Here is a 57,671-nt window from a genome sequence, read left to right as displayed (position 1 = left end):
AGGCTAGCTTGGGCGAAAACGGGGGAAGCTGCGGCAAACACAGCCATTGCGGCGATAAGACCAGCACAGCGCTTGATGATTGACATAAAAAACTCCTTTCAGCAGGTGGTGATGGTCGCCACTATATCCGCGATAACTGCTTGAAAATAGACGGCAAAAACGGAACGTATTGTTTAAAAAATCGCTGTAATACTTTTGAATTGGCGTGATAAATTATCGTAAAGTGCGTTTGACGCTCCCTGTATGGCATGACGATGAGGAACCCTGATGGGGCAATCCGATAGCTTTGATGGACTCTCCGAATTTCTGGCTATAGCGAAACGACTGAGCATTCGCAAAGCGGCGATCGATCTCGGTAAGACGCCGGGATCGGTGAGTTTGTCGCTGCAGAAACTGGAGCATCGTCTCGGCGTGCTGCTTTTCCACCGCACGACGCGCAAGATGGCATTGACGGAAGCAGGTGAAGACCTGTTGCTGAGAATCGGGCCTGCGGCACAGGCTATCGCGACAGGCTTTGAAGATGTGGCTCAATCGGCAAAAAAACCGTCGGGGACGTTGAAGCTGATTGTAGAACGCTTGGCATTGCCCCATGTTATCGAGCCGCTTATACCTGCATTTCGTCAGGCGTGGCCGAATTTGCATGTCGATATCACGGTGAGTAATCGTCACGATAACTTTGTCTCTGAAGGCTATGACGCCGGTATCATGATCGGTTCATACATCGAGCAGGATATGATTGCGATACGCCTTTCTCCGCCCTTTAAATGGGCAGTATTTGGATCGCCGGACTATTTCAACACGCATGGAAAGCCGAAAGTGGCGCGCGATCTGGTGCATCACGAATGCATTCGTTTTCGCCGCCCTGAAAAGGGGGACATTTATCGGTGGGAGTTTATCGAAAATAAGGAAAGCGTCAGAATTGAGCCTACGGGCACAGTTACCGTAAATGATGGGGAACTGATGCGCAGCCTTGCGGTTCGGGGCGTCGGGTTAATCTACTCCTCCACCTTCCATACCTCACGCGAGCTGGCAAACGGCACGCTGGAAGCCGCGTTACTCGATCTTTCGCCGGGAAATGACGGCCTCTTTCTGTATTTCTCAAGAGCCGCGAGGAACCAGCCCAAACTGCGCGCGTTTATCGACGTGTGTTCGCAGATAATTAAGACGTGAATGCGTGGGCTAATTCATCCTTTAGTCTTTCGACGCATACTCAACTGAACCTGTTTTACATTCGTACATGGCAAACAGCGCGTGTGATTTCTGTGGGCCGGAGACGGTGAATGACAGGAGGTAAACCTCGGGGTTGGATAAGGTAGATGAATCGGCTTTATCAAAAGCAATAACAGGTGTCGCGGTACCGAGGTTTTCGGGTTGGAATTTAGCCCAGCGTGGAATACGGTGTGTCAGGAGATCACGTTTCACATAGTCGATGGCTTGCTCATACGTCACCTCCAGGCAGGACGGGCCGCTATGCTTGAGGTAACAATCGTAGCCAGCGAGGGCACTCACCACAGCCAGAATGCAACAGACCGCCTTGGTTTTCCATTCCATCTCGCTTCTCCCTGATAAATATAAACCGGCACCAAAAAATAAAGGAGTTGCGCTATTAACGCAACTCCTTGAATTTGGTGGCCCCTGCTGGACTTGAACCAGCGACCAAGCGATTATGAGTCGCCTGCTCTAACCACTGAGCTAAGGGGCCGAATGGGCGATGATTATACGGTAATGTGCGGGGGGAGGTCTATAGCCTATCTGCCGGGTGGTGGTTTTATACTCAAGATAGCTTGTTGTTATTCTTATCAGAATTTACGATGGCTGTAGTCAATGGAAGTAGGGAAAGACATGATTACCGATATTCTGGCCATGAATCTTCAGGTGGTTTTTTGCGGCATTAACCCTGGGCTGTCGACGGCCCATCACGGTTACCACTTCGCGAACCCCAGTAATCGCTTCTGGAAAGTGATTCATCAGGCGGGTTTTACTGAGCGGTTGCTGACGCCCGCCGAAGAACAGCATCTGCTGGACACCAGATGCGGTATCACCATGCTGGTGGAGCGCCCAACGGTTGAAGCTACTGAGCTGGGGCGAGATGAGTTGCTGCAAGGCGGCAATGCGATTGTTGAGAAAATGGAACGCTATCAGCCGCGTGCGCTGGCCGTGCTAGGTAAGCAAGCGTTCAGTCAGGCGTTTGGTATCAAAAAGGTCCCATGGGGGCGTCAGGAGCAGCGTATTGGGGAAACTCAGGTTTGGGTACTGCCGAACCCAAGCGGGCTGAATCGTGCGACGCTGGAGTCGCTGGTGGCATCCTATCAGGAACTGCATCAGGCGTTGCAGGATAAGGCGTAAATCCAATCTTAGCCTTTTACAGGTAAAAATAACCCCGGCGGACCGGGGTTATCTGGGATATGACTATTTATCGTGTGGATTAGCTAAGGGATGAATTAATCATCCAGGAAGCTACGCAGCACTTCGGAACGGCTTGGATGGCGTAGTTTACGCAGCGCTTTCGCTTCGATCTGGCGAATACGTTCACGTGTAACGTCAAACTGTTTGCCCACTTCTTCCAGCGTATGGTCGGTGTTCATATCGATACCGAAACGCATGCGCAGGACTTTCGCTTCACGAGCGGTCAGGCCAGCCAGTACGTCGTGTGTCGCAGAACGCAGGCTTTCCGACGTCGCGGAATCCAGCGGCAGCTCCAGCGTCGTATCTTCAATGAAATCGCCCAAATGTGAATCTTCATCATCACCAATCGGGGTTTCCATTGAAATCGGCTCTTTCGCGATTTTCAGCACTTTACGGATCTTGTCTTCCGGCATCAGCATACGTTCAGCCAGCTCTTCCGGCGTCGGCTCGCGACCCATTTCCTGCAACATCTGACGAGAGATACGGTTCAGTTTGTTGATCGTCTCAATCATGTGTACCGGAATACGGATGGTACGCGCCTGATCGGCGATAGAACGGGTGATCGCCTGACGGATCCACCAGGTCGCATAGGTCGAGAATTTGTAACCACGGCGATATTCAAACTTATCTACCGCTTTCATCAGACCGATGTTGCCTTCCTGAATCAGGTCGAGGAACTGCAAACCGCGGTTGGTGTATTTCTTCGCGATAGAAATAACCAGACGCAGGTTGGCTTCCACCATTTCTTTCTTGGCGCGACGCGCTTTCGCTTCACCAATCGACATGCGGCGGTTGATGTCTTTAACCTGTTCAATCGTCAGACCGGTTTCTTCTTCGATCTGTTGCAGTTTTTGCAGGCTACGGGTGACGTCTTCTTCAACATCATTCAGCTTTTCAGACCATGGCTTGCCCATGGCGATGGCTGCGGCAAACCAGGTGCTGTTGGTTTCATTGCCGGTGAACATGGTGACGAAGTTTTTCTTCGGCATTTTGCACTGTTCAACGCACAGTTTGATGATCAAACGTTCCTGAGTACGGACGCGATCCATCATGGAACGCATGCTGTTAACCAGGAAATCGAACTGTTTTGGCACCAGACGGAACTGTTTGAAGACTTCAGACAGATTCAGGATTTCCTGTACTGCCAGCGCATGGCTGCGGCCGTGTTCTTTGATCACCTTGCGGGTGGTTTCATATTGATCACGCAGTTCGGTGAATTTCTCACGCGCCAGTTCAGGATCGATGCTGTTGTCGTCTTCAGAATCTTCGTCGTCTTCAGACTCTTCGTCGTCATCGTCCATTTCTTCGTTCGAAAGCTCGGAGCCCACGTGCGTCGCGGTAGGGGCGATGTCTTCTTCCGCATTAGGATCGACGAAGCCAGTGATCAAGTCGGACAGGCGGCTTTCGCCCGCTTCAACGCGATCGTATTGTTCCAGCAGGTAAGTAATAGCTTCAGGATACTCGGCAACAGAGCACTGAACCTGGTTGATACCGTCTTCGATACGTTTGGCGATATCGATCTCGCCTTCACGCGTCAACAGCTCAACGGTACCCATTTCACGCATGTACATGCGAACCGGATCGGTAGTGCGACCAATTTCCGATTCAACGCTGGATAGAACCTGCGCAGCAGCCTCTGCCGCATCTTCATCGGCATCATTGGTGTTTTCGGCCAGCAACAGATCGTCTGCATCCGGTGCTTCTTCCATCACCTGGATGCCCATGTCGTTAATCATCTGGATGATATCTTCGATCTGATCCGAGTCGATGATATCTTCCGGCAGATGGTCATTGACCTCAGCATAGGTCAGGTAGCCTTGCTCCTTACCACGGGTGACAAGCAGCTTCAGCTGTGACTGCGGGTTTTGCTCCATAAGACGGTATCCACACTTCAGAGTATTTGGGTTGGTGTCGGTCAGCGTAGTTCGCTAACAATAGCATTAGGGGTATTTTTCTTATCGCCGCGGCCCCTGTAGCGGCTCTTTGCAGGGCTCAACCCTGCTATTTATCGGCAATTAAGCCTCTGTATCAGTGTTTTCTGGTCAACGCCAGTTGCAACGACCAAAGCTCTTTTTTTTCTTTGGCGTTGAGCCCATGCGTTCTGTCACGGGCAATCAATGTTTCTTGTCGCTGTTTCAACAGCTGATCGTAGAGCTCTGCCAGACTGATTCTGAACTTCTCATCGAGCTCTTCCTCTACGATCATATGGTTCCATGAAGCCATGGTTTCAAGCTGCTTGCGGTACTTGCTGTCGCGATATTTTTCCAACAGCAGACCCATGTTCATTCCAGGGCTGGCGTTGCAGGTTTTCACCAAATCCTGAAACAGCGATAAACCAGCCACTTTGTCTTCTTCAATCCCTTGCAGCGCAAGGTCAGGAACCTCTACCGCCAGCCTTGGGTTTTGTACTAAAAGCCCTATAAGTATACGCATAGTTGTGACTTTTAGTTGCGGCGGCTGGTAAGGTTGCGCCTGCTCTGCCACTTTAGGCAGTAGCCTGTCCAACTGGCTGTCGTCCAAAATACCCAGCTTGTTGCCGAGCTGCTGGCGCAAATACAGCCGCAGCGTTTCTCCCGGTACCTGACCTATCAGCGGCAGCGCCAGCGTGCTGAGCTTGGTACGGCCATCGGGTGAACTCATATCCACCTGCTGTTGCAGCGTCTCAAACAGAAACTGCGACAGCGGCAGGGCTTGTTCCATGCGCTGTTCAAAGGCGGCTTTGCCTTCTTTACGTACCAGCGTGTCGGGATCTTCACCGTCCGGCAGGAACATAAAGCGTAGCTGACGACCATCGTTCAAATAGGGTAGCGCAGTTTCCAGCGCACGCCATGCCGCTTCGCGTCCGGCACGGTCTCCGTCGTAACAACACACCACCAGATCGGTGGCGCGAAATAGTAACTGAATGTGATCGGCTGTCGTGGAAGTACCCAGCGACGCCACCGCATAATCAATACCAAACTGCGCCAGCGCCACCACATCCATGTAGCCTTCAACAACTAAGAGTCGCTTTAGCTCAGCGTGGCTTTGCTGCGCTTCATACAGGCCGTACAACTGGCGACCTTTATGAAAAATCTCTGTTTCCGGCGAGTTAAGGTACTTTGGCGTACCGTCGCCTAATACTCGTCCGCCGAAGGCAATCACTCGCCCCCGTTTGTCGCGGATGGGGAACATCACACGTTCGCGGAAGCGGTCGTACGTTCGGCCCTGATCGTTAGTCACCAGCATGCCGGCATCGTTCAATGTGCTGCGGTCGTCATTATTGCGGCCAAAGCGCTTTAAAACGTTATCCCAGCCGGGCGGGGCGAAGCCGATCGCAAAATGGCTGATAACCTCTGCGCTTAAACCGCGCTGTTGCAGATACTGCAACGCTGGCGTACCGACTGATTGGCTAAGTGCTTGTTGATAGAACCCGCTGAGCTGTCCCATCAATTCGTACAGACTTTGCCGCTGGTGACGCTCTAACTGGGTTGGGCCCGTGCCGCTTTCATAAGGCACTTCGAGGCCGTATTGAGTGGCCAGTTCTTCAATGGTTTCAACGAATTCGAGACGATCGTAATTCATCAAAAAATCAATGGCGTTGCCGTGTGCGCCACAACCAAAACAGTGGTAGAACTGTTTGTCACCGTTTACGGTGAATGAGGGGGTTTTTTCGTGATGGAATGGACAGCACGCATGGTAGTTTTTGCCCTGCTTTTTCAGTTTGACACGCGCGTCAATGAGATCGACGATGTCGGTACGAGCCAGCAGGTCATTAATAAATACGCGTGGGATTCGTCCAGCCATAAGCCCCTGATGTATATCTTTCTGTAAGGTGGTTACATTGGATATAGCTTATAAACGACAACAAGCCGCGCTTCCTTACGGAAAGCACGGCCTTCGTATGCAACTGCTAAGTCTGCGGATTAATCACGCGTTGGAGGGAAACCCTCCTGAAAATTAATACAGACGAGTGCGGCGTGCGTTTTCTCGAGCCAATTTCTTCGCGTGACGTTTCACTGCAGAAGCTTTAGCGCGCTTACGTTCTGTCGTTGGTTTTTCATAAAACTCACGACGACGAACTTCAGCCAGAACGCCTGCTTTTTCACAGGAACGTTTGAAGCGACGCAGAGCTACGTCGAACGGCTCGTTTTCACGTACTTTAATTACCGGCATGTGCCTCTCACCTCAATAAATTCGGTTTGCCGCTGGCCTTGTGCCAGCCTTTTCAAAATGGTGCGGAATTCTACTGCAAACGTGACGCCTTTGTAAAGCATTGTGGTGATCATAAAACACCCAACCACGGCCAGCGCAGAAATCAGGGCGCTTATGGTAGACTATCCACAGTTTGAAGCAAGCGGCATTCAACGAGCGCTTGTATCGTCATCAAAGTAGGAACAGCAATGCGCGTATTGGGTATCGAAACATCCTGTGATGAAACCGGTGTGGCCATTTATGACACAGAAACCGGTTTGCTTGCCAATCAGTTATACAGCCAGGTGAAATTACATGCCGATTACGGCGGCGTTGTGCCTGAGCTCGCCTCGCGCGATCACGTGCGTAAAACGGTGCCGCTCATTCAGGCTGCGCTGCGTGAAGCCGGGTTGCAGGCTGGTGATATCGATGGCGTGGCTTACACTGCGGGCCCCGGTTTGGTCGGCGCGTTATTGGTGGGCGCGACTGTCGGCCGCTCTTTGGCGTTTGCCTGGGATGTGCCGGCGATTCCTGTGCACCATATGGAAGGGCATTTGCTGGCACCGATGCTGGAAGATAATCCACCGGCGTTTCCCTTCGTGGCGCTGCTGGTTTCTGGTGGACATACGCAGCTCATCAGCGTGACGGGCATTGGTGAATACCGCTTGCTGGGCGAGTCGATTGATGACGCGGCGGGTGAAGCGTTCGATAAAACGGCGAAGCTGCTGGGGCTGGATTATCCCGGTGGGCCGATGCTGTCGAAAATGGCGCAGGCGGGTGATTCGCAGCGCTTTACGTTTCCGCGCCCAATGACCGATCGTCCCGGTCTGGATTTCAGCTTCTCTGGGCTAAAAACGTTTGCTGCCAATACGATTCGTAGCAATGGCGATGACGATCAAACACGTGCCGACATTGCTCGCGCATTTGAAGATGCCGTTGTGGATACTTTGGCTATCAAGTGTCGTCGTGCGCTGGATGAAACGGGCTTTAAGCGACTGGTCATGGCAGGGGGCGTGAGTGCAAACCGGACGCTGCGTCAGCGCTTAGGCGACGTGATGGCGAAGCGTGGTGGTGAAGTGTTTTATGCGCGTCCTGAATTCTGTACGGATAATGGTGCGATGATTGCCTATGCGGGCAGTGTACGTCTGGCGCATGGCGCCAGTCAGACGCTGGGTGTATCCGTTCGACCACGTTGGCCGTTGGCTGAACTGCCTGCGGTATGAGTGTTTTGGTAATAATCGCTACGTGTGGCGTGCCTACACGTAGCAAAGAAAACGTAGCGAAAATACTCAGTAAAGAACGAGTAATTAAACGGTAGCGGATAAGGGGAGTTACAGCTCTTGTTCGAATAGCACCAAAATAGCTTCGTAAAGCTGTTTGACGCTGAAGCCTCTTGCCGGGGTGGTGAAGATGGTGTCATCCCCCGCGATGGTGCCGAGAATTCCCTCTGACTTCCCGAGTGAATCCAACAGACGGGCGATGAGCTGCGCGGCTCCCGGGCTGGTATGGATGACGATGACCGCATCGTTATAGTCCACGTCCAGCACAAGGTTCTTCAATGGGCTGGAGGTAGTAGGAACGCCGAGTTCGGCTGGGAGACAATACACCATTTCCATTTTGGCATTACGTGTGCGCACGGCGCCAAATTTCGTCAGCATGCGTGACACCTTGGATTGGTTGATGTTTTCAAATCCTTCGTCTTGCAATGCCTGAACAATTTCACTTTGAGAGCTGAACTTCTCTTCCTTTAACAGCGCTTTGAACGCTTTAACGAGGTCTTCTTGTTTTGTCGAATTTCGCATTCTGCACCGGATTAATTGTTATGGTTAATCCTTCTATTATGCAGTTGTGTGAATTTTTATGCAATTAAATCGCGTATAATTCCAATCTATTTCGCCAGATATGTGCTAGTCGCTGTTTTCAAAAAAATTCGCCTTTTGGGGAGTCCGAAAAATGCGTCCTGCGTCACATAAAAGTAAATCAAATGTTATCAGAATGATGTTGTTTGGACGCCATCGATCGGTGTAATGTAGCGCACAGGTTAATTGCACGTGAATGAACACCGCGTTATAGCTCAATAGCTTATTAACTTTACTTACCTTTCAAACGAATGGTTGTTTTTGATTTATTATTAGAGACATAGCGTATTTTTGTCTCTCATGCCATTTGCAGAACGATGAGTAGACTGATCTTATCCCCATTTTTTATATTCTGTTTATAACCAAATGAATTCACGGCACTTTTTTATTTTACGATAATAAGGAGTTTAGGATGAAAGTTGCAGTTCTCGGAGCAGCAGGTGGTATCGGTCAGGCACTCGCACTCCTCCTCAAAACCCAGCTTCCTTCAGGTTCAGAACTATCCCTTTACGATATCGCGCCGGTCACGCCGGGTGTTGCCGTCGATCTGAGCCACATTCCTACAGCAGTGAAGATCAAAGGCTATAGCGGTGAAGATGCTAAACCTGCGCTTGCTGGCGCGGATATCGTGCTGATCTCCGCCGGTGTGGCACGTAAACCGGGTATGGATCGTTCCGATCTGTTCAACGTCAATGCGGGTATTGTGCGCAATCTGGTTGAGCAAATCGCGGTTACTTGCCCGAAAGCCTGTATCGGTATTATCACCAACCCAGTGAACACCACCGTTGCCATTGCAGCAGAAGTGCTGAAAAAAGCCGGTGTGTATGACAAAAACAAACTGTTCGGCGTTACCACGCTGGATATCATCCGTTCCAACACGTTCGTTGCTGAGCTGAAAGGCAAACAGCCGCAGGATATTAATGTGCCGGTTATCGGCGGGCACTCTGGTGTGACGATTCTTCCACTGTTGTCTCAAGTTCCTGGTATCAGCTTCAGTGAGCAGGAAGTGGCCGATCTGACCAAGCGTATTCAGAATGCGGGCACCGAGGTTGTTGAAGCCAAAGCAGGTGGCGGATCGGCAACGTTGTCTATGGGTCAGGCTGCTGCGCGCTTTGGCCTGTCTCTGGTTCGTGCGCTGCAAGGCGAAAGCGGTGTGGTGGAATGTGCATACGTTGAAAGCGATGGCAAGCATGCCCGCTTCTTCGCTCAGCCGGTGCTGTTGGGCAAAGACGGCGTCGTAGAGCGTAAAGACATCGGCACATTAAGCGCTTTTGAGCAAAACGCGCTTAGCAGCATGCTGGATACGCTGAAGCAGGATATTGAGTTAGGCGAGACGTTCATCAAGAATTAATCATTGAGATTCTTGTAATACGTGACGTTGAATAAAAAGCCGGAGATGTCGATCTCCGGCTTTTCTTTTTTAATCGGGACGGATGAGTTTTTTTCTGTCGATAAGCTCATTGGTTTCCGGATCGTAGTACCGGCTGGGCCAAATCTCTGATGGGTGAATACTCAGCGCATCGGCAATAAGCCATTCCCCTTTGGGCCAGGGGCGTGAGAGCGCGTTAGCTAACGTAGATGAGCTTAATCCGGCCGCTCGCGATACTGCCGCCAGCGTCGTGTTTTTCTTGCGCAGTGCAGCAATGATATCAGCGGGATGCCAGTCTTGTTTCCTTAAAATCATATTCCTTCCCTTATTTGCTATAAGACGACTGTGGATTAGTGGTATAAATAACGGATGTTAGTTATATGCCGAGCTAACATGACATTATTATTTGGAAATAATATAGCATTAATTTTCCTTAAAATTCTCAATTAATTTCCAAATGAGCGCGTTTTTGTTAGGGATGGCACTATCAGGATGAAAGGCAATGAAAAAAGAGTGGTTTGCTACCAGCGATTTGGTTGGAGTCGGCGGCCTTCCGAAATCAAGACAAGGATTGAATAAGCGCGCCCGTGAGGATGGATGGGAGAAGCGTCGCCGTAAAGGCGTCCAGGGAAGAGGAGTGGAGTACTCAATTCACAGCTTACCGGATACGGTAAAAAAATCCCTATTACTCGAAATCGAGCCTTCCGCCTACTCGGCGAAGCAGCCTGCGGCCTTGGCAGTATGGATGCAGATTTATCAGCAACTATCTGAAAAAGAAAGAGATGAGTTAATCGCTTATATTCTTCGCGTCGGCGTGTCGTCTACGCTGAGCCAGTTGGGTATTACGCCGTCGGACGAGGAACCTATCTCATCAATGGAGATTGACTGAGCCATCGAAAGCGGGCTCTCCAATTGCCAATCTGTGGTGAAGAAGGAACCTGCATTTTCTTTCGGTTTACCGTATTACTCTGGTTGCGATGTTTTAGCATCGCACTGGATTTAATCATTTCTTTATTACTTAGGTGTGCCGGTAACGTGTAAAAGTTAGCGGTTTAGGTAATTATAGTCTATTATATGGAAACTTTTGGGCGAGTTGACGTAATGCCTGTTCAAAACAAACAAGGGAGTGACGAGTATGGACAAAGAATGGTTTGCAACAAGTGAGCTGGTTGGCGTAGGTGGATTGCCGAAGTCACCGCAGGGGCTGAACAAACGGGCGCGAGACGACGGTTGGGAAAAGCGCAGGCGGAAAGGGGTTCAAGGGCGCGGTGTCGAATATTCGATTCGCAGTTTGCCGAACGAGGTCAGGAATTCTCTGCTCGTAAAAGAGAACCCGCCAACAGAATATTATCGTATCGATAATGAGCCGACCCTGCTGTCATCGTGGGTGCATATTTTCCATCAACTTTCCGTTGATGAACGAACCCGGCTGATCAATTTCATCTTGCGTGAAGGAACGATAGCGATGTTGTCTCGGCTGGATGATGTCCCCATCGACCAGACTGCCTAGTCTGCGAACGAGTAGCGCTGCAAGGCAGCGCTACTTAGATTGAATCAGATAAGTACCTCACACCACGATTAGAAATCGCGCTGTACGGCTAAGTGGGCAAGGCCTTCGAGCGCTATACGGTATGGCGTTTCCGGTAGCTGCTGTAGTGCGCTAATCGCTTTATCTGCCTCTTCTTCGGCACGCTGGCGCGTATAATCAAGCGAACCACATTGCTGCATGGCGGCAAGCACTGGTTCCAGCAGATGACGCCCGTTTCCTTCTTCAATTGCCTGACGAATCAGCGAACTCTGTTCTGCATTGCCATTACGCATAGCGTGCAGCAGTGGCAGCGTTGGTTTGCCTTCATTGAGGTCGTCGCCTGTATTCTTGCCTAGCGTTTTGCCGTCTGCGCTGTAATCAAGCAGATCGTCAATTAACTGGAACGCGGTGCCCAGGTAGCGGCCGTAGTCCTGAAGCGCTTTTTCTTGCTCTGGTGTCGCGCCCGCAAGGATGGATGAAGATTGCGCGGCGGCTTCGAATAAACGTGCCGTTTTGCTGTAAATGACGCGCATATAGCTTTCTTCAGTAATATCCGGGTCGTTGCAGTTCATTAGCTGCAAGACTTCGCCTTCGGCAATTACGTTTACTGCTTCTGACATTAATGCCAGCACGCGTAACGATTCAAGGCTGGTCATCATCTGGAAGGCGCGGGTATAGATGAAATCCCCAACCAATACACTCGCGGCATTGCCAAAGGCGGCATTGGCCGTTGCTTTCCCCCGACGCATGTCAGATTCGTCTACCACGTCATCATGCAGTAGCGTTGCGGTATGAATAAATTCGATCAATGCAGCCACGGTGACATGTTTATCACCGCTATAGTCGAGGGCTCTGGCGGCTAGCACAGCAATCATCGGGCGTATACGTTTTCCACCGCCGCTGATGATATAATGTCCAAGCTGGTTGATCAAAACGACGTCGGAATTCAGTTGTTCAAGAATGACGTTATTAACAGCTGCCATATCCTGTGCGGTTAATGTTGTAATTTGTTCTAGATTCATGGTTTGTGCCAACGTATGTCTTCAACACTGCCGTAAGATTGCTGTTGCATATCGGCAAGACGGAACTTATTGCGCCGATTGTACTTGAAAAATGAGAGAGATAAACGGCAGTTCATACGTTGTATTCTTTTTCTTCACATCCTTTGATTATGCACTTGTCATCCGCAGTATTTTTGCGTAGAATTCGCGCCCTATTATGAATATTTATAGCGCGCTCTAAAAAACTATCGTGGGTGCGCGGAAAGCGGAGTTTTATATGTACGCAGTTTTCCAAAGTGGTGGTAAACAACACCGAGTAAGCGAAGGTCAAACCGTTCGCTTGGAAAAGCTGGACATCGCAACTGGTGAAGCCGTTGAGTTTGACCAAGTTCTGATGGTTGCCAACGGTGAAGAAATCAAAATCGGCGTTCCTTTCGTCGATGGCGGTAAAATCAAAGCTGAAGTTGTTGCTCATGGTCGTGGCGAAAAAGTGAAGATCGTTAAGTTCCGTCGCCGTAAACACTACCGTAAGCAAGCAGGCCACCGTCAGTGGTTCACTGACGTGAAAATTACCGGCATCAGCGCTTAAGATTAGGAGAGCGGATTAAATGGCACACAAAAAAGCTGGCGGCTCAACCCGTAACGGTCGTGACTCCAATGCACAACGTCTGGGCGTAAAACGTTTTGGCGGTGAAAGTGTACTGGCTGGTAACATCATCGTTCGTCAACGTGGCACCAAATTCCACGCAGGAACTAACGTTGGTTGCGGGAAAGACCACACTCTGTTTGCTTTAACTGATGGTAAAGTTCAGTTTGAAGTTAAAGGCCCGAAAAACCGTAAATATATCAGCATCGTTGCTGAATAATTTTTCGCGTTAGGTCTTACGGATTCAAGCCCTGCAATTCTTTGCGGGGCTTTTTACATTCTGATTCTGAGTAAACCATCTGGATAAGTATGAATACTAAACAGCAGACGGGGATCGGTCTTTGTCTGGCGCTGACTACGGCAGTTTGCTGGGGAGCGCTACCGATAGCCATGAAACAGGTTCTGGTGGTGATGGAACCTTATACGATTGTTTGGTATCGCTTTTTTATCGCTTCGATTGGACTCGGCATTATTCTGTCATACCGTAAGAATTTACCGCCAATGCGGGTTTTCCGGCATCGGCGTTGGTGGGTTTTGCTACTGATTGCAACAGCTGGGTTATTAGGCAATTTTGTTTTCTTTAGCTCGTCTCTGCAATATCTGAGTCCGACGGCGTCTCAGGTTATCGGGCAGCTTTCTCCTGTTGGTATGATGTTCGCCAGCGTACTTATCCTAAAGGAAAAGATGCGTGGCACGCAGGTCATTGGTGCGATCATGCTGATCTGTGGCCTGATTTTGTTCTTTAATACCAGCCTGATTGAGATCTTTACCCGACTGACGGACTACACGCTGGGTGTACTGCTTGGCGTTTGCGCCTCGGCGGTATGGGTATCCTATGGCGTAGCGCAGAAGGTGCTGCTGCGGCGTCTAACCTCACAGCAAATTCTGTTTCTGCTGTACGTGCTGTGTGTCGTCTTCATCACGCCCTTTACCAAGCTTGAAGCTATCTTCCAACTGAGCAACTGGCAGCTTATCTGCCTGCTATTCTGCGGCGCAAATACATTAATTGGGTATGGCGCGTTGGCGGAGGCGATGGCGCGCTGGCAGGCATCGCAGGTTAGCGCGGTCATTACGTTGACACCGCTATTTACGCTGTTGTTTTCCGATCTTCTGGCGTTAGGGTGGCCGACTTTCTTTGCTGCCCCCGTGCTGAACTGGGTTGGCTATCTGGGCGCCTTTGTCGTGGTTGCTGGTGCTATGTTTTCTGCTATCGGCCATCGCTTCTTTCCTGGCAAGAAAGAACCTGTGCCGCCATTGATGGTGCAGAAGTAGCCTGAAAAAACACGTATTGCGGCAGGTCGTGGTCGCCTTTTGACATTCTGCATGTGTTGCTTATTTTTAATACAGATGAAATTATTGGAGCAGGCAGGTACAATCCGCTCCTTTGCTGGAATGCGTTCTGGTGCGTCAGTTTTTTTAATGGTGGGTAGAATTACGCTACATGCCGTAAAATCAAAAAGTTACGCCAAGAAGAACCAATAACAAGCCTAAAACACGTAGATATTCTCTATTGGTTTTTTGCGGAGAGAATCAATGAAGTTTGTAGATGAAGCCACAATTCTCGTTGTGGCAGGCGATGGCGGTAACGGTTGTGTTAGCTTTCGCCGTGAAAAATATATTCCTAACGGCGGCCCAGATGGCGGTGACGGCGGTGATGGCGGCGACGTTTATCTGCTGGCTGACGAAAACCTGAACACGCTGATCGATTACCGTTTTGAAAAATCTTTCCGCGCTGAGCGTGGACAAAACGGTCAAAGCCGTGACTGTACGGGTAAGCGCGGCAAAGATATTACGATTAAAGTCCCTGTCGGTACCCGTGTTTTGGATCAGGGTACTGGCGAGGTGCTGGGCGATATGACGCGTCATCAGCAGAGTTTGATGGTCGCGAAAGGCGGCTGGCATGGTTTAGGTAACACGCGTTTTAAATCATCCGTCAACCGTGCTCCTCGCCAGAAGACCAGCGGTACGAAAGGTGAAGAACGTGAGCTGGCGCTGGAACTGCTGTTGCTGGCTGACGTGGGAATGTTGGGTCTGCCGAACGCGGGTAAATCGACTTTCATCCGTGCGGTATCAGCAGCGAAGCCAAAAGTTGCCGATTATCCATTTACCACGCTGGTGCCGAGCCTTGGCGTAGTCCGTATGGATAGCGAGCAGAGCTTTGTTGTGGCGGATATTCCTGGGTTGATCGAAGGAGCATCCGACGGTGCCGGACTGGGGATTCGTTTCCTGAAACACCTTGAACGCTGCCGTGTTCTGCTGCACTTGGTTGATCTGGCGCCGATTGATGAGTCCGATCCGGTTGAAAATGCCAAAATCATTATTAATGAGTTAGAGCAGTACGGCGCAGGTTTAGCTGAAAAGCCGCGTTGGCTGGTTTTCAACAAAGTGGATTTGATCGACAAGGCTGAAGCGGAAAAACGTGCCAAAGAGATTGCGACGGCACTTGGCTGGGAAGGGAAATACTACCTGATTTCTGCTGCGAACCGTGAAGGTGTCACTCCACTTTGCTGGGACGTGATGAGCTTCCTGAAAGCCAATCCGAAAGTGACGGCGATTGCCGAAAGCGCGCCGGAAAAAGTGGAGTTCATGTGGGATGACTATCATCGCCAACAGCTGGCTGAAATAGAAAAAGAAGCCGAAGAAGAGTGGGATGATGATTGGGACGATGAAGATGATGAAGGCGTTGAGATTATCTATCAAAAATAATTCGTTCTTCTGCTAGTTAATTCTCGCTTATTGCGGCCTTATCCCATCAGGGTAAGGCCGCATTCTTATTTTAGTTGCTCTGATAAATGTCTTTGTAGAGGCGACTTTCAAATCTCACCAGAGGGACACGGCGCGCGCGTTGGTCTTCTGGCGGCACGGCATAACCGGACAGGAACTGAACGAATGCCATACGCTGGCCGCTCGCGGTGGTAATGAAGCCTGCCAGATTGTATACGCCCTGCAGTGCCCCTGTTTTCGCCGAAACCTTGCCATCAACGCCAGCTTCATGCAGACCGCCACGATAACGCAGCGTGCCGTCATAGCCAGAAAGTGGAAGCATGGTGATGTAATTCAGTTCATTATCGTGCTGTGCGATGTACTGCAATACCTGCATCATCGTTTCTGGCGAGATCAAGTTGTGTCGTGACAGACCTGAACCATCGACAACAATGCTGTTTCCTAAATCTACACCAGCTTTTTGACGCAGGATCTGGCGTACCGCATCTGCGCCTGCGCGCCATGTACCCGGCACGCTAAAACGCTCATGTCCAATGGTACGAAAAACCGTATCGGCAATCATGTTGTCCGATTTTTTCAGCATGATAGTGAGCAGGTCGTGCAGTGGCGCTGATTGTGTCTGAGCCAGCACGCTCCCCGCTGCCCCTGGCTGCGTCTGACGACGAAGACTGCCTTTTATGCGTATATCTGCCTGCTGTAGCTCATCTTTAACAATAGCGCCGGCATAGCTGGCGCCATCCTGAATGGCGAACGCCAGCGGAAGCGGCTCTGTGCGCTGAGTCAAACAGCCTGTAAGCGTAAAGCGATTTAGTTCTCCAGGTACCACATCCAGCTCGCAGTATTGCGCATCAGATGAGCCCTTAGCCAGCGTACGGACCTCGCTGAACATTTGCACCGGATAATAGGAGGCGACGCGGATAAACGCATTATCACCCGCTTTAGGCGCGCTGTAGAGTGAGACAGAGAAACAGTTACGATCAACAATCGCGGCGCCCGGAGGGGCGCTGAAGCATTGCGTCATGTCGTTCCACGGCCAGCCCGGTGCTTTATCGTGACTGGCGAATACCGACGTGTCGATCAACACATCCCCGGCGATTTCCTTTATCCCGCGCTTTCTTAATTCCTGCACCATGTTCCGTATTTGCTGGCGCTTAAGCGTTGGATCGCCGCTAAACCGTACAATGAGGTTACCGTTCAGAATACCACTAGTGATAGGGCCATGGCTTTCCATCGTAGTGATGAATCGATAGTCTGGACCCAATTGCAGTAATGCAGCTAATGCGGTTATCACCTTTTGTGTGCTGGCGGGAAGCGCCATTTGCTGGCTATTGAAGGCCATGCTGGGTGTTGTTGAGCCAACTTTTTGTACCAATAGCGCCAGATTGGCACCGTCTGGTAAATATTGGCGATGATCCTCAACAGAAGCTGCATTGGCATGCAGAACAAAAGCGCAGGCAAGTCCGGTAACAATCGATGAAAAACGCATAATCTCAGCTAAGAACGGGGTAACGTGTGGTCATACTACGGCGCAACAAGGTCTAAAGTAAACGATGACCCTCATTGAACTCTGGGGTAAAATACGTATCAAAATGCAAAACCGCTGCCAGCCTGGAAATTTTGTTCCGGGGCTGGTTGCTTTTGCTTTATGTCCAGTGAGGACTGGCACGTTGCAGAGACTCCGTCGCCTTTGATTTTTAGCGCGTCAGGATGACGATTATTTGAGTCTTACGGACTTTTTTAGAGGTATAGACAATATGAAACAATTTCCGATGACCCTGCGTGGTGCTGAAAAATTGCGCGAAGAGCTTGACCACCTGAAATCTGTGCGTCGACCTGAAATTATTGCGGCCATTGCCGAAGCGCGTGAGCACGGCGATCTGAAAGAAAATGCGGAATACCACGCCGCACGTGAGCAGCAAGGCTTTTGTGAAGGACGCATTCAAGACATTGAAGCTAAGCTGTCTAACGCACAGGTTATCGATGTCACGAAGATGACGGCGAACGGGCGTGTTATTTTTGGCGCCACTGTGACCGTGATGAATCTGGATAATGAGGAAGAACAAACCTACCGGATCGTTGGCGATGACGAGGCGGATTTTAAGCAGAATCTGATCTCTGTAAATTCCCCGATCGCGCGTGGTCTGATCGGCAAAGAGGAAGATGACGTTGTGGTCATCCGTACGCCGGGCGGCGACGTGGAATATGAGATCCTGAAGGTCGAATATCTATAAATTTTGCTGGGTTGTTGATTAAAACAGCAAAAATTGTAAAGAAAAGAAAAAGGCCGCTTGCGGCCTTTTCTCTAACCGAGAGGCATGGCACCTTTCCGTTAAAACTGAGTATCCTGAAATAAAAAGTGTTATCGTGGTAACACAATTTTACGTTCTTTCGCAGGACGGTAGAGCACCAGCGTGTGGCCGATGACCTGAACGTTAGCGGCACCCGTTTCACGAACAATTGCCTCGACAATCAAGGCTTTGGTTTCGCGATCTTCTGTCGCTACTTTTATCTTGATCAGTTCGTGATGCGCCAATGCTTGTTCGATCTCAGCCAAAACACCTTCGGTGAGACCGTTATTGCCCAGCATGACAACCGGTTTTAGCGGATGTGCCAAGCCTTTCAGGTGTTGTTTTTGTTTATTACTTAGGTTCATTGTCTTTTTTACTTAGGTTGGGATTGAAAACGGGTCATTCTACCGCCATCTCATGATTATAACCAATTTGACTGTTCTGATTGGTAATATGTGAGAAGTTTCTCCCCACCACGAGCGTGTTACTGAGAATAGTTGGAAAATCGATGGCGAATAAAAAGCGTTCTGCAAGTTCCAGTCGCTGGTTGCAGGAACACTTTAGCGATAAATATGTGCAGCAGGCCCAGAAAAAAGGGCTGCGCTCGCGTGCTTGGTTTAAACTTGACGAAATACAGCAGAGCGACAAACTGTTTAAACCCGGTATGACGGTTGTGGATTTAGGCGCTGCACCTGGCGGTTGGTCACAGTATGTGGTCACGCAAATCGGTGGAAATGGTCGAATTATCGCGTGCGATATTTTACCGATGGATCCGATTGTCGGCGTCGATTTCCTGCAAGGGGACTTTCGTGATGAACTGGTCCTCAAAGCCTTGCTCGAAAGGGTTGGCGATAGCAAAGTTCAGGTGGTGATGTCTGACATGGCCCCTAACATGAGTGGTACACCAGCCGTTGATATTCCGAAGTCGATGTATCTGGTTGAATTAGCACTTGGTATGTGTCGGGATGTATTAGCGCCAGGCGGAAGTTTCCTGGTGAAAGTGTTTCAGGGAGAAGGCTTTGATGAATACCTGCGGGAAATTCGCTCCCTGTTTACGAAAGTGAAAATTCGTAAACCAGACGCCTCACGTGCCCGGTCTCGTGAAGTGTATATTGTAGCGACAGGGCGGAAACTGTAGTACCCTAACGCTGTTTTTTAACACAGTTGTAATATGAGGTTAATCCCTTGAGTGACATGGCGAAAAACCTAATTCTCTGGTTAGTCATCGCAGTGGTGCTGATGTCTGTTTTCCAGAGCTTTGGGCCCAGCGAGTCGAATGGCCGTAGGGTGGATTATTCAACCTTCTTGACTGAAGTGAATCAGGATCAGGTCCGTGAAGCACGTATTAACGGGCGTGAGATCAGTGTTATCAAAAAAGACAGCAATAGATACACGACTTACATTCCTGTCAATGACCCCAAGCTACTGGATAACCTGCTAACGAAGAATGTGAAAGTCGTTGGTGAGCCACCGGAAGAGCCGAGCTTACTGGCTTCTATCTTTATTTCCTGGTTCCCGATGCTGTTACTGATTGGTGTCTGGATCTTCTTCATGCGCCAAATGCAAGGCGGCGGTGGTAAAGGTGCCATGTCCTTCGGCAAGAGCAAAGCGCGTATGTTGACTGAAGATCAGATCAAGACGACGTTTGCGGATGTAGCCGGTTGCGACGAAGCGAAGGAAGAGGTTAGCGAACTGGTCGAGTACCTGCGTGAACCTAGCCGTTTCCAGAAACTGGGCGGTAAGATTCCGAAAGGCATTCTGATGGTCGGCCCACCGGGAACGGGTAAAACGTTGCTGGCGAAAGCGATCGCTGGTGAAGCGAAAGTGCCTTTCTTTACGATTTCCGGTTCTGACTTCGTTGAAATGTTTGTGGGTGTCGGTGCTTCTCGCGTCCGTGACATGTTCGAACAGGCGAAGAAAGCCGCACCTTGTATCATCTTTATCGATGAAATCGACGCCGTTGGCCGTCAGCGTGGCGCAGGTTTAGGCGGCGGTCACGATGAACGTGAGCAAACGCTAAACCAGATGCTGGTTGAAATGGACGGTTTTGAAGGCAACGAAGGCATTATTGTTATCGCGGCGACGAACCGTCCCGATGTGCTTGACCCTGCGTTGCTGCGTCCAGGTCGTTTTGACCGTCAGGTTGTGGTTGGCCTGCCAGATGTTCGTGGCCGTGAGCAGATTCTGAAAGTTCACATGCGTCGCGTACCGCTGTCTCCAGATATCGATGCGTCAGTGATTGCACGTGGTACGCCAGGTTTCTCTGGTGCGGATTTGGCTAACCTGGTTAACGAAGCCGCATTGTTCTCTGCTCGTGGCAACAAACGCGTTGTTTCGATGGTTGAATTCGAGAAAGCGAAAGACAAAATCATGATGGGTGCCGAGCGCCGTTCCATGGTTATGACTGAAAAGCAGAAAGAATCGACGGCCTATCATGAAGCGGGGCACGCTATCATCGGTCGTCTGGTGCCAGAGCACGATCCGGTCCATAAAGTGACGATCATTCCACGTGGCCGCGCGCTGGGCGTGACGTTCTTCCTGCCTGAAGGTGATGCGATCAGCGCCAGCCGTCAGAAACTGGAAAGCCAGATCTCTACACTGTACGGTGGTCGACTGGCCGAAGAAATCATTTACGGCGTGGAGCATGTTTCGACTGGTGCGTCCAATGACATCAAAGTCGCCACGTCGATTGCTCGTAACATGGTGACGCAATGGGGTTTCTCTGAAAAACTGGGTCCATTGCTTTATGCGGAAGAAGAGGGCGAAGTATTCCTTGGCCGTTCTGTAGCAAAAGCCAAGCACATGTCAGATGAAACGGCGCGTATCATCGATCAGGAAGTGAAATCGCTGATTGAACGCAACTACGTGCGTGCTCGTGAGCTGTTGATGGCTAATATGGACATCCTTCACTCAATGAAAGATGCGTTGATGAAGTATGAAACCATTGATGCGCCGCAGATTGACGATTTGATGGGGCGTAAGAAAGAGGTGCGTCCGCCAGCGGGTTGGGAAGCGTCTCGTTCTGACAACGATTCCGGCAACGGCGGTGGGACGCCTAAAGCTCCTACGCCAGTGGATGAGCCGCAAACGCCTAATCCTGGTAACACCATGTCTGAGCAAGCGGACGACAAATAATTCGCCTGCAATTGATATCGGTAACTCACGAAACCCCAGCTCAGGCTGGGGTTTTTTACTGGGAATGCTCTTCGAATCACATTTCATGCTAACCACACCAGAATGCGGAGGTAAATCATGCAACTGGTTGCCAGAGACTCAACGCTGGATCTTTCCTGCCCACACGTTATGGGCATTCTTAACGTTACACCTGACTCTTTTTCCGATGGCGGCAAACACAACAAGCTCGATGCTGCACTACTGCACGTTCAGGAGATGGTGACCGCTGGCGCGACCCTGATCGATATCGGCGGTGAATCAACGCGCCCTGGGGCGGATGAGGTGAGTACGGAAGAAGAGCTGGAACGTGTGGTTCCGGTCGTTAAAGCCATCGCTAAGCGGTTTGACGTCTGGATCTCGGTTGATACCTCGAAGCCGGAAGTGATGACGGCGTCAGCGCAGGCAGGCGCACATCTGATTAATGATATTCGCGCTTTGCAAGAGCCCGGCGCTCTGGAAGCGGCGGCGGCAACAGGTTTGCCAGTATGTCTGATGCACATGCAGGGAATGCCGAGAACTATGCAGCACAAACCGCATTATGATGACCTGCTGCAGGACATCGGAAATTTCTTGCAGCAGCACATTGATCGCTGTGTGAACGCCAATATTCCGAAAAGTAAGCTATTGCTGGATCCTGGGTTCGGATTCGGTAAGAATCTTGCCCATAATTATGCGCTTCTGGCTCGCCTGAGCGAGTTACATCGTTTTGAACTGCCTCTTCTGGTGGGGATGTCGAGGAAATCCATGATTGGACAACTCCTCAATGTGCCGCCTGCGCAGCGTGTTCATGGCAGCGTCGCCTGCGCAGTGATCGCGGCAATGCAGGGAGCACAGATTATTCGCGTGCACGATGTTAAAGAAACGGCTGATGCCATGCGCATTGTTGAGGCCACCCTTTCTGCGAAGGAATAAAAACGAGATGAGTAACCGCAAATATTTTGGTACCGATGGCGTACGTGGCAAGGTTGGCGATACGCCGATTACACCTGACTTTGTGCTTAAGCTGGGTTGGGCCGCTGGGAAAGTGCTCGCACGACATGGTTCTCGTAAGATTATTATCGGCAAAGATACCCGCATTTCTGGTTACATGCTGGAGTCTGCGCTGGAAGCTGGGCTGGCAGCTGCGGGTTTATCGGCTTCTTTTACTGGCCCGATGCCGACGCCTGCGGTTGCTTATCTCACCCGCACGTTCCGTGCAGAAGCGGGTATCGTTATTTCTGCTTCTCACAACCCGTATTACGACAACGGGATTAAATTCTTCTCAATTGACGGTACCAAGCTGCCGGATGAAGTCGAAGAAGCGATAGAAGCTGAACTGGAAAAACCGCTGACGTGCGTTGAGTCTGCTGAATTAGGCAAAGCCAGCCGCATTGTTGACGCTGCCGGACGCTACATCGAGTTTTGTAAGGGGACGTTCCCGAGTGAACTGAGCCTCAATGGTTTAAAGATTGTCGTCGATTGCGCCAATGGCGCTACCTATCATATCGCCCCCAGCGTCTTGCGCGAGCTTGGTGCTAAAGTCATTGCGATTGGCTGTGAACCGGATGGCATGAATATCAATGAAGAGTGCGGGGCGACCGACGTCAGGCAGCTACAAGCTCGCGTACTGGCTGAAAAAGCGGATGTTGGGCTGGCCTTTGACGGCGATGGCGATCGGCTCATCATGGTCGACCATTTGGGCAACAAAGTGGATGGCGACCAGATTCTGTATATCATCGCCCGTGAGGGCTTACGCCAAGGGCAACTGCGCGGCGGTGCGGTGGGCACGCTGATGAGTAACATGGGGCTTGAGGTTGCATTAAAGCAACTCGGCATCCCGTTTGCTCGCGCCAAGGTGGGCGACCGCTATGTATTAGAAATGATGCAGGCAAAAGGGTGGCGCATTGGTGCAGAAAACTCCGGCCATGTGATCCTGCTGGACAAAACGACGACGGGCGACGGTGTGATTGCCGGTTTGCAAGTACTTACCGCGATAGTGAGAAACCATATGAGCCTGCATGATCTATGCAGCGGTATGAAGCTGTTTCCACAGATCCTGGTCAACGTACGGTTTACGGGTGAAAACGATCCGCTGGAAGACAAAAATGTGCAGCAGATTACGCAGGATGTGGAAAAAGAATTGGCCGGACGCGGGCGGGTACTGCTGCGTAAATCCGGTACTGAGCCGCTTATCCGCGTCATGGTTGAGGGTGAACACGAAGAGACCGTCATCGCGCTGGCAAACCGTATTGCCGATGCGGTGAAAGCTGTCAGCTGAGGGCTTTTTTGATTCACCAATCAGGTAGATAAGGCTTTCGATAGGTGTCTCGTGTCGAAAGCCGCTGTTTTTTTCTGCAATCAACCTGCTGTGACCAAATTACCCTTGCGTACGTTACATCCTTTAGTTAGTATTCAGACCCGCTTGATAAGGGATGTTCGAGACATCTGACTTGCGGAATGACGCGCGGTTTACCGCCAGAATATAGCATTCTCCATGAGACATGGGGAAAACGGTTAACAGGTACGACTATGTACGAAGCTCTATTAGTGATTTTCCTGTTAGTATCGATCGGGCTGGTTGCCTTGATCATGCTTCAGCAGGGTAAAGGTGCTGATATGGGAGCGTCGTTCGGAGCAGGTGCTTCTGCCACTTTGTTCGGTTCGAGCGGCTCTGGTAATTTCATGACCCGCATGACGGCGATACTGGCGACTCTGTTCTTCATTATCAGCCTCGTACTGGGCAACCTGAGCTCGCTGCAGAAAAAAGGCGGCGCTTGGGACAACCTGAGCCAGCCTGAAAAAGCCGAGCAGACGACGACGCCTGCTGCGCCTTCAACGCCGGCGAGTGACATTCCGAAGTAAGCGTTTTAAAGTAGTAATTGTGATGCCGTGGTGGTGGAATTGGTAGACACGCTACCTTGAGGTGGTAGTGCCCGATTGGGCTTACGGGTTCAAGTCCCGTCCTCGGTACCAACATAAAAAATAGACGTCAATGGACGTCTATTTTTTTGTCTTTAATTTCTGGTCTCAGCCTTACAGATGCACCAGTTGCTTGCCAAAGTGTTTGCTGTCCAATAAGTCGATAAAGGCTTGGGGCGCATTCTCTATTCCCTCAATAATGTTCTCGCGATATTTTAATCTCCCTTTCTCCACGGCATCGAGTAGCCAAATGTCCGCTTCTGCGTAGTCTTTGAACCACTCGGTGACGAGAAAAAAGCGGCTCAGAGGGGCTTCGGGTAAAGAAGAGAAAAATGCCACCGGGCTTGAGGCATCAACCTCATTTCCTTGATTATAGATCGCCGCGCTGCCACAAACGGGGACTCTTGCGCCTTCGTTGAGCAGTTTGGCCACGAAAAGTGAGACTCTGCCGCCAACGTTTTCAAAATAGATATCAATCCCGTTAGGGCAGGCGGCCCGCAAGGCTTGGTTTAAGTCATCTGCTTTATAATTAATGCAGGCGTCAAAGCCTAATGTGTCAACGACATAGCGACACTTTTCTTCGCTACCAGCCAGACCGACAACCCGGCACCCAGCCTGTTTACCGAGTTGACCGACGACGGATCCGACCCCCCCTGAGGCTGCCGATACCACCAGCGTTTCTCCCGCTTTGGGTCTGGCTATTTTATTCAGACCAAAATAAGCGGAACGTCCCGGTGTTCCGACTACGCTGAGAAAAATCGAAGGTGACAGCGTCGTTGACGGTAGACGATGAGTAATAAAATCCTGCGGCGTACCGACATAATATTTCTGCCAGCCTGAAAAAGTGAACACGCAGTCCCCAACCTGAAAGTGTGGATTCTTCGTTGCTACAACGTAGCCTATCGTTTCACCTTGAATGACCTCGCCCCGTTTGATCGGGCTTACATAGGCCGTATTCTTGTTAAGCCGTGGACGCGTATAAAGATCAATGGATAACCATTTGTTTTCAATTAGATATTCTCCAGGTTGTAGTGCATTAATATGGCGTTCTTCGAACCTGAAATGCTCTAGCTGCACAGGGCCATCAGGATGGTGATCCAGTACAATCAGCTTGTTTTCTAACGGACTCATAATATTCCCTATATTTATCATTTATTCGGTGATGCACTACCTGTTGAGTGACTCAGGAAGCGTTATCATGTGCGTGCGAGGTCCAACGATGCTTTGGCCACCGGAAACTGAAAATCACCAGCAGTAGCGTAAGCGGCCATCCGCTGATGAGGACAAGGGTATCCATCGGTAATCCGGGCTGGCGTGAAAGCAGGTAAATGATGATGGCTTTCACCAGGTAGACGAGAATCCAGACCAGTGACACTTCATTCCAGACTCTGACATACTGCGGCGTGCCATAAACGGGGAGCGTCTTAAGGTCTGGCGTAGCTTGTTCCGCCAGAATTTGTATGACCGGACGTCCCTTGATGCTGTAAATGGTAAAAATAATCACGGTGGAAAGTGCACCGCTGATCGATAAAAAGACACTCTCCTGATGGATACCAAGCAGCATTATTCCTTCGAGATAAAGGTAGTGACTAAGCCCCGAAACCAGAATGAGTGCAATGATTGGCAGATAGCCCTGCCAACGGCTGAATAATTGCAGGATACCGGAATAGATCGCGGTAATTAATAGTGCGCTGCCCGCCCCCCATAGTAGAAATGCGATGTTGTAAATAATGACCGGTATGATAATGGTCAGAAGCGCATCGCGTGATATCAGATATCGCCAAACGGTTAACGACGGGGGATGGCCCATGTTTTCTCCTCGCTTACGTCATAAAGCCGCCGTTCTGGGTTTGAAACCACAGACGGCGGATGTGTTATCGCAATACTTTCTTGAGCTGTTCGGCTATACGCGAAATATGTGGGGCGTTCATCATTGAAATATGGTCGCCGGATGTCGGCAGTACCGTCAGGCAGCCTGACGTAAAGCGACGCCACCCCAGACCAGACTCCGGCAGGCGGATGCGGCCGGGCAAAATATCCTCCGCCTCGACGACCAGTACATCACCCGAGTAGGGCTCACTACGGTAAGCGTCCGTTGCATAGATATGGGTTTGCAGGATAGTGAGAAAATCTTGAAACGCTTTGGGTCCAATTGACTCAGGAACCAGCCCCGCCCGTTTAAATTCAGCCAGAAAGCGTGACGTGCGTTGTGCGTTGCTCATGTCTGCAAGTGACTGCTCTGACAGATCGAAAGACGTTCCGGTAAATAGGGCCACTTTATGCGCAAAGTACGCCAGACGTTCAGTCTCGTGCATGTCTGCTGAACCGTCGATGTTGATCTCTGGAGCAGGTTGATCCAGGACTAATACCGTGGGGGTTATGCCTTTTGCCGCGAGTTGTTGTGACATTTCAAAGGCAATGGTTGCGCCGAGAGACCACCCACCCAGAACCAAACGAGAGTGATGAACGATGTCGCCTGCCTGTGAGAGGTAGAACGCGGCAAGTGCTTTGATATCGGCGTTATAAGGCTGGTTGACGCTGAAATCAGGCACCTGAATACCGTAGACGGGGTAGCTCTCGCCCAATTCACGCGCCAGCGCGGAATAGCACAGCACGTTACCGCCAGCTGGGTGGATCAAAAGCAACGTGGGTTTATTTTCTGGTTGACCACGGTTGATTGTCACCCTTGCGGCTTGAGTCTGGGTTCCTTTTTCGTCAATCACACGCGCCAACTGCGCAATGCTGCTGTTTTCGAACAGTTGCCCCAGAGACAGAGAGGTGCCGAAGTGCTGATTAATGTTCAGGATGAGCTTTAATGCACTGAGAGAATTCCCGCCAAGCGTGAAGAAACTCTCCTGCGTATCAATGGCATCGTTTTGTAAAATATCACGGTAAATGTCATGCAGGTCGCGTTCGCGCTGATTCTCTGGGGTATGAAGCGATTCGCGCTTTTCCGCTGAGGGCAGAGGTAACACGGCATAGTTTATCTTACCGCTGGCGGTTAATGGCATCGCCTCTAGCCATACCCAGCGTTCGGGCTGCATATAGTCTGGCAGTTTCTTTTGCAGTGCTGCTTTTACCTCGGTCTGATGAGCGTCGGTAATACCGCACACATAGGCGGTTAAAACGGCTTCTCCGTGGGGAAGCGTGTTTTGTTTAATCGCTACGTGAGTCGCATTAGCGACCTGTTGTAATGCCTGTTCGATCTCTGCCAGCTCAACGCGGTAGCCGCGCACTTTAACCTGGCGATCCAAACGTCCCATAAATTCAAGATTGCCGTCAGGCAGGAAGCGACCTTTGTCACCGCTACGATAAAGCCGCTCACCCTCAAGGTAAGGGTGGGGGATAAAGCGTGTGTGATTTTGCTCCGGTAGGCCGATGTATCCTTCCGCCACATGTGAACCACCCAGATAAATTTCACCCGGCAGACCGGCAGGAACTAACTGGTGATAAGGATCGAGCAGCAGGACATGGCTATCGGACAGGGGTTTACCGATGGGTAAGTAGTCACCGGAGAGCGCGCTAAGATCCTCTGGTACCGGATAGGTAGTGACACCGACCGTACACTCGGTTGGGCCATAATGGTTCAGAATGCGGCAAGGAGGATGGAACTCACGTACGCGTTTGATGAGCGACAGAGGAACGCGTTCTCCGCCGATGACCAACAACTGACGAGGTAATAACGCCTCGGCCTGCGGTGACGTCAGTAATGTCGCTAAATGGGACGGTGTGATCTTGATACAATCGACGGGATAGTGCGCCAGATAAGCGAATAGTTTCTGTGGATCGCGGAGTAACTCCGTCGTGATTACGTCCAATTGGCCCTGATGGATCAGTGCGGGGAAGAGCACCGTGTGTGCCAAATCGGTGGTGAAGGATGAAAACATGCCGTAGCGGGCATCGGACGGTAGGTTGAGCACGGGCTGAATAGCCTGACAGTAGTGGCTTAGCTGTGAGTGTTTGACCTGAACGCCCTTAGGTTTGCCGGTACTGCCCGAGGTATAAATGATGTAAGCCGGACCATCCGTAATCTGTGGCTGCGATGGGTTGCTTACCGGCATCATACTGCGATTTTGTCTTACGTAGACGCAGGGGAGTATGTCACCGGGCGTCTGTTCGTCGATGATGACACAGCGGGCGGTAGAGTTTTGCAGGATGAACTCAACCTGTTGTGCAGGAAGCTCCATATCGACTGGGACATAGCATCCGCCTGCTTTTAACACGGCCAGAATCGCGACGACGTAATACTCGCTTTTAGGCATAAATAACGCGACACACTCCCCATGAGCGAGCCCGTCTTTCTGTAGCTGATGAGCCAACTGGTTCGCCCGTTCATTGAGCTGAGCGTAGGTCAGTGTGCGTCCTTCACAGCGAACCGCGATAGCATTCGGCCTCTGCTGTGCCTGTTGTTCAAACTGCCGATGAACGGTTGGTGGGAGCGTGTTAGCGGTTGGGCGGCATTGTGCAATCGTCGCGCTACGTTCTTCGTCACCTAACAGCGAAATCTCCCGTACGGTGAGCTGCGGTTGGTTAATTAAGGTCTCAAGCATCGTCCGCAAGTCATTCAGCATGCGTTGGATGGTATTGCTGGAAAATAACGCGCTGCTGTAGTTCATGGTGAACAGTAGGCCGTCGCTATCTTTATCTTCTTCTACCCATAAGTTGAGATCCAGTTTGGCCGTGCCGTAATCCACTTTTAACGGTTTATATTTGAACCCGCCATGGCTGCTGTGAAAATGGGGAAAGACCTGATACGTCAAGATTGCCTGGAAGATTGGATTGATCTGGGGATTACGCACATAGGTAATCTCATCCAGAATATAGTTGAACGGCACATCCTGGTATCTCAGGGTTTCTTCGCATTCGACGCGTACGTCTTCAATCAGCGAAGCGATACTGGCATCAGGATCGATATCAAAACGTAGTGGTAGGGTATTCATGAATAGCCCCATCATGTTTTGCGTGGCAGATAAATTGCGGTTGGCAAACGGTGCGCCGATGATGATTTCCTGCTGCCCGCTATATTTATGCAGCAGGAGTTGGTATGCCGTGAGGATAACGTGGAATTGCGTTGCCTGATGCCGTGCCGCACAGTTTTGCAAACGCTGGCAGAAAGAGGAGTCAAAGAACTGGCTTATGATGCCGCCTGCGGTGCTCATTTTAGCTGGACGAGGGGAGTCCGTTGCCAGCTCCAACTGCCCCGTGATGCCGTCCAACTTCTTCGCCCAGTAGGCAAGACCGGTTTGGTATTCGCCCTCGCTATACCACCGATCTTCCGCCAGTGCGTAATCGGCAAACTGGAGCGTTTTCTCGATAGGTAATGTCCCTCCTTGCAACAAACGAAAATAGTTTTCCATCAGCATTTTGAAGAACACATTGACCGTCCATCCATCGGAAATAATGTGATGAAAAGTCAGGAACAGGACATAATCGTGCTGATGGGTTTTGGTCATATGGAGATAAACCAATGGGCCATTCTCCAGATCAAAAACAATATTTCCTTTCGCTTTGGCCGTTTCTGAAACGTATTTTTCAATATCTTCTTCGCTGAACGCGGAGATATCCTCGAAGCTAAACGGAAAAGACATATCGTTGGCGATGTGTTGGCACACATCGTTATCGACCAGCCGGAATGTCGTACGCAGAATGTCATATTGTTGTATCAGATAGTCGAGCGTTTGCTGTACGCGCCGCGGCTCCATGTCGTGCTCGATTCTGCAGGCAAGCACATACGGATTATTATAGACCAGGCTATCGTCAAGGTATTGGGAGAGCATCCAGATACGCTTCTGCGCGCTGGTCATGGGGAAATGGACTCTTCCTGGCGTTGCGTGCGGAGTAATGGTTTTACCTGAGGATGTATGGCTCGTTTTCTTCTTTTCTCTTGCCAGCTTTTTGAGTTCATCCAGGCTAAGCGAGGTCAGTTTTGCGGTGGGAAGCTGCGTCATTATCGAGTCTCATTTTGTGACATTCGGTTTTTACAGCAGCGGCCGCCTTCGAGATACATGCCGAAGGCGGCCGTGCGCTTATTCCTGCAATAAGGTTTCCAGTTCAGTAAGGATCAGCGCTGCTAACCCTTGCACGGTCTGGTTCTGGTAAAACAGATCAACGCGGATATCGATTTCAAAGATGCCGGAAACGGTAGACACGACCTGTACTGCCAGCAGTGAGTTACCGCCCAGTTCAGTAAAGCTGTCATTAACGCCGATACCCGAAATCCCCAGAATGGACTGCCAGACTTTGACGATCTCTTTCTCAATGTCATTTTCTGGCGCAACGTAATCCACAGAGAGAGCGGGTCTGGCATACCCTTCCGTAGCATCGCTATCCTGCAAGATGAATTCAGGCGTTTCCTGCTCAGGGATCGACTCATAAATGAGCTGGTCCAGATCGCTGGTAACGACGACTAACTGTTCAAATTCCAGATGTGCGAGCTGGCGTTTTATTGCATCCAGCCCTTCTGGCAACAGAATGTCTTTATCTGCCAGATTCACTTTTACTGCGGCTATCGCTGCCGTTGATGTGTTTTCGGATGTCGCGAGCTGGTTGCCCATCGTCATCTTCATCAGCGTGTAGTTTTCCAGTACCAGCAGCGGAACGCCCTCTGGTGAAAGGAACGTGATATCCATGACGATGGCGTTATCCTGCGGCTGATAAGCCTGCTTGAGCCTGGCGTGGACGTAGCACTCTTTCCCCAGTGGCGATAAGAAGGTCATCTTGCCATAGCTGATAGGCAGGAAATTCTCCTGTGTAATCAATGACAGGCAGGATATTGCCGTGGCATCAATCACTGCGGGATGGTACGGGTAGCGGGTAAGGTCGTGCGTATAGTCGTCCTTCAGCACTTTGTGTATCAGCCATTCGTTATGGCCCTGAACGATCTCGCGGTGGTTGTTCCAGCGCTGGCTGAACGACAGGAAATTTTCGCCCGTGTTGGCATTATCCAGCTCAGTGATAAACGGCGCGTAGGGAACCTGCGTGGTGCAGCGTTGTTTAATGGCGTCAATCGATTGTGGTGTAAGGTCAGCCGTTGGGGCGCCGTGGCCGATTCCCCCGAACGCGTGCTCTTGCCATGCCAGTTCAAGTACACCCCGAGTCTTGAGGCTGAATTTATAGCCTTTCCCTTCTGATGTGATGAATAGCCTCATCTGTCGTGGCCAGGTATCGGTATAGATAACGGGCTTAGTCAGCATCAGATTTTTGACCTGAAGGCTTTCCTGAGGCTTAAAGCACGTCATGAACTCATGCAGCAGCGATAAGATTGTCGCGCCCACCAGTGAGGGCTGCTTCGCGAGGCGGTGCTCATCGATGACCCAGTCTTGCACGGTGAGATTGACCTGATAGCTTTCCTGCATGCCTTCGCGCTCAAGATAGGTCAGCAGGTTTCCTTTGGTTTCCTCAACAGCAGCCTGCTTGCTGTTTTTCTTCTCCTGTAACTGCTTGTCCCAACGGGCAGCCATTCCCACATCGCCCCATTTTCCCCAGTTCAGCGAAACGGTACGTCCGCGCCGGTGCTGGTTGCGGTAATGCGCAAATGCATCCATAAACGCATTACCCGAGCAATAATCAATGCGGGCTTCGTCGCCGACAATGGAGGTGATGGAAGAGAATAAAATAAAGAAGTCAGGCTGTTTGTCCTGTAGCAACTCATCCAAAATGAGCGAACCTACGACTTTGGGATCGAGCACGTTGGCGCAATCGGCGTCATTTTTCAGCGGAATGATGCCGCCGCCGGCTACACCTGCGGTGTGGAACACCCCGTCGACCTGCGGGAATGCGGATAACATGTCACGCATACCGTGATAGTCATTCACGTCGACCTGTGCCAGATGTATCGTGTTACCACGGTCTTCCAGACGTAAAACGCTCGCCAGTTTCTCACTGATAGGATCGTCAACCGGATGCTGTTGGATCCAGGCTTGCCACTCTTCACGCGGCGGTAATGCGGCACGGTAGGTCAGAATGATCGTAGCACGACTTTTTTCTGACAGATGATTGGCGAGTAGTAACCCTAATCCGCCGAGGCCGCCGGTGATGAGGTAGACGCCGTCGTCTTTCAAGTCCGCAGGTAAACCGAGATCGTCCTGTTTCAGATGGACGGCCTGATAACTTTCTTCCCAGCGCTGATTGCTGCGGTAGGCCACCAGATTACCGTGTGTTGCAATATGGCTTTCTGCTATCAGGCTGTGGGCAAATTCATCAAGCTGTACGGCGTTTTGTTTAAGATCGATATCCACCAGATGGCATTGGACTTCAGGGTATTCGTGATAGAACACGCGTGAAGGCCCTACCAGCAGCGCATTCTCTGGGGAAGCGATGCGCTCGCCCATTACGCTGAATGTGTTGCTGGTGGCGAAAGTGATATGTAGATCGTCCAGCAAATTCTCATTCACCAGTGCCTGCTGGAGATAGAGCGCAGGGTAGAACGTATTCAGCGGTGAGGAGAGATAGGTGTGCTCAAGCGGCTGTACCTGTTCCTCTGCCGTCAGGTTCCATAAATACAGGATACGCGATGGACGTAGCCCTTGCTCCGTCAGGCTTTTCAGTAACCGGACATAGTCGGCGCGTGAAGCTACGTTGAGGGTATATCGGCCTTCGGAAAGTGCTTCCTGATACTGCGTTCCCGGGCTGACGAAAAAGACCTTATGCCCATCCTTTTCCAGTATCTGTTTCGTGCGTTCGGCGATGCCTTGTGTATCCGTCAGGAGCAACCAGCAGGTGTTCTCGGTTTCAACGCGTTTACCCGCCATGTATTTCGCTGGAATGGTTTTTTTCCAGGTCGGCATATAGAACCAGTCACCGATATCGGCCTGTTTCCTCTTTTTAGCCTTAACGGATTGTTCACTCTGCGCGTCAGAGCTGGCTGACGACAGCGCCGGCAGGGCGAAGCGTTTACGTTCGAAAGGATAGCCGGGCAGCGGGATGCGGCGACGGTGCTGTTCTGAATGACGCAGATGCCAGGGAACGTCTACACCACCAGCCCAAAGCGCACCAAGCGTTGAGAGGAGATGCTCGCCGGATAACGCAACATCTTTTGCCGTGGGTAATGAGGCATAAATCAAGGCACCGTCTTCCGCGCTGAAATGCTGCTTGGCGGACGACTCCAGTGAACGCCCCGGTCCAACTTCAAGGAACACGAAGTCATGATGCTCGTCAGCCATCAGCGTTTTGAAGCCATGAGAGAACAGAACGGTGTGGCGAACGTGTCCAACCCAATAATCGCTGCTTTTAGCGATGTCTTCACTCATCCATTCGCCGTTGACGGTCGAGACAATAGGGATTTTCGGCGCATGGAGCTCGATGCTGTCGATGACCTTTTTGAAGGCAGGGAGCATCGGTTCCATCATGTGTGAGTGGAACGCGTGCGAGGTATCCAGGTGTTTACAGAAAATATTGCTGTCTTCCAACTGCTGTTGAAAACGGGCGATATCGTTTGAAGCACCGGCGATGACGCAGAGTCCAGGATAGTTAACCGCGGCAATTTCCAGTTTGCTGCCGTGAAGTTTTGCCTTCAGGCTTTCTTCATCAAGCAGAACCGCAAGCATGTCCCCTGCGGGCAATGCCTGTACCATTTTGCCCCGCAGCGCTACAGCTTTCAGCGCATCTTCCAGTGAGAATACACCGGACAAACACGCCGCTACGTATTCCCCCACGCTGTGCCCAATCATGACCTCCGGCTGAATGCCCCATGACATCCACAGTTTTGCCAGACTGTACTCCACCACGAACAAGGACGGTTGGGTAAACTGGGTTTCATTGATACGGGACTCGGCGGTATCGTCGCCGTCCTGAAAGATAATAGACGTCAGGTTGACGTCCAGAATCGGTTCCAGATAGTCACAGCATTGATCCATGCTCGCGCGGAAGACGTCGTAGGTGTCGTACAACTCACGCGCCATATTGACATACTGGTTGCCCTGTCCTGGGAACATAAACACGACGGACTTTTTGCTTTTACTCTGCTGAGTCACGACCAGTGACGGTTGATCCAGCTTGGCCAGCAGGGAATCACGATCCTTCCCGATAATGGCCGTGCTATGTGAGAACTTTTGTCTCCCAACCTGTAGGGTGTAGGCGATATCTGCCAGATTGGCATCGTCATGCGTACTGAGGTAATCGCGCAGGCGGCGTTTCATGTCTTCCAGCGCCGTGCGACTTTTGGCGGAGAAAGGCAAAACCAGCAGGCTGCCGTCATGGGTATCGCCCGATTTTAGCTGCGGGGCGGCTTCCAGAATGACGCAGGCATTGGTGCCACCGACGCCGAAAGAGTTCACTAGTGCACGGTGTGGTGTCTCTGACGGTTCCAACTCGCTGAGCTCGGTATTCATGATGAACGGGCTGGTTTCAAACTCAATGTTAGGGTTTGGTGATTCAAAATGGAGTGAGGCTGGCAGTTTGCCGGTTTCCAGCGCCAGTGAGGCTTTGATGAGGCTGGCCATGCCTGATGCCGCGTCCGTATGGCCGATGTTGGTTTTCACCGAGCCCAGACGGCAATACTGGGTTTTGTCCGTATATTCCTGAAATGTTTGTGTCAGCGAGGTGAACTCAATCGGATCGCCCAGCGCCGTCGCGGTGCCGTGGGCTTCAACAAAATTGATCGTGGCGGGATCAAGTTGCGCATTGGTGATTGCCTGTTTGGCAACGGCGATCTGCCCGTCGATGCTCGGCGCGGTAAAACCGGCTTTCAGGTTACCGTCATTATTTACTGCGCCGCCTTTCAGCACGGCGTAAATGTGGTCGCCGTCGCGCACGGCGTCGTTCAGGCGCTTTAGTAACACGACGCCAGCTCCGCGGCTGAACACGGTGCCGTTGGCGCGGGAGTCAAAGGCATAGCAGCGGCCATCTGCGGATTCCATACCGCCTTGCATATAAGGATAGCCCCGACGTTCTGGCGTATCTACGGAAACACCGCCTGCAACGATCAAGTCACTTTCCCCGTTCAACAGGCTATTCATGCCCATCACGACGGCGACCATCGCAGTTGAACAGGCGGTCTGTACGTTAACACTTGGCCCTTTGAGGTTGAGCTTGTAAGAAACCCGGGTCGTTACGTAATCTTTATCATTGTTGGTGACGACCGATGCGCCGCTGGCATACTTCTGTACTTCAGGGTGGGCGTTAACTTTACTCAAATGCCAGGCGGTTCCTGTTCCGCCGAAGATGCCAACCTTACCGGGGTAGGTGGCTGGGACGTAGCCGGCATCTTCAAACGCGTGCCAGCAGCATTCCAAAAAGACGCGATGCTGGGGATCCATAATTTCAGCATCGCGCGGTGTGATATCAAAGAAATTAGCGTCAAAGTGCTGTGCGTTACCCAAAATTCCCCGACGGCGAATATAGTTGGGCGAGGCGATCATCTCTTCTTCAATGCCTGACTCCCTCAGTTCTTCTTCACTGAATGTGCTGATCGTCTCCACGCCGTCCAACAGGTTTTGCCAAAATATCGCGGTATCTTCCGCACCGGGAAAGCGGGCCGACATTCCTACAATAGCAATATCCTTATCGCGGAACTGTTCTTGCTGTTTCATTTCATTACCTCACCGTGAATATATTCGCCTCCTTTCACGGCGCAGGCCGTTAACCTTCTCTCGCTGAATATTTCCAGAGAAAGAAAGGTCGACGTCCTACGCCGTGAATATAGAAGGGACAACTAAATTAAACGTGAATTACTTTTTGCTACCCGCGATTTCAGCAGTAATCCGGCTGATGATACTTTGCAGGCCAGATGCTGACGGATGTTGCAATGATGCTTTGATTGAAACAGGAATAGCAGGAACAGACTTTGTCCCCCAATATTTTCTGACATAAGGGAGGACTTTCTGGCCAATCGCATAATAGTTAGCGGGCTTGGATGAATTTTGGTGACTCAGTACAACTTTAATTGCCGAAGCCACCTTCGCTTTTACTGCTGCGGAATTCAATTGATTTGCAGACATGGTATTACCACCTATTATCAGTGAAATAAGGATGATGAAATGCATTACCCATTACAGGGCGGTTATTCCCCTGGAGCATATACTCGTCATACTTCAAGTTGCATGTGCGTTGGCTACGTTCAGTCACCCGAATCACTTACCTGAGTAAGCTCATCGGGATTCCTTCGCTTGCCGCCTTCCTGAAACTCGAATTATTTAGAGTATCGATACGCTTTTTGGCGTAATTACTTCTTGCTGCTTGATTTCCCAGCGTGTATTTCGCTAATACGTTTGCTTAGCATCTGTACCGTTGGGTATTGGAATAAATCAACAATAGAGATCGGTGACTCTATTTTGTTTTTTATTTCGCGATAAACCTTGGACATCAGCAGGGAGTTTCCTCCTGCATCGAAGAAATTCTCTTGAATGGAGACCTTCGGATTATTGAGTACGGTCCGCCAGATAGAAATAATATTTTTTTCTATCTCGGAAGGTAATATTGCTTTGTCATTTGACATTTTTTCACCATTAGTTATTTGCATAGGAACACAGTTTGGATTTATCAATTTTTCCATTGGGATGCGTGGGCATTTTTTCCAACGCGACGAAATGGGAAGGCACCATGAAGAAAGGCAGCATCTTGGCAAGGTGTGCTTTTATCTCCTGAATATCGATGCGCTTTTGATGCCGTAGTACATAAAACGCGGAGAGCGATGGCGCTGCGCTTTCCGGGCGTTTTTCGAGAATAACGGCGGCGTGGTTAATTTGTGGCAGCGCCTGCAAGTGCGTTTCTATTTCCGCCAGCTCAATACGGTGTCCGCGTAATTTAACCTGACTGTCTATGCGACCAATGAACTCCAGCACGCCATCGGCCCGCTGCTTAACCCAGTCACCGGTTTTATACATTTTTTGCCCAGACTGATGGCTAAACGGATCATCGACAAATCGTTCCTGTGTCAACTTTTCCGCATGCAGATAGCCTTTGGCCAGAATATCTCCTGCCAGATAGAGCTCGCCGCTTTCTCCGACATCGACAGGCTGCTGCGCTTCATCCAGCACATAAGCGATGGCGTGTGGGATTGGTCTGCCAATCGGGGCGATTTTTTCTTCTGCTTCCGGTTGGCAGAGCCAGTGGCAGGCAAATATTGTGGCCTCGGTTGGGCCGTAGAGGTTGTGGATTTTCCCCGGATATTGCAGGGAAAGATCGTTAACCAGCGTTTGATCGAGCGCTTCGCCGCCAGAAAAGATATGGCATAGGGATGTGCAGCGGGATAGCACGTGCGCATCAACAATGACGCGCAGTGCCGTCGGTACGAACTGCGCCACCGTGACCTGATGGCGGCACATAAATTCTGCCAGTAACAGCGGATCGTACTTGGCGTCCTCGGTGATCACCGCACAGCTGGCACCGGCGATCAGCGGCCAGAAAATTTCCCACACCGAGACGTCAAAACTGAACGTGGATTGATTAAGGACAACGTCTTCGTGATGCAGTCCGAAGGCGTTTTGCATCCACACCAGGTAATTGATCACCGTGCGATGGCTGACCATGACGCCCTTTGGCGTTCCGGTAGAACCGGAGGTATACATCACGTAGCACAGGTCTTCCTCGCTGACGGTGGGAAGCGCTGGGGTAGCCTGTGTGCTCAGATCGAGCTGGTTGATGTCAACGATCTCACGGTGGCCCGGTGCCAGCTTAAGCGCGTGTTCATCGTCAGTGATCACCAGACGTGAATCGGCATGATTGACCATATAATCCAGACGTTCGTGTGGATAGTAAGGATCAAGCGGTAAATAGCATGCTCCGGTTTTCAATACGCCGAGCAGGCTGACGATCAGATTCGGGCTTTTATTCAAATAAATACCGACAACATCCTGTGGCTTTACGCCCCGTTGCAACAGCGCGCTCGCCATGGCGTTCGCACGCTGCTCCAATTGCCGATAGGTCAATGTTTCGGTATCGCTTCTCAGGGCGATGGCGTCCGGCGTCTGATGCCACTGCTGTTCAAATAAGGTATGGAGCACTCTTGCCGATGCCATGGTCTGATCCTCTGGTGATGCCAGGGAGTCACGCCGGGCATCCTTTTACGCGTTATGCAGGTACGGCACACATGGGCTATGCCGCTGAATAATGTTCTTTGCTTATGATGACGCTTCTTGCTGCTCCGCAGACGCAGGTGGGGCGGTGTTTTCCGCAGCTTGTGGCGTGCTTTCCCCATTGGGAATACTGGGCCTGATTGCGGCATCGGTCAGAAAATCGATGACGCGCATGAGCGCCTCAGGCGCAGGTTGACGTTTTACCTGCGTGTGAATGCTGTATTTGGCACGCGTGTCCGTCGCTCGGGTTTGCGCTGACTTGTGTGATACCCGACCGGCCATTTTGACCTTGAAAGCTCCCCATCCCAGTGAAGCCGCCAGATTGCCGTCTTCTCCGGTGTCATCGGATGACGATTCACTCTGCGTTACCTCAAGCTCGAAATCGATTGTCCCTTCTTCAATAGAAATAATCGGATGGGTAATGGCGGCAATGAGCGGTATGCGCATCGTTTTTGTCACCGCGCCTTTTGCGACTCCGCTTTCATCAATAAGCGTTTCGTCATAATCAAATTGAATAGCGACCGCTTTATTATTCTGAATGCATACGGATAATAAAAAATCCGTATAGGCTTTGCTGGCTTGAACCTGTGCGTTAATCATTGCCTGTAAAGGCCCGCTAATCATATTTTCCAGCGGTAACGCATTAATAACCGAACCGATAAATTGTGAATCCATCGGAACCTCCAATTATCTGCGAATAGGGTGTGATGCACTGTCAATAAAAAATAGCAAAGGGAAGGGAAAAAAATACCCGTCAGGGTACGGGGGGACTTTCGCATTCTGGCATAGTCCCTTTGGGATATAGGCAATAATGTCTTTTATTTGTTAAACCCATACTCAGGCATGCGCGTTATTTTATGTGTCTTTCCTGGTATTAGCATGACGAACCCATCGTTACGTGTTCTCATTTTTACAGCATTCATTTTTCACCGTGTGAGATACCGGACGTCGCGTTAGAACCATTCCCGCAAAAGCATCCTTTTACAATATGGAAGGAAAATGATGAAGAATAGAAAAACGATCGTTGAAATTATCTCTGAATGGTCACTGAAAAGCCCCGATAGGACGGCGGTGGAATTTAATGGCGACAGGCTGAACTATCAACAAGTCGAATCACAGTCACGTCTTTTGGCCGACTATCTGTTATCACACTACCCGAATAATAAACGTGGCAGAATTGCCGTCTATCTGGAACCTGGGGTCATGATGCCCGTGGTCTTACTGGCTATTTTAAAAGCTGGGTATACCTATGTTCCGCTCTCACATTTTCATCCGTCAGAAAGAATCATTCAGATCCTTGATGACTCGTCGGCATTTTTACTTATTTCCACGCGTTCGATGGTAAATAAAACGGCTATCGATAACGTTTTTTCCTCTACGCTCGTACTAGAGGATATTCATTATCCGGTTGAACCGGTCGCTGTGCTGCCACCCGTTTGTGAAAACGATCTCGCCTATATTCTCTATACCTCCGGTTCTACCGGGAAGCCAAAAGGGGTGGCCATTGAGCACCGGAACCTGAGTTATTATCTGAACTGGTTTAATGAGGATGTGTGGCCAGCGACGCGAGCGACGCTCCCTCTGACATCGTCACTCAGTTTTGCCGCCGCCGTGACACAGCTTTATGCGCCTTTATTACGTGGCGACACCCTGTTTATTTTGCCCGCCGATAGTTTGAATGAACCGGACGTTTTATTACGCTGGCACCAACAGCATCCGGATGGCGCCATTTACTGCGTGCCGACCGTTTGGGATGAACTGCTGCGCTATCAGGCGACCTCTTCTCACGCGTGGGCGTTACCCAAAACCGTTTTTCTCTCTGGCGAACCCGTCTCTTTTGATTTAAAAGAGCGCACGTTCCAGCAGATCCCGGATGTCAGGCTTTTTAATCTGTATGGCCCGACGGAAACAACGGCCAACTGCTCGTTCACCGAATTGGTACCGGGAAAAGGTGTAACGCTCGGTAAAGCGCTGCGTGGTAGCGAAATTCTGATTGTGGATGAGAATCTGCGTCCCGTGGCTGAAGGGGAAGAAGGGGAAATTTGTGCCTTTGGGGAAGGTGTCGCCCGTGGCTACATTAATCGCGACGAATTAACGCAGCAGCGTTTTTTCAGCCATGTGCGAGCCGGTAAAAGCGACTGGGGACATCGCACCGGCGATCTGGGAAAAAGGACGCCGGATGGGGAGATCGTGTATCTGGGGCGTATCGATCGCCAGATTAAGATTAATGGTATTCGTATCGAGCCCGAAGAGATCGAAATCGCGTTACGTCAGCATGGCGATATCGACAAAGCGCTGGTGCGGCCGATGCAGGAAAATGGGCGTCAGCGTCTGGTGGCCTATCTGGTCAGTCGTAACCCGTCGCTTGCCGCGAACGATCTGCGCCGCTTCTTGCAGAACAAACTGCCGCGAGCGATGCATCCGTCCCATTTTATTATGCTGGAAACTCTACCCAAACTGCCTAACGGGAAATTGGATGTGAGCCGGCTGCCTGCGCCTTGTCCGCAGCGCCCTGAGTTAGGATATCCGGTTAAAACCGCAGGCAATGAGCTGGAACAGGAACTGATTGATATCTGGCAGGAAGTGCTTGGTTTTCGTGAACTCGGTGCCAACGATAACTTTTTCGATTTAGGGGGCGATTCGCTTCAGGCGATGAACGCCAGGCTACTGATTCGAAAACGACTGTTTAGCGACATTGATTACCCGTTGTTTTTCAACAACGCAACGCCCCATCTGTTGGCTTTCATCGTCCCTTACTATGTTAACGATGACGATCCCACGTTTGACGAGGGGACAACGGAGATTGAGGCGCTCACTCCGTCATCGCAGCAGCGTTATTTCCTGACGCTGGATCAGCTCAGTCCAGAGCCGTCGGTCTATCAATTGGCTTTTCGCCTGACGATAGACGGTACACTGGATGAATCTGCCGTGGAATGGAGTCTTGGGCGTATTCTGGAAGGCAATCCGGTATTGCGGACGCGTTTCGATCTGGATCGTCTGCAATGCCTTGAGGGGGATTATCCAATCGGAGCGATCCCGATTGAACGACTGACGGCTTTCTCTCCCGGTGGGCTGGCGACGACGCTGAGCGACCGACAGCTGCTGGAGCTGGCCAATACGCCAGAGATGGATTTAGAACATTCGCCGCTCATCTGTTTTCATCTGATTTCGCTGACGGCGCAGCGACATATTCTGCTGGGACGTGTGCACCATACGGTATTCGATCATGATGCCATTGGCTTGTTTTTCAATCAGTTTATTGATTACGTCCGTGCTTATAGCGCGGGCGATCGCAGCTATCGAATAGGCAGTGAGGAGCGCTATCTGCGCTATCGTCAACAGCAACGGCGTACCAACGATCAGTGCTACCCAAGAGAGCGGCAGTTCTGGCTGGATAAAATGGAGGATTACCTGACGGCGGGTGCCGATGCGACGGCGTTTCCTCTTAGTGAAAGTCAGGAGGGAGAAAATTATTGGTGTATTTTGTCTGATTCGTTAACGCAGGCGATCAAGCACTATGCCCAGCAGCATCGCACAACGCCATTTGTCTGCATGCTGACCGCTTTTACTCTGCTGCTCAAAACTACAAACTACCGCCATGTGCCCATCGGTATTCCGGTGTCGAACCGTATGCTGGCGGACAATGCTACCACGATAGGCTGTTTCGTTAACATGGTGACGTACTACGATGATGCACCTGCGCAGGCGTCTTTCAGCACGCTTTTGGCCCGTAGCCAGAATAAGATCCATGCCATTTTGGACAATCAGACGCTGCCCTATGATGTGTTAATGACCGACGTTCGGGCTAAAGGATGGTCTGATAAGCTGCGTTTCCCCGTCAGTTTTAACTATCTGACCGCTATGCCGCCGGCCGTGCAGGTCAATGAGACTGAATATCAGATCGCGGATATTGCCAATCATCAGGCCCGGCTGGATTTGACGCTCTCTGTTTATGACGATGACGCACTGACGCTGTGTTTTAATTATCAGCAGGCGGCGTTTAACGCGGAAGAGATTACCGCGCTGTCTCAGCAGTACCATCACATCCTCATGGATATCGTACAGCCAAACGTAACGCCCTTGTACGGCAACCCGTAGATAATGCTAGCGAAGGCGCCTGAACAGCGGCGCCTTCTCTGAAAGGGCTGACACGTAGACGTTGGTTTGATTAGTCATGCATTGATGAGGTACTTGAACTCGTCGGAAGGATAAAGCGGTAGCGGGAAGGCCGCGAGGTGCCTTCCTGCTATATGAGCGACTTACGGCTGAGAACCGGTATTCTTGAGAACGTTGACTGGCGAGACTAATTGCTGATGAGAATAGCTATTGGTGAGAACCATGCGCTAATGGTCTGACGGGGTCTTGTCATCGGGTGTTTTTTCCCGAGCCTCATTGATCGAATGCACGCCTTTTGTCGCCTGCTTGATTTCCGACGCGACATCCAGGATGTCGTTATTCTCCCGATAGCTGAAGAAATTTGCCAGCAGCGTAACCAGGCCTACGCTAATCGCACCAACCAGATAACCTAATCCTATTGCATTCTCCACTTTATTGATGTTTACGTGCAGTAATTCGGCAATAATACCGACCAATGAGAAAGCCGCTGAAATACTGATGGTGATGATAATTAATATAGCGACAAATTTGTCATAATTATTCAGTTTCTGCGGGCGCCAAAAGAAGGAGATACTGAGGCCACCGAATAATCCTGAAATTGATGCAATAATGTCGCTGATCAAAATGCCATAGATAAGAGGATATGTTGAAAGATCCATAATGTGTCCATGATGATATTTTCTATGAGATGATTATTTTCGCGTTTTGTTGGATATTAGTTCGGTGTGACAGGTGTTAGGAACAGTGTTCTTTCTGCTTCTCTGCGGCGCAGAAGTCCTTCTACAACTTGTTCGCCATCTTTATCCCAGCGTGGAAATTGATCGGCAGCTGCACCATAGTTACCCTGATTTAGCAGGCGTAATAATGTCGATGTTTCCAGATTTTCTACGCCGAGGTTGTAGGTAAATGACGTTAGTGCACCAAATTGGTTTCCGTTGAGATCCACATTCACATAATGCTGTACGCCGGTTTCCGCCGTCTTTAAGTCCTGACGTAACAGTAAGTCGGCTTCCTGAAGAGTAATACCGTTATCAAAATTTTCATCTGGAAGTATTAAATGTCCATACCCAATGGTCCATCTGCCTGCGGTATCGAGATACTTTGTTAATTTCAGTCCTTCAAAGCTCTTAATGAGATCGAGACCAGCTTCATTGATCGTTTCAGGAATGTTAGCCATTATTTTTTTCCTCTTGTGTTATTTGGGGGAGAACGAGATTGGTATAGTCATCAATTAATCGCATGAGGCTTTCCGGAGGTTCGAGCGCAGTGAACTGCATTTCTATATCGACGTGCTGACTATTTCTGCCTTTTTTGTTTTTGCCTGAAGGCGACATACTGACGTGAAAATTACTGATGTTATAATCGTCTAAAGGTGAGGCTATTTCGTCCTTACTTACCGCATCGGTTCTCACCGTCATTTGCACTTTCATTTTTTCCAGCATCAACCCCCTTGGGGTGGAAAGGGCAACCAGCGGCAGTTCGACGTGGTGTCGGGAATCGAGTTGAATAGAAATTGTCTTTGGGGTTAACGCGCCATCAGCACCACGTTCAAAAAAAGGATCGAGCGTTTGCTGGTATTGGTGAGCGATAAATTGATTGGCAGCGGTAGCGGCATGCTGCATGCCGCGAGCGATATCTGCTAATGTTAACGCCTTTGATGATGACGTCACTTGATCGTTTAACGTGGAATGCGGATTTTCCCCTTGGGAGGGATCGACATTCTCTGGTTTTTTATTTTTCCCCGTTATCCAATTTTTGAATGACATATTTTTTCCTTATCTTATTCCCCGGATGATAAAAATAAAGTCATGAAGGGAAATAAATGACGATTTGGGAAAACGTTAACAGTTAAGGAGAGTGAAATACATCAGTCATTTTGTTAGCGATGTCATGTAATATGACATAGGCCATTTATTTATTTTTTTAAAATCCATTGCGCTAAATATGTTATGCGCTCATGAAATCATTACTCCATCAGATCTTATTTTAAGATAATATTTCATTGCTAATGATATTCCTCTTTGAGGGTTTTTGACTGAAGTTATTATGTCAGTATGTTCGAGTAAATATAGATGTGTCTATAAGGTAAACGGCATATGCCAAATGGCGTGACATCATATCTTTCAAGATAGGCTAAAACTTCTTAGAGGGCATTTTTAAATATGGCATTTTAAAATAAAGGTAAATGGAGATTGCACAGTGAATGTTCTTATTATTGACAAATCCCCTGTTTTCATTCAGGGCTTATCTGTTGGGCTGAATGATTTTATGCACGATGTCAATATTGTTGGCGTAAAGGAAATTGACGATGTATGGCCTTGCCTTGAGAGGATGAAAAACGCTTTTATTTTACTAAATTGTAATAAAGAAAATGGAGAGTACAGTTTTTTCCTGGAAACTCTGCATGAGAAATATATTGGCGTCAGTGTGATTATTATGGTTGATTCTATTGAAAGACATATTTTGAATAACTATCTGAAACACCATGTTATGGGGGTCGTTCTTAAAACATCGCCCGTTGATTCTATTGCTCAGGCATTAAAAACCGTGTCGATGGGTATGGTCTGTTTACCGGATGATGGCGTGATCTATGAAGGGTGGAGTGTTGATAACAGTGTAAAAGGAAAACTGAGTGAGAGGCAGCATGAGGTTCTGCAACTGATTGCATCAGGCGCTTCTAATAAACAAATTAGTCGGACATTAAACATCAGTGCAGGAACCGTGAAGTCGCATTTGGAGTCGATTTTCAGGCGACTTAATGTGCGTAACAGAACACAGGCTGCGATCGTACTATTAGAAGAAGAACGAAGATAAGTTTCGTCCTATTACATTATTTAGCTGTTGTGTTATTAAAGCATCAGGGAATCCCACAGCGTCATCTTTTTCCGCCATTTCAGGTACCCGTGCCTTTCTTCGACGGTTGGCCTGCTTTGCGGCTGGCATGACGACACAAAATCGGTTTATAAAAGTAAAAGGCCCATCGCCGTGAGCTGCCTCTTGGTGGCCGATGATTCTTGACAAAGATGCGCATTGCGCGTATAAGAATCGCCTTCGAACCAATCCTATGGATGACTTGCATTTCTGGAGTTGTCAGCGTAGTATTTGCCACGTTTTCGGACGCGGGGTGGAGCAGCTTGGTAGCTCGTCGGGCTCATAACCCGAAGGTCGTCGGTTCAAATCCGGCCCCCGCAACCACTTAACTTCCAGTAAAGTGTTTTTTCAAATACGTTCTTCACTCAATTTCTATCTCTTTTTGCAGTGATTTTTGAAAAAATCCTTCACCGAAAGTTATGCCGCGCTGGTTTGCGGCATTAGGGTCCAGTTGCATAAAGCCCCGATTTTTCGGGGTTTTTTGTTATTTGGCAACAAACAACTGGGCTATTAGGCCCTTTTTTTATGTCTTGGGGGTGGGCTTGTCCACATTAGAGCAAAAATTAACAGAGATGATTTCAGCACCCGTGGCCGCATTAGGCTACGAATTAGTTGGGATTGAGTTCATCCGCAGTCGCCAATCGACACTGCGTATCTATATTGATAGTGAAGATGGCATCACTGTTGATGATTGTGCTGATGTCAGCCACCAGGTCAGTGCGGTATTGGACGTCGAAGATCCAATCACTGTAGCCTATAACCTGGAAGTGTCGTCTCCAGGGCTTGAGCGTCCCTTGTTCACGGCAGAACACTATCTGCGTTTCATCGGTGAAGAGGTGACAGTGGTACTGCGTATGGCAGTCCAGAATCGCCGTAAATGGTTGGGTGTAATCAAAGCTGTTGACGGCGAAATGATCACCATAACAGTGGAAGGCAAAGATGAAGTATTCGCGCTGAGCAACATCCAGAAAGCGAATCTTGTACCCCACTTTTAAAGTTTGGATGAGGCAACTAGGATGAACAAAGAGATTCTGGCTGTTGTTGAAGCAGTTTCCAATGAGAAAGCCGTCCCGCGCGAGAAGATTTTCGAAGCGCTGGAAACCGCACTGGCGACAGCGACCAAGAAAAAATACGAACAGGAAATTGATGTTCGCGTCAGTATCGATCGCAAAACGGGCGATTTTGATACCTTCCGTCGTTGGTTAGTGGTAAATGAAGTCACTCAGCCAACGCGCGAAATTACGCTTGAAGCCGCGCAGTTCGAAGATCCTGCCCTGGATGTTGGCGGTTACGTTGAAGATCAGATTGAGTCTGTAACCTTTGACCGCATTACGACGCAAACGGCAAAACAGGTTATCGTACAGAAGGTTCGTGAAGCCGAACGTGCGATGGTTGTTGATCAGTTCCGTGAGCAAGAAGGCGAGATTATCACCGGTGTCGTGAAGAAGGTGAACCGTGATAATATTTCGCTTGAAGTCAGACCAATCGATGGCTCTAACACCAGCGCAGAAGCGGTAATCGGCCGCGAAGATATGCTGCCTCGTGAGAATTTCCGCCCTGGCGACCGTATTCGTGGCGTACTGTATTCTGTTCGTCCTGAAGCTCGCGGTGCTCAACTGTTTGTCAGCCGTTCCCGTCCGGAAATGCTGGTTGAACTCTTCCGCATTGAAGTGCCAGAAATCGGTGAAGAAGTTATCGAGATTAAGGCTGCGGCCCGCGATCCGGGTTCACGTGCGAAAATTGCAGTGAAGACGAATGACAAGCGTATCGATCCTGTCGGTGCTTGTGTTGGTATGCGTGGCGCACGCGTGCAGGCTGTTTCCAGTGAACTGGGCGGCGAGCGTATTGACATCATTCTGTGGGATGACAACCCTGCACAGTTTGTGATCAATGCCATGGCGCCTGCCGATGTCGTCTCGATCGTGGTTGATGAAGATACCTGCACGATGGATATCGCCGTTGAGTCGAGCAACCTGGCTCAGGCGATTGGTCGTAACGGGCAAAACGTGCGTTTGGCTTCTCAACTGCTGAAACAGCATCGTTCAGACGACCGTTGGGAACTGAACGTGATGACAGTGGAAGATCTTCAGGCCAAACATCAGGCTGAAGCACATGCTGCAATCGACGTCTTTACCAAGCACCTTGATATTGATGACGAGTTTGCCACCGTGCTGGTTGAAGAAGGTTTCTCCTCACTTGAAGAGCTGGCCTACGTGCCAATCAAGGAACTGCTGGCTATCGAAGGCCTTGATGAAGAAACCGTTGAAGCATTGCGTGAGCGTGCTAAAGCCGCATTAACAACGCTGGCACTGGCGCATGAAGAAAGCCTTGGTGACGGTCAACCTGCTGAAGACTTGCTTAGCTTGCCTGGGCTGTCGCGTGAGTTGGCGTTCAAGCTTGCTGCGATCGGTGTTTGTACGCTGGAAGATCTTGCTGAACAGGGCGTTGACGACCTGACAGATATTGAAGAGCTCAATGATGAGCAAGCGGGCGAATTGATTATGGCCGCACGTAATATCTGTTGGTTTGGCGACGACAACGAATAACGAACTGTAGCAGGAAAGGAACAGCATGACAGATGTAACCGTAAAATCGCTGGCCGCAGAGATTCAAACTCCGGTTGACCGCCTGATACAGCAGTTTGCTGATGCGGGAATGACCAAGTCTGCATCGGACTCTGTGACCCAGCATGAAAAAGAAACATTATTGGCGCACCTGAACCGCGATCGCGGTAATGCGCAGGGTAAACTGACGCTGCAACGTAAAACGCGCAGCACGTTAAATGTCCCTAGCACTGGCGGTAAAAGTAAGTCGGTGCAGATCGAAGTCCGCAAGACACGCACTTATGTAAAACGCGATCCGATTGATGCCCAACAGGCGGAAGAGGAAGAGCAGGCACGGCGTGAAGCGGAAGAACAGGCACAACGTGCCGCTGAAGAGCAGGCTAAACGCGAAGCTGAACTGCGTGAAGCTGCTGAGAAAGCGAAGCGTGCTGCCGACGAGCAAGCCAAACGTGAAGCCGCTGAAAAAGCTAAGCGTGATGTAGCGGAAAAAGAAAAAGTGACGAACCAACAAAACGAAAATATGACCAAGCCGGCCCAGGCCGAGAAAGCGAAGCGCGAAGCGGAAGCTGCCGAACTTAAGCGTAAAGCGGAAGAAGCGGCACGTCTGAAAGTTGAAGAAGAAGCCCGTCGCATTGCTGAAGAAGCCCGTCGTATGGCCGAAGAGAATGCAGGTCGTTGGGAAGCGGAAAGCGCTAAACCTGAAGAGTCTGCCGATTATCATGTGACGACGTCTCATCATGCCCGTGAAGCGGAAGATGAAAATGACCGTCAGGTTGAAGGCGAACGCCGCAGCCGCAGCCGCGCTGGCAAAGTAACCAAGCAGAAGAAAGGCAATCGCCAGTCTGAGTCTAAAGCTGACCGTGAAGAAGCGCGCGCCGTTACCCGCGGTGGCAAAGGCAAGCGTAAGCCAAGCTCGCTGCAGCAGAGCTTCAATAAGCCTGTTCAGGCGGTTAACCGTGATGTTGTGATTGGTGAAACCGTTACCGTTGCTGAACTGGCTAACAAAATGGCCGTTAAAGGCTCTCAGGTCATCAAAGTGATGATGAAACTGGGTGCGATGGCAACGATCAACCAGGTTATCGACCAGGAAACCGCGCAACTTGTTGCGGAAGAGATGGGCCATAAAGTCATCCTGCGTCGTGAGAACGAGCTGGAAGAAGCGGTAATGAGTGACCGTGATACGGGTGTTGCAGCGGAAGCGCGCGCACCAGTCGTAACCATCATGGGTCACGTTGACCACGGTAAAACCTCTCTGCTTGACTATATTCGTTCAACCAAGGTTGCGGCGGGTGAAGCGGGTGGTATTACCCAGCACATCGGTGCTTACCACGTTGAAACCGACAACGGTATGATTACGTTCCTGGATACACCGGGACACGCCGCGTTTACCGCAATGCGTGCTCGTGGTGCTCAGGCAACGGATATCGTCGTACTGGTTGTGGCGGCGGATGATGGCGTGATGCCTCAGACCATCGAAGCTATCCAGCACGCGAAAGCTGCTCAGGTTCCGGTTGTTGTTGCAGTCAACAAAATTGATAAGCCTGAAGCCGATCCCGATCGTGTGAAAACCGAACTGTCTCAGTACGGCGTTATGCCGGAAGAGTGGGGCGGCGAATCCCAGTTTGTCCACGTATCCGCTAAAGCCGGTACGGGCATCGACGAACTGCTGGATGCGATTCTGTTGCAGGCCGAAGTTCTGGAACTGAAAGCAGTCCGTAGCGGCATGGCAAACGGTGTAGTGATCGAATCCTTCCTGGATAAAGGTCGTGGCCCGGTTGCAACCGTACTGGTTCGCGAAGGTACGCTGAATAAAGGCGACATCGTTCTGTGCGGCTTCGAATATGGCCGTGTCCGTGCGATGCGTGATGAGTTAGGTCGTGAAATTACGTCCGCTGGCCCTTCTATTCCTGTTGAAATTCTCGGTATGTCCGGTGTGCCTGCCGCAGGTGATGAAGCGACGGTTGTTCGTGACGAGAAGAAAGCGCGTGAAGTGGCCTTGTATCGTCAGGGTAAATTCCGTGAAGTCAAACTGGCTCGTCAGCAGAAATCTAAACTGGAAAACATGTTTGCCAACATGACAGAAGGTGAAGTTTCTGAGCTGAATATCGTATTGAAATCTGACGTTCAGGGTTCTTGTGAAGCGATTTCCGATTCACTGCAGAAACTGTCTACTGATGAAGTGAAAGTGAAGATCGTGGGCTCCGGTGTGGGCGGTATCACAGAAACGGACGCCACGCTGGCAGCCGCTTCGAATGCGATTATCCTTGGCTTTAACGTTCGTGCAGATGCATCAGCACGCCGCATCGTTGAATCAGAAAGCCTGGATCTGCGTTATTACTCCGTCATTTATGACTTGCTTGACGAAGTGAAACAGGCGATGAGCGGTATGTTGGCGCCGGAATACAAGCAAGAGATCATCGGTCTGGCCGAAGTACGTGATGTCTTTAAATCACCGAAATTTGGCGCTATCGCTGGTTGTATGGTGACGGAAGGTATCGTTAAGCGTCACAACAAGATCCGCGTACTGCGTGACAACGTGGTGATCTACGAAGGTGAGCTGGAATCTCTGCGCCGCTTCAAAGATGACGTTAACGAAGTCCGTAACGGCATGGAATGTGGTATCGGCGTGAAGAACTACAACGACGTTCGCCCTGGCGATATGATCGAAGTCTTTGAAACGATTGAGATCAAACGTACGATCGCGTAATCCGTTTTCAGCGACGACGTAAGTGATTCGTAAGGGGGGCCTAGTGCCCCCCGATTTTTACTGGAGAATTTATCATGGCAAAAGAATTCAGCCGCACCCAGCGCGTTGCGCAGGAAATGCAAAAAGAAATCGCCATTATCATTCAGCGTGAAGTGAAAGATCCGCGTATCGGCATGGCGACCGTATCCGGTGTAGAAGTGTCTCGCGATCTGGCGTATGCCAAGGTTTTTGTGACCTTCCTGAATGATAACGAACCAGAGCAAGTTCAAACGGCAATTAAAGCACTGCAGGATGCTTCTGGCTTTATTCGTACTCTGGTTGGTAAGGCAATGCGTCTGCGTGTTGTCCCAGCACTGACCTTCGCCTACGACAACTCGTTGGTTGAAGGGATGAGAATGTCCAATCTGGTGACCAATGTGGTTAGAAACGATACGGAACGTCGTTCTGTTACGGGCGAAGATCAGGAGGATTAATGAGTCGTCCTCGTCGCCGTGGCCGTGATATACACGGCGTATTGCTATTAGATAAGCCGCAGGGCGTGTCGTCTAATGATGTTTTGCAGAAGGTAAAACGGATTTTTAACGCCAACAGAGCGGGCCATACGGGGGCATTGGATCCATTAGCCACCGGCATGTTGCCGATTTGCCTTGGGGAAGCGACGAAATTTTCCCAATACCTGCTGGATTCAGATAAACGCTACCGTGTTATTGCTCGCCTTGGGCAACGCACCGACACCTCCGATGCCGACGGTAATGTGATTGAAGAACGTGCGATTGGTTTTTCTGCTACGGAACTGGAGCAGGCGCTGGAAGGCTTTCGTGGTACCACGCAGCAAGTGCCATCGATGTACTCTGCGCTGAAATACCAGGGGCGTAAGCTGTATGAATATGCCCGACAGGGGCTGACGGTTCCGCGTGAAGCGCGTGAAATTACCGTGTACGAACTGCAGTTCATTCGCTGGGAAGGCGATGAGCTGGAGCTGGAGATCCACTGTTCGAAAGGGACGTACATCCGTACCATTATCGACGATTTGGGCGAAAAGCTGGGCTGTGGCGCGCATGTGATTTACCTGCGGCGTTTGCAGGTTGCCACGTATCCTATCGAAAGAATGGTGACGCTGGAGCAGTTAGCGGCGTTGGTCGAGCAGGCTCAGGCGCAAGAACTCTCGCCTTCACTAAGTCTCGATCCGCTGCTCATGCCGATGGAAAGCCCAGTCATTGATTTTCCTGAAGTGAATTTGGCACCCGTTGTCGCCGGTTATTTGAAACTGGGACAGCCTGTTCAGGCCGCGAATGCGCCGCTGAACGGCATGGTGAGGATTACCGAAGGCGACGCGCGCAAGTTCATCGGTATGGGTGAAATCGACAGCGATGGCCGCGTTGCGCCGCGGCGTCTGGTTGTTGAGTTTCCGGTGTAAACCCGCCTGTTGCTGCCTTGCTATCGCAGAACGCTGAGGGTAGAATAGCGCGGCTTGACTATTGGGTGGCTGAATTAGAGATCGGCGCCTGTTTTTTTATCTATAATGTTTGGAGTATTACAATGTCTCTAAGTGTTGAAGCTAAAGCTAAAATCGTAGCAGACTTCGGTCGTGGCACTAACGATAGTGGTTCTACTGAAGTTCAGGTTGCTTTGCTGACTGCGCAGATCAACCATCTGCAAGGCCACTTTTCTGAGCACAAAAAAGATCACCACAGCCGTCGTGGTCTGCTGCGTATGGTTTCTCAGCGTCGTAAGCTGCTGGACTACCTGAAGCGTAAAGATGTAGCACGTTACACCAGCCTGATCGAGCGTCTGGGTCTGCGTCGCTAAGTCTTCTGAGTTTCAGTGGGAAGGGGCCTCTTTTGGCCCCTTTCTTCTAGGAAGCGTTAGCAAAACAGAGTAGTGTATTGTTGTTAATATGATCTTTCATTACAGAGGTTCGCGCGGCTAATGAGAGGCTTTATCTGCATAAGCAAGATAAGGGTTGTCATTAGTCGTGAGGATGTAGTGTAAAGGTCGGGAGTTCACTGGCGCGTTTATCTTGAATACGTGTAGCGCGCCCCAGCTAAGGATATTATTTTGCTGAATCCGATCGTTCGTAAGTTTCAATATGGTCAGCATACCGTTACGTTAGAGACCGGTATGATGGCACGCCAGGCTACCGCCGCTGTGATGGTAAGCATGGATGACACCGCGGTATTCGTTACCGTGGTCGGCGCGAAAAACGCCAAACCCGGTCAAAGTTTCTTCCCATTAACGGTTAACTATCAGGAGCGTACCTACGCTGCCGGACGTTTCCCTGGTGGTTTTTTCCGTCGTGAAGGCCGTCCAAGCGAAGGCGAAACGCTGATTTCTCGTTTGATTGACCGTCCAATCCGCCCTCTGTTCCCAGAAGGTTTCCTGAATGAAGTTCAGGTGATTGCGACCGTGGTTTCCGTTAACCCGCAGGTTAACCCTGACATCGTTGCCATGATTGGTGCCTCTGCGGCGCTGAGCCTGTCTGGTATTCCGTTCAGCGGCCCTATCGGTGCTGCGCGCGTTGGTTACCTGAACGATCAGTATGTTCTGAACCCAACGACAGATGAGCTGAAAGAAAGCCGTCTGGATCTGGTGGTTGCAGGTACAGAAGGCGCGGTTCTGATGGTGGAATCCGAAGCCGATCTGCTGAGTGAAGATCAGATGCTGGGCGCAGTGGTATTTGGCCACGATCAACAACAGGTTGTGATCGAAAACATCAACGCTCTGGTTGCCGAAGCGGGCAAACCGAAGTGGGACTGGCATGCGCCAGAAGTGAATGTTTCTTTAGAACAGCGTGTACAGGCTCTGTCTGAAGCTCGTTTGGGCGATGCTTACCGCATCACTGAAAAACAAGAGCGTTATGCACAAGTTGACGTCATCAAAGCTGACGTTGAAGCCGCGCTGCTGGCAGAAGACGACACGCTGAACGCAGGTGAGATCCAGGAAATCCTGGGCAACGTCGAGAAAAACGTTGTACGTAGCCGCGTGCTGGCTGGCGAACCGCGTATCGATGGCCGTGAAAAAGATATGATTCGTGGTCTGGATGTGCGTACTGGCGTACTGCCACGTACTCACGGTTCTGCGCTGTTCACCCGTGGTGAAACGCAGGCGTTGGTCACTGCTACGCTGGGTACCGAGCGTGACGCACAGACCATCGACGAACTGACTGGCGAACGTACCGATCGCTTCCTGCTGCACTATAACTTCCCTCCGTACTCTGTTGGTGAAACCGGTATGGTTGGTTCGCCTAAGCGTCGTGAAATCGGTCACGGTCGTCTGGCTAAGCGCGGCGTGTTGGCTGTTATGCCGAAGGCGAGCGAATTCCCGTATACCGTCCGTGTGGTGTCTGAAATCACTGAATCCAACGGTTCTTCCTCCATGGCGTCTGTCTGCGGTGCTTCTCTGGCACTGATGGATGCGGGTGTGCCGATCAAATCAGCCGTTGCGGGTATCGCGATGGGTCTGGTGAAAGAAGGCGACAACTTTGTTGTGCTGTCCGACATTCTGGGTGACGAAGACCACCTGGGCGATATGGACTTCAAAGTTGCCGGTAGCCGTGAAGGTATCACCGCGCTGCAGATGGATATCAAGATCGAAGGGATTACCCGTGAGATCATGCAGGTTGCTCTGAATCAGGCCAAAGGCGCGCGTTTGCACATTCTGGGCGTGATGGAACAGGCAATCAGCACGCCGCGTGGTGATATCTCTGAATTCGCACCACGTATTCACACCATCAAGATCAGCACCGATAAGATCAAAGATGTCATTGGTAAAGGTGGCTCTGTGATTCGTGCGCTGACGGAAGAAACCGGCACCACGATTGAAATCGAAGACGATGGTACTGTGAAGATCGCTTCAACCGACGGCGAAAAAGCGAAACACGCGATTCGTCGTATTGAAGAGATCACTGCCGAAATCGAAGTCGGCCGCGTGTATCAGGGTAAAGTTACCCGCATCGTTGACTTTGGTGCTTTCGTCGCCATCGGCGGCGGAAAAGAAGGCCTGGTGCATATTTCTCAGATCGCTGACAAGCGCGTAGAGAAAGTGACTGACTACCTGCAAATGGGTCAGGAAGTACCAGTCAAGGTTCTGGAAGTTGATCGTCAGGGCCGCGTGCGCTTAAGCATCAAAGAAGCAACAGCGCAAACTCAGGAAGCGGCAGCCCCGTCTTCTGAGGAATAACGACTGTTAGAAAACGGTCTTATGGCACCTTGTCTGATTATCATGGCAAGGTGCCACGTGTATCGTAAGGGTATGGATGTCCTTGCGTTGAGCGGTCCGGGACAGGATGTTCATCCAATGTTTGTCTTCGGGAGTGGGAAATGAAGCCTTTCTTGCGCTGGTGTTATGTTGCAACAGCACTCATGCTGGCAGGATGCAGCAACACGGATTGGCGTAAAGACGCAGTATTGGCGATTCCGTTACAGCCTACTTTACAGCAGGAAGTGATTCTGGCGCGCATGGAACAAATCCTTGCAAGCCGGGCATTAACCGATGATGAGCGAGCACAGCTATTATATGAGCGCGGAGTGCTGTATGATAGTCTCGGGTTACGGGCATTGGCGCGGAATGATTTTTCACAAGCGCTGACGATCCGCCCTGATATTCCAGAAGTTTTTAACTATTTGGGTATCTATTTAACGCAGGCAGGCAATTTTGATGCTGCCTATGAAGCGTTTGATTCTGTACTAGAGCTTGATCCAACTTACAATTACGCGCGTTTAAACCGGGGCATCGCTTTGTATTACGGCGGTCGCTACCTATTAGCGCAGGATGATCTGCTGGCGTTTTATCGAGACGATCCGAATGATCCTTTCCGTTCGTTGTGGCTGTATCTTGTGGAGCGAGAAATCAATCCAGAGACGGCCAAAGTTGCGTTGAAGAAACGCTATGACGACGCCAAGAAAGGGCCTTGGGGATGGAATATTGTCGAATTCTACCTGGGTGGTATCAGTGAAAAAACACTGATGCAACGGTTACAGGAAGAAGCTACGGATAACACTTCGCTCGCTGAGCATCTCAGTGAAACTGACTTCTATTTAGGTAAGCACTACCTAAGTCTGGGGGACAAGAACACCGCTTTGGCGCTGTTCAAGCTGACGGTTGCCAACAACGTCCATAACTTTGTTGAGCACCGCTATGCATTGTTGGAATTGGCGCTATTAGGCCAAGAGCAAGACGACCTATCAGGATCGGACCAGCAATAGCTGACGAACATCTAATCAGCCTGAAAAACTTCGGTTATCACCTTCACGGGTGAGGGCTTTTTTGTTCGCTTTTTAATCCAATTTGAGCCGGTTCACACTTTTCAATGAAAATGACTGAAAATTTTCACGACGAGTTATGTAGACTGGCCGCCATGTGTAATGAGGCACGTGTACATGACTGATTTAGTAACTTCTTTTGCCGATTTGGGGTTGAACACCTCTATCCTTAATGCCCTGACTGATTTGGGCTATGAAAAACCGTCTCCGATTCAGGCGGAATGTATTCCTCACCTGCTGAACGGTCGCGATGTGCTGGGTATGGCACAGACCGGTAGCGGTAAAACAGCAGCGTTCTCTCTGCCATTACTGAACAACCTGAAACCTGAACTTAAAGCACCACAGATTCTGGTGCTGGCGCCGACCCGTGAGCTGGCGGTGCAGGTAGCAGAGGCCTGCAATGATTTCTCCAAACATATGCACGGCGTTAACGTCGTCGCACTGTACGGCGGTCAACGCTATGACGTGCAACTGCGCGCGCTGCGCCAGGGTGCGCAGATTGTCGTGGGTACGCCGGGTCGTCTGCTCGATCACCTGAAACGCGGTACGCTGGATCTGTCCAACCTGAGTGGTCTGGTGCTGGACGAAGCCGATGAAATGCTGCGTATGGGCTTCATCGAAGATGTTGAAAACATCATGGCGCAGATCCCTGCTGAGCATCAGACTGCGCTGTTCTCTGCGACCATGCCAGAAGCGATTCGCCGCATTACGCGCCGTTTCATGAAAGATCCGCAGGAAGTTCGCATTCAATCCAGCATTACCACGCGTCCAGACATTAGCCAGAGCTACTGGACTGTGCAGGGTATGCGTAAAAATGAAGCGTTGGTACGCTTCCTGGAAGCGGAAGATTTTGATGCGGCGATTATTTTCGTTCGTACCAAGAATGCGACGCTGGAAGTGGCTGAAGCTCTGGAGCGTAGCGGTTACAACAGCGCCGCGCTGAACGGTGACATGAACCAGGCGTTGCGTGAGCAAACGCTGGAGCGTCTGAAAGATGGCCGTCTTGATATCCTGATCGCGACCGACGTTGCGGCGCGTGGTCTGGACGTTGAACGTATCAGCCTGGTCGTCAACTACGATATCCCGATGGATGCCGAGTCTTACGTTCACCGTATTGGCCGTACCGGTCGTGCGGGTCGTGCGGGTCGTGCTCTGCTGTTTGTTGAAAACCGTGAGCGTCGCCTGCTGCGCAACGTTGAGCGCACAATGAAGCTGACGATTCCTGAAGTGGAATTGCCAAATGCAGAATTGCTGGGTCAACGTCGTCTGGCCAAGTTTGCTGCTAAAGTACAGCAGCAGTTGGAAAGCAGCGATCTGGATATGTACCGCGCGCTGCTGACGAAGCTGCAACCGCAGGAAGAGCTGGATATCGAAACGCTGGCTGCTGCATTGCTGAAAATGGCACAGGGCGAACGTCCTCTGATTCTGCCACCAGATCCAGTATTCCGTCCTCGTCGTGAATTCCGCGAGCGTGATGATTCACGTGGCGAGCGTCGTCGCGATCCGCGCGATTCTCGTGACAGCCGTGACGGTGACCGTCCGCAACGTCGTGAACGTCGTGATGCAGGCGAGATGGAACTGTATCGTATTGAAGTGGGCCGTGATGACGGTGTTGAAGTTCGTCACATCGTTGGCGCAATCGCCAACGAAGGTGATATCAGCAGCCGCTACATCGGTAACATCAAGCTGTTCGCGTCTCACTCGACGATTGAACTGCCGAAAGGTATGCCGGGCGACCTGTTATCACACTTTACCCGCACGCGTATTCTGAACAAACCGATGAACATGCAATTGCTGGGTGATGCTCAGCCGCATGAACGTCGTGGCGGTGGCCGTCCTGGTGGCGAACGCCGTGATGGCGCAGCACCACGTCGCTCTTTCGGTGGTGGTGAACGTCGTGAAGGTAACGGTGGTGAGCGTCGCGAGCGTTCTTTCAACCGTGATAACCGTGACGGTGCTTCACGCGCGCCACGTCGTCGTCCTGCTGACGCGTAAGATTCGCTTCAGCTTGTTTCAATACAGGCTGTCGTAACAAAATCAGCTGTAATGCAAAACGACCCGTTCAGGGTCGTTTTTT

The 57,671-nt window shown here is 50.6% G+C and carries 49 protein-coding genes and 3 tRNA genes (1 of these 52 running past the window's edge); 30 read left to right on the top strand and 22 right to left on the bottom strand.

The features are described 5' to 3' along the window. On the bottom strand, positions 1 to 86 hold the 5' end (the start) of the coding sequence (locus tag WCT94_RS02365; RefSeq protein ID WP_336867709.1) for a type 1 glutamine amidotransferase domain-containing protein. The gene continues 679 nt to the left of window position 1, outside the view; only the first 86 of its 765 coding nucleotides appear in the window; it begins with the start codon at positions 84 to 86; the stop codon falls past the left edge of the window. Positions 87 to 267: 181 nt separating this feature from the next. On the opposite strand from WCT94_RS02365, the gene WCT94_RS02360 reads away from it, so the two are divergent. Further along, the gene (locus WCT94_RS02360) at positions 268 to 1,170 is read left to right on the top strand and encodes a LysR family transcriptional regulator (RefSeq protein ID WP_336867708.1); all 903 of its coding nucleotides are present in this window, start codon (positions 268 to 270) and stop codon (positions 1,168 to 1,170) included. 21 nt (positions 1,171 to 1,191) lie between these two features. Here WCT94_RS02360 and WCT94_RS02355 read toward each other — a convergent pair whose 3' ends face one another. After that, a complete protein-coding gene (locus tag WCT94_RS02355; RefSeq protein WP_336867706.1) occupies positions 1,192 to 1,551 on the bottom strand; it encodes a YebF family protein in 360 nt (119 codons plus the stop codon). Between the two features lie 75 nt (positions 1,552 to 1,626). Then, positions 1,627 to 1,702: transfer RNA gene (locus WCT94_RS02350), tRNA-Ile, on the bottom strand. Positions 1,703 to 1,842: 140 nt separating this feature from the next. Between WCT94_RS02350 and mug the strand changes: the two genes are divergently transcribed. After that, positions 1,843 to 2,346 carry a G/U mismatch-specific DNA glycosylase gene (gene mug, locus WCT94_RS02345; protein ID WP_336867705.1) on the top strand — a complete coding sequence of 168 codons (504 nt, stop codon included), beginning with the start codon at positions 1,843 to 1,845 and terminating at the stop codon, positions 2,344 to 2,346. A 95-nt stretch (positions 2,347 to 2,441) separates the two neighbouring features. Here the strand turns inward: mug and rpoD are convergent, their stop codons facing one another. The 3 genes from rpoD to rpsU all read right to left on the bottom strand — a co-directional run bounded on the left by rpoD (position 2,442) and on the right by rpsU (position 6,558). Then, positions 2,442 to 4,280, bottom strand: coding sequence for an RNA polymerase sigma factor RpoD (rpoD, locus tag WCT94_RS02340; protein WP_336867704.1), 1,839 nt, complete (start codon positions 4,278 to 4,280; stop codon positions 2,442 to 2,444). Positions 4,281 to 4,434: 154 nt separating this feature from the next. Further along, a complete protein-coding gene (gene dnaG / locus WCT94_RS02335; RefSeq protein ID WP_336867703.1) occupies positions 4,435 to 6,189 on the bottom strand; it encodes a DNA primase in 1,755 nt (584 codons plus the stop codon). A 153-nt stretch (positions 6,190 to 6,342) separates the two neighbouring features. Next, the gene (rpsU, locus tag WCT94_RS02330) at positions 6,343 to 6,558 is read right to left on the bottom strand and encodes a 30S ribosomal protein S21 (RefSeq protein WP_001144069.1); all 216 of its coding nucleotides are present in this window, start codon (positions 6,556 to 6,558) and stop codon (positions 6,343 to 6,345) included. Between the two features lie 227 nt (positions 6,559 to 6,785). On the opposite strand from rpsU, the gene tsaD reads away from it, so the two are divergent. Next, positions 6,786 to 7,799: a tRNA (adenosine(37)-N6)-threonylcarbamoyltransferase complex transferase subunit TsaD gene (gene tsaD / locus WCT94_RS02325; protein WP_181847054.1), complete on the top strand. Its 1,014-nt coding sequence runs from the start codon at positions 6,786 to 6,788 to the stop codon at positions 7,797 to 7,799. Positions 7,800 to 7,907: 108 nt separating this feature from the next. On the opposite strand, the gene argR is transcribed toward tsaD, so the two are convergent. Beyond that, positions 7,908 to 8,378 carry a transcriptional regulator ArgR gene (gene argR, locus WCT94_RS02320; RefSeq protein ID WP_012773258.1) on the bottom strand — a complete coding sequence of 157 codons (471 nt, stop codon included), beginning with the start codon at positions 8,376 to 8,378 and terminating at the stop codon, positions 7,908 to 7,910. A gap of 469 nt (positions 8,379 to 8,847) precedes the next feature. Between argR and mdh the strand changes: the two genes are divergently transcribed. Beyond that, positions 8,848 to 9,786 carry a malate dehydrogenase gene (mdh, locus tag WCT94_RS02315; protein ID WP_012773259.1) on the top strand — a complete coding sequence of 313 codons (939 nt, stop codon included), beginning with the start codon at positions 8,848 to 8,850 and terminating at the stop codon, positions 9,784 to 9,786. Between the two features lie 69 nt (positions 9,787 to 9,855). Here mdh and WCT94_RS02310 read toward each other — a convergent pair whose 3' ends face one another. Then, entirely contained in the window at positions 9,856 to 10,119 is a 264-nt protein-coding gene (locus WCT94_RS02310; protein WP_180742891.1) for a helix-turn-helix domain-containing protein, read from the bottom strand. Between the two features lie 187 nt (positions 10,120 to 10,306). Between WCT94_RS02310 and WCT94_RS02305 the strand changes: the two genes are divergently transcribed. Together WCT94_RS02305 and WCT94_RS02300 are read left to right on the top strand one after the other, a co-directional pair. Beyond that, on the top strand, positions 10,307 to 10,693 hold the full coding sequence (locus WCT94_RS02305) for a DNA-binding protein (RefSeq protein ID WP_261845506.1): 387 nt from the start codon (positions 10,307 to 10,309) through the stop codon (positions 10,691 to 10,693). A gap of 246 nt (positions 10,694 to 10,939) precedes the next feature. Next, positions 10,940 to 11,314, top strand: a complete 375-nt coding sequence (locus tag WCT94_RS02300; RefSeq protein ID WP_094433645.1) for a DNA-binding protein — start codon at positions 10,940 to 10,942, stop codon at positions 11,312 to 11,314. Between the two features lie 68 nt (positions 11,315 to 11,382). Here WCT94_RS02300 and ispB read toward each other — a convergent pair whose 3' ends face one another. Further along, positions 11,383 to 12,354, bottom strand: a complete 972-nt coding sequence (ispB, locus tag WCT94_RS02295) for an octaprenyl diphosphate synthase (protein ID WP_180742894.1) — start codon at positions 12,352 to 12,354, stop codon at positions 11,383 to 11,385. A 256-nt stretch (positions 12,355 to 12,610) separates the two neighbouring features. Between ispB and rplU the strand changes: the two genes are divergently transcribed. From rplU to cgtA, 4 genes are all read left to right on the top strand, one after another. Continuing rightward, positions 12,611 to 12,922 (top strand): 50S ribosomal protein L21, encoded by a 312-nt coding sequence (gene rplU / locus WCT94_RS02290; RefSeq protein WP_010283026.1) that lies wholly within the window; start codon positions 12,611 to 12,613, stop codon positions 12,920 to 12,922. Between the two features lie 19 nt (positions 12,923 to 12,941). Then, complete coding sequence (gene rpmA / locus WCT94_RS02285; RefSeq protein WP_012773263.1) at positions 12,942 to 13,199, top strand: 50S ribosomal protein L27; 258 nt, start codon at positions 12,942 to 12,944, stop codon at positions 13,197 to 13,199. Between the two features lie 89 nt (positions 13,200 to 13,288). After that, on the top strand, positions 13,289 to 14,251 hold the full coding sequence (locus tag WCT94_RS02280) for a DMT family transporter (protein ID WP_336867699.1): 963 nt from the start codon (positions 13,289 to 13,291) through the stop codon (positions 14,249 to 14,251). Positions 14,252 to 14,512: 261 nt separating this feature from the next. Then, entirely contained in the window at positions 14,513 to 15,685 is a 1,173-nt protein-coding gene (gene cgtA / locus WCT94_RS02275; RefSeq protein ID WP_336867698.1) for an Obg family GTPase CgtA, read from the top strand. Between the two features lie 70 nt (positions 15,686 to 15,755). Here the strand turns inward: cgtA and dacB are convergent, their stop codons facing one another. Then, positions 15,756 to 17,189: a serine-type D-Ala-D-Ala carboxypeptidase gene (dacB, locus tag WCT94_RS02270; RefSeq protein WP_336867697.1), complete on the bottom strand. Its 1,434-nt coding sequence runs from the start codon at positions 17,187 to 17,189 to the stop codon at positions 15,756 to 15,758. Positions 17,190 to 17,457: 268 nt separating this feature from the next. Between dacB and greA the strand changes: the two genes are divergently transcribed. Then, positions 17,458 to 17,934: a transcription elongation factor GreA gene (gene greA, locus WCT94_RS02265; RefSeq protein WP_012773267.1), complete on the top strand. Its 477-nt coding sequence runs from the start codon at positions 17,458 to 17,460 to the stop codon at positions 17,932 to 17,934. Positions 17,935 to 18,062: 128 nt separating this feature from the next. Here greA and yhbY read toward each other — a convergent pair whose 3' ends face one another. Then, the gene (yhbY, locus tag WCT94_RS02260) at positions 18,063 to 18,356 is read right to left on the bottom strand and encodes a ribosome assembly RNA-binding protein YhbY (RefSeq protein WP_010283039.1); all 294 of its coding nucleotides are present in this window, start codon (positions 18,354 to 18,356) and stop codon (positions 18,063 to 18,065) included. A 143-nt stretch (positions 18,357 to 18,499) separates the two neighbouring features. On the opposite strand from yhbY, the gene rlmE reads away from it, so the two are divergent. The 6 genes from rlmE to WCT94_RS02230 all read left to right on the top strand — a co-directional run bounded on the left by rlmE (position 18,500) and on the right by WCT94_RS02230 (position 24,117). Beyond that, the gene (rlmE, locus tag WCT94_RS02255; RefSeq protein WP_012773268.1) at positions 18,500 to 19,129 is read left to right on the top strand and encodes a 23S rRNA (uridine(2552)-2'-O)-methyltransferase RlmE; all 630 of its coding nucleotides are present in this window, start codon (positions 18,500 to 18,502) and stop codon (positions 19,127 to 19,129) included. A 56-nt stretch (positions 19,130 to 19,185) separates the two neighbouring features. After that, positions 19,186 to 21,126 (top strand): ATP-dependent zinc metalloprotease FtsH, encoded by a 1,941-nt coding sequence (gene ftsH, locus WCT94_RS02250; RefSeq protein ID WP_336867695.1) that lies wholly within the window; start codon positions 19,186 to 19,188, stop codon positions 21,124 to 21,126. A gap of 117 nt (positions 21,127 to 21,243) precedes the next feature. After that, positions 21,244 to 22,077: a dihydropteroate synthase gene (folP, locus tag WCT94_RS02245; protein ID WP_336867694.1), complete on the top strand. Its 834-nt coding sequence runs from the start codon at positions 21,244 to 21,246 to the stop codon at positions 22,075 to 22,077. A gap of 7 nt (positions 22,078 to 22,084) precedes the next feature. Continuing rightward, positions 22,085 to 23,422, top strand: coding sequence for a phosphoglucosamine mutase (gene glmM, locus WCT94_RS02240; protein WP_336867692.1), 1,338 nt, complete (start codon positions 22,085 to 22,087; stop codon positions 23,420 to 23,422). Between the two features lie 251 nt (positions 23,423 to 23,673). Continuing rightward, positions 23,674 to 24,006 carry a preprotein translocase subunit SecG gene (gene secG / locus WCT94_RS02235; RefSeq protein ID WP_180742900.1) on the top strand — a complete coding sequence of 111 codons (333 nt, stop codon included), beginning with the start codon at positions 23,674 to 23,676 and terminating at the stop codon, positions 24,004 to 24,006. A gap of 24 nt (positions 24,007 to 24,030) precedes the next feature. After that, positions 24,031 to 24,117: transfer RNA gene (locus WCT94_RS02230), tRNA-Leu, on the top strand. A 60-nt stretch (positions 24,118 to 24,177) separates the two neighbouring features. Here the strand turns inward: WCT94_RS02230 and WCT94_RS02225 are convergent. The 8 genes from WCT94_RS02225 to WCT94_RS02190 all read right to left on the bottom strand — a co-directional run bounded on the left by WCT94_RS02225 (position 24,178) and on the right by WCT94_RS02190 (position 38,750). Next, the gene (locus WCT94_RS02225) at positions 24,178 to 25,194 is read right to left on the bottom strand and encodes an NADP-dependent oxidoreductase (RefSeq protein ID WP_336867690.1); all 1,017 of its coding nucleotides are present in this window, start codon (positions 25,192 to 25,194) and stop codon (positions 24,178 to 24,180) included. A 52-nt stretch (positions 25,195 to 25,246) separates the two neighbouring features. After that, a complete protein-coding gene (locus WCT94_RS02220) occupies positions 25,247 to 25,873 on the bottom strand; it encodes a hypothetical protein (RefSeq protein ID WP_336867688.1) in 627 nt (208 codons plus the stop codon). 64 nt (positions 25,874 to 25,937) lie between these two features. After that, positions 25,938 to 30,011, bottom strand: coding sequence for an amino acid adenylation domain-containing protein (locus WCT94_RS02215; RefSeq protein ID WP_336867687.1), 4,074 nt, complete (start codon positions 30,009 to 30,011; stop codon positions 25,938 to 25,940). Positions 30,012 to 30,089: 78 nt separating this feature from the next. After that, positions 30,090 to 35,591: a type I polyketide synthase gene (locus tag WCT94_RS02210; protein WP_336867685.1), complete on the bottom strand. Its 5,502-nt coding sequence runs from the start codon at positions 35,589 to 35,591 to the stop codon at positions 30,090 to 30,092. A 138-nt stretch (positions 35,592 to 35,729) separates the two neighbouring features. Continuing rightward, a complete protein-coding gene (locus tag WCT94_RS02205; protein ID WP_336867684.1) occupies positions 35,730 to 35,999 on the bottom strand; it encodes a hypothetical protein in 270 nt (89 codons plus the stop codon). Between the two features lie 224 nt (positions 36,000 to 36,223). Then, positions 36,224 to 36,496, bottom strand: coding sequence for a phosphopantetheine-binding protein (locus tag WCT94_RS02200; RefSeq protein WP_012773278.1), 273 nt, complete (start codon positions 36,494 to 36,496; stop codon positions 36,224 to 36,226). A 10-nt stretch (positions 36,497 to 36,506) separates the two neighbouring features. Next, positions 36,507 to 38,018, bottom strand: a complete 1,512-nt coding sequence (locus WCT94_RS02195) for a non-ribosomal peptide synthetase (protein WP_336867682.1) — start codon at positions 38,016 to 38,018, stop codon at positions 36,507 to 36,509. Between the two features lie 102 nt (positions 38,019 to 38,120). Then, entirely contained in the window at positions 38,121 to 38,750 is a 630-nt protein-coding gene (locus tag WCT94_RS02190; RefSeq protein ID WP_336867681.1) for a DUF2589 domain-containing protein, read from the bottom strand. A gap of 324 nt (positions 38,751 to 39,074) precedes the next feature. Here WCT94_RS02190 and WCT94_RS02185 point away from each other — a divergent pair, with 324 nt between their 5' ends. Beyond that, positions 39,075 to 42,173 (top strand): amino acid adenylation domain-containing protein, encoded by a 3,099-nt coding sequence (locus WCT94_RS02185; protein ID WP_336867680.1) that lies wholly within the window; start codon positions 39,075 to 39,077, stop codon positions 42,171 to 42,173. A 245-nt stretch (positions 42,174 to 42,418) separates the two neighbouring features. On the opposite strand, the gene WCT94_RS02180 is transcribed toward WCT94_RS02185, so the two are convergent. Genes WCT94_RS02180 through WCT94_RS02170 form a run of 3 tightly spaced genes read right to left on the bottom strand, consistent with a single transcriptional unit; the run spans position 42,419 to position 43,957 of the window. Further along, positions 42,419 to 42,850, bottom strand: coding sequence for a hypothetical protein (locus tag WCT94_RS02180; RefSeq protein ID WP_336867678.1), 432 nt, complete (start codon positions 42,848 to 42,850; stop codon positions 42,419 to 42,421). 56 nt (positions 42,851 to 42,906) lie between these two features. Further along, positions 42,907 to 43,368, bottom strand: coding sequence for a lysozyme (locus tag WCT94_RS02175; RefSeq protein ID WP_336867677.1), 462 nt, complete (start codon positions 43,366 to 43,368; stop codon positions 42,907 to 42,909). Beyond that, positions 43,361 to 43,957: a DUF2589 domain-containing protein gene (locus tag WCT94_RS02170; protein ID WP_336867675.1), complete on the bottom strand. Its 597-nt coding sequence runs from the start codon at positions 43,955 to 43,957 to the stop codon at positions 43,361 to 43,363. The genes WCT94_RS02175 and WCT94_RS02170 overlap by 8 nt, the downstream gene beginning before the upstream one ends. Before the next feature lie 433 nt (positions 43,958 to 44,390). Between WCT94_RS02170 and WCT94_RS02165 the strand changes: the two genes are divergently transcribed. The 12 genes from WCT94_RS02165 (at position 44,391) to WCT94_RS02115 (ending at position 57,589) form a co-directional block, all read left to right on the top strand. Next, a complete protein-coding gene (locus tag WCT94_RS02165; RefSeq protein ID WP_336867674.1) occupies positions 44,391 to 45,005 on the top strand; it encodes a response regulator transcription factor in 615 nt (204 codons plus the stop codon). Positions 45,006 to 45,309: 304 nt separating this feature from the next. Beyond that, positions 45,310 to 45,386, top strand: a tRNA-Met gene (locus WCT94_RS02160). 218 nt (positions 45,387 to 45,604) lie between these two features. Beyond that, complete coding sequence (gene rimP / locus WCT94_RS02155) at positions 45,605 to 46,057, top strand: ribosome maturation factor RimP (RefSeq protein WP_180742913.1); 453 nt, start codon at positions 45,605 to 45,607, stop codon at positions 46,055 to 46,057. A 21-nt stretch (positions 46,058 to 46,078) separates the two neighbouring features. Then, positions 46,079 to 47,608 (top strand): transcription termination factor NusA, encoded by a 1,530-nt coding sequence (gene nusA, locus WCT94_RS02150; RefSeq protein WP_319848941.1) that lies wholly within the window; start codon positions 46,079 to 46,081, stop codon positions 47,606 to 47,608. Positions 47,609 to 47,633: 25 nt separating this feature from the next. Continuing rightward, a complete protein-coding gene (infB, locus tag WCT94_RS02145) occupies positions 47,634 to 50,333 on the top strand; it encodes a translation initiation factor IF-2 (protein WP_271875997.1) in 2,700 nt (899 codons plus the stop codon). Between the two features lie 74 nt (positions 50,334 to 50,407). Next, positions 50,408 to 50,806, top strand: coding sequence for a 30S ribosome-binding factor RbfA (gene rbfA / locus WCT94_RS02140; protein ID WP_336867670.1), 399 nt, complete (start codon positions 50,408 to 50,410; stop codon positions 50,804 to 50,806). Next, entirely contained in the window at positions 50,806 to 51,750 is a 945-nt protein-coding gene (gene truB / locus WCT94_RS02135; protein WP_336867668.1) for a tRNA pseudouridine(55) synthase TruB, read from the top strand. The genes rbfA and truB overlap by 1 nt, the downstream gene beginning before the upstream one ends. A 122-nt stretch (positions 51,751 to 51,872) precedes the next feature. Continuing rightward, entirely contained in the window at positions 51,873 to 52,142 is a 270-nt protein-coding gene (gene rpsO, locus WCT94_RS02130) for a 30S ribosomal protein S15 (protein WP_010279698.1), read from the top strand. 249 nt (positions 52,143 to 52,391) lie between these two features. Next, positions 52,392 to 54,512: a polyribonucleotide nucleotidyltransferase gene (gene pnp / locus WCT94_RS02125; protein ID WP_336867667.1), complete on the top strand. Its 2,121-nt coding sequence runs from the start codon at positions 52,392 to 52,394 to the stop codon at positions 54,510 to 54,512. A gap of 140 nt (positions 54,513 to 54,652) precedes the next feature. Then, entirely contained in the window at positions 54,653 to 55,537 is an 885-nt protein-coding gene (gene nlpI / locus WCT94_RS02120; RefSeq protein ID WP_012773292.1) for a lipoprotein NlpI, read from the top strand. Positions 55,538 to 55,641: 104 nt separating this feature from the next. Further along, positions 55,642 to 55,719, top strand: a complete 78-nt coding sequence (gene yrbN, locus WCT94_RS20790) for a protein YrbN (RefSeq protein ID WP_155116494.1) — start codon at positions 55,642 to 55,644, stop codon at positions 55,717 to 55,719. Further along, entirely contained in the window at positions 55,712 to 57,589 is a 1,878-nt protein-coding gene (locus WCT94_RS02115) for a DEAD/DEAH family ATP-dependent RNA helicase (RefSeq protein WP_336867666.1), read from the top strand. The genes yrbN and WCT94_RS02115 overlap by 8 nt, the downstream gene beginning before the upstream one ends. Positions 57,590 to 57,671 lie beyond the last annotated feature (82 nt).

The sequence above is a fragment of the Pectobacterium sp. 1950-15 genome (assembly GCF_037136835.1).
Taxonomy (GTDB): domain Bacteria; phylum Pseudomonadota; class Gammaproteobacteria; order Enterobacterales; family Enterobacteriaceae; genus Pectobacterium.
Note: the sequence above shows the minus strand (reverse complement) of the source record. Positions and strands in the feature narration are given on the sequence as shown.

Bases quoted from the DNA above. Each gene is read 5' to 3' on its own strand.
- WCT94_RS02360 (WP_336867708.1), top strand. From the start codon at position 268: ATGGGGCAATCCGATAGCTTTGATGGACTCTCCGAATTTCTGGCTATA.
- WCT94_RS02355 (WP_336867706.1), bottom strand. From the start codon at position 1,551: ATGGAATGGAAAACCAAGGCGGTCTGTTGCATTCTGGCTGTGGTGAGT.
- mug (WP_336867705.1), top strand. From the start codon at position 1,843: ATGATTACCGATATTCTGGCCATGAATCTTCAGGTGGTTTTTTGCGGC.
- rpoD (WP_336867704.1), bottom strand. From the start codon at position 4,280: ATGGAGCAAAACCCGCAGTCACAGCTGAAGCTGCTTGTCACCCGTGGT.
- dnaG (WP_336867703.1), bottom strand. From the start codon at position 6,189: ATGGCTGGACGAATCCCACGCGTATTTATTAATGACCTGCTGGCTCGT.
- rpsU (WP_001144069.1), bottom strand. From the start codon at position 6,558: ATGCCGGTAATTAAAGTACGTGAAAACGAGCCGTTCGACGTAGCTCTG.
- tsaD (WP_181847054.1), top strand. From the start codon at position 6,786: ATGCGCGTATTGGGTATCGAAACATCCTGTGATGAAACCGGTGTGGCC.
- argR (WP_012773258.1), bottom strand. From the start codon at position 8,378: ATGCGAAATTCGACAAAACAAGAAGACCTCGTTAAAGCGTTCAAAGCG.
- mdh (WP_012773259.1), top strand. From the start codon at position 8,848: ATGAAAGTTGCAGTTCTCGGAGCAGCAGGTGGTATCGGTCAGGCACTC.
- WCT94_RS02310 (WP_180742891.1), bottom strand. From the start codon at position 10,119: ATGATTTTAAGGAAACAAGACTGGCATCCCGCTGATATCATTGCTGCA.
- WCT94_RS02305 (WP_261845506.1), top strand. From the start codon at position 10,307: ATGAAAAAAGAGTGGTTTGCTACCAGCGATTTGGTTGGAGTCGGCGGC.
- WCT94_RS02300 (WP_094433645.1), top strand. From the start codon at position 10,940: ATGGACAAAGAATGGTTTGCAACAAGTGAGCTGGTTGGCGTAGGTGGA.
- ispB (WP_180742894.1), bottom strand. From the start codon at position 12,354: ATGAATCTAGAACAAATTACAACATTAACCGCACAGGATATGGCAGCT.
- rplU (WP_010283026.1), top strand. From the start codon at position 12,611: ATGTACGCAGTTTTCCAAAGTGGTGGTAAACAACACCGAGTAAGCGAA.
- rpmA (WP_012773263.1), top strand. From the start codon at position 12,942: ATGGCACACAAAAAAGCTGGCGGCTCAACCCGTAACGGTCGTGACTCC.
- WCT94_RS02280 (WP_336867699.1), top strand. From the start codon at position 13,289: ATGAATACTAAACAGCAGACGGGGATCGGTCTTTGTCTGGCGCTGACT.
- cgtA (WP_336867698.1), top strand. From the start codon at position 14,513: ATGAAGTTTGTAGATGAAGCCACAATTCTCGTTGTGGCAGGCGATGGC.
- dacB (WP_336867697.1), bottom strand. From the start codon at position 17,189: ATGCGTTTTTCATCGATTGTTACCGGACTTGCCTGCGCTTTTGTTCTG.
- greA (WP_012773267.1), top strand. From the start codon at position 17,458: ATGAAACAATTTCCGATGACCCTGCGTGGTGCTGAAAAATTGCGCGAA.
- yhbY (WP_010283039.1), bottom strand. From the start codon at position 18,356: ATGAACCTAAGTAATAAACAAAAACAACACCTGAAAGGCTTGGCACAT.
- rlmE (WP_012773268.1), top strand. From the start codon at position 18,500: ATGGCGAATAAAAAGCGTTCTGCAAGTTCCAGTCGCTGGTTGCAGGAA.
- ftsH (WP_336867695.1), top strand. From the start codon at position 19,186: ATGGCGAAAAACCTAATTCTCTGGTTAGTCATCGCAGTGGTGCTGATG.
- folP (WP_336867694.1), top strand. From the start codon at position 21,244: ATGCAACTGGTTGCCAGAGACTCAACGCTGGATCTTTCCTGCCCACAC.
- glmM (WP_336867692.1), top strand. From the start codon at position 22,085: ATGAGTAACCGCAAATATTTTGGTACCGATGGCGTACGTGGCAAGGTT.
- secG (WP_180742900.1), top strand. From the start codon at position 23,674: ATGTACGAAGCTCTATTAGTGATTTTCCTGTTAGTATCGATCGGGCTG.
- WCT94_RS02225 (WP_336867690.1), bottom strand. From the start codon at position 25,194: ATGAGTCCGTTAGAAAACAAGCTGATTGTACTGGATCACCATCCTGAT.
- WCT94_RS02220 (WP_336867688.1), bottom strand. From the start codon at position 25,873: ATGGGCCATCCCCCGTCGTTAACCGTTTGGCGATATCTGATATCACGC.
- WCT94_RS02215 (WP_336867687.1), bottom strand. From the start codon at position 30,011: ATGACGCAGCTTCCCACCGCAAAACTGACCTCGCTTAGCCTGGATGAA.
- WCT94_RS02210 (WP_336867685.1), bottom strand. From the start codon at position 35,591: ATGAAACAGCAAGAACAGTTCCGCGATAAGGATATTGCTATTGTAGGA.
- WCT94_RS02205 (WP_336867684.1), bottom strand. From the start codon at position 35,999: ATGTCTGCAAATCAATTGAATTCCGCAGCAGTAAAAGCGAAGGTGGCT.
- WCT94_RS02200 (WP_012773278.1), bottom strand. From the start codon at position 36,496: ATGTCAAATGACAAAGCAATATTACCTTCCGAGATAGAAAAAAATATT.
- WCT94_RS02195 (WP_336867682.1), bottom strand. From the start codon at position 38,018: ATGGCATCGGCAAGAGTGCTCCATACCTTATTTGAACAGCAGTGGCAT.
- WCT94_RS02190 (WP_336867681.1), bottom strand. From the start codon at position 38,750: ATGGATTCACAATTTATCGGTTCGGTTATTAATGCGTTACCGCTGGAA.
- WCT94_RS02185 (WP_336867680.1), top strand. From the start codon at position 39,075: ATGATGAAGAATAGAAAAACGATCGTTGAAATTATCTCTGAATGGTCA.
- WCT94_RS02180 (WP_336867678.1), bottom strand. From the start codon at position 42,850: ATGGATCTTTCAACATATCCTCTTATCTATGGCATTTTGATCAGCGAC.
- WCT94_RS02175 (WP_336867677.1), bottom strand. From the start codon at position 43,368: ATGGCTAACATTCCTGAAACGATCAATGAAGCTGGTCTCGATCTCATT.
- WCT94_RS02170 (WP_336867675.1), bottom strand. From the start codon at position 43,957: ATGTCATTCAAAAATTGGATAACGGGGAAAAATAAAAAACCAGAGAAT.
- nusA (WP_319848941.1), top strand. From the start codon at position 46,079: ATGAACAAAGAGATTCTGGCTGTTGTTGAAGCAGTTTCCAATGAGAAA.
- infB (WP_271875997.1), top strand. From the start codon at position 47,634: ATGACAGATGTAACCGTAAAATCGCTGGCCGCAGAGATTCAAACTCCG.
- rbfA (WP_336867670.1), top strand. From the start codon at position 50,408: ATGGCAAAAGAATTCAGCCGCACCCAGCGCGTTGCGCAGGAAATGCAA.
- truB (WP_336867668.1), top strand. From the start codon at position 50,806: ATGAGTCGTCCTCGTCGCCGTGGCCGTGATATACACGGCGTATTGCTA.
- rpsO (WP_010279698.1), top strand. From the start codon at position 51,873: ATGTCTCTAAGTGTTGAAGCTAAAGCTAAAATCGTAGCAGACTTCGGT.
- nlpI (WP_012773292.1), top strand. From the start codon at position 54,653: ATGAAGCCTTTCTTGCGCTGGTGTTATGTTGCAACAGCACTCATGCTG.
- yrbN (WP_155116494.1), top strand. From the start codon at position 55,642: ATGAAAATGACTGAAAATTTTCACGACGAGTTATGTAGACTGGCCGCC.
- WCT94_RS02115 (WP_336867666.1), top strand. From the start codon at position 55,712: ATGACTGATTTAGTAACTTCTTTTGCCGATTTGGGGTTGAACACCTCT.